Annotated in this window: 44 protein-coding genes and 1 pseudogene (2 of these 45 only partly in view); 7 read left to right on the top strand and 38 right to left on the bottom strand. The window is 53.5% G+C overall.

Going from position 1 to position 57,671, the window contains the following annotated elements; translation table 11 throughout:
• The 9 genes from AC13C0_RS09120 to AC13C0_RS09080 form a co-directional block, all read right to left on the bottom strand.
• Positions 1 to 1,048 carry the 5' portion of a CaiB/BaiF CoA transferase family protein gene (locus AC13C0_RS09120; protein ID WP_053114429.1) on the bottom strand. The gene continues 86 nt to the left of window position 1, outside the view, so 1,048 of the gene's 1,134 nt are visible here — the first part of the coding sequence; its start codon is at positions 1,046 to 1,048; its stop codon lies beyond the left edge, outside the window.
• A 139-nt stretch (positions 1,049 to 1,187) separates the two neighbouring features.
• Positions 1,188 to 3,959 (bottom strand): winged helix-turn-helix domain-containing protein, encoded by a 2,772-nt coding sequence (locus AC13C0_RS09115; RefSeq protein WP_176443026.1) that lies wholly within the window; start codon positions 3,957 to 3,959, stop codon positions 1,188 to 1,190.
• A 23-nt stretch (positions 3,960 to 3,982) separates the two neighbouring features.
• On the bottom strand, positions 3,983 to 5,089 hold the full coding sequence (locus tag AC13C0_RS09110; protein ID WP_264752601.1) for an IS630 family transposase: 1,107 nt from the start codon (positions 5,087 to 5,089) through the stop codon (positions 3,983 to 3,985).
• 221 nt (positions 5,090 to 5,310) lie between these two features.
• Positions 5,311 to 6,549, bottom strand: a complete 1,239-nt coding sequence (locus AC13C0_RS09105) for a thiolase family protein (RefSeq protein WP_053114423.1) — start codon at positions 6,547 to 6,549, stop codon at positions 5,311 to 5,313.
• A gap of 82 nt (positions 6,550 to 6,631) precedes the next feature.
• Positions 6,632 to 8,194 (bottom strand): class I adenylate-forming enzyme family protein, encoded by a 1,563-nt coding sequence (locus tag AC13C0_RS09100; protein WP_053114421.1) that lies wholly within the window; start codon positions 8,192 to 8,194, stop codon positions 6,632 to 6,634.
• Between the two features lie 78 nt (positions 8,195 to 8,272).
• Positions 8,273 to 9,334, bottom strand: a complete 1,062-nt coding sequence (locus AC13C0_RS09095) for an MBL fold metallo-hydrolase (protein ID WP_053114419.1) — start codon at positions 9,332 to 9,334, stop codon at positions 8,273 to 8,275.
• A gap of 92 nt (positions 9,335 to 9,426) precedes the next feature.
• Positions 9,427 to 10,203, bottom strand: coding sequence for an SDR family NAD(P)-dependent oxidoreductase (locus AC13C0_RS09090; RefSeq protein WP_053114417.1), 777 nt, complete (start codon positions 10,201 to 10,203; stop codon positions 9,427 to 9,429).
• 39 nt (positions 10,204 to 10,242) lie between these two features.
• Positions 10,243 to 11,031 carry an enoyl-CoA hydratase/isomerase family protein gene (locus tag AC13C0_RS09085; RefSeq protein ID WP_053114415.1) on the bottom strand — a complete coding sequence of 263 codons (789 nt, stop codon included), beginning with the start codon at positions 11,029 to 11,031 and terminating at the stop codon, positions 10,243 to 10,245.
• Between the two features lie 38 nt (positions 11,032 to 11,069).
• A complete protein-coding gene (locus AC13C0_RS09080) occupies positions 11,070 to 12,215 on the bottom strand; it encodes an acyl-CoA dehydrogenase family protein (RefSeq protein ID WP_053114414.1) in 1,146 nt (381 codons plus the stop codon).
• 957 nt (positions 12,216 to 13,172) lie between these two features.
• On the opposite strand from AC13C0_RS09080, the pseudogene AC13C0_RS09075 reads away from it, so the two are divergent.
• From AC13C0_RS09075 to AC13C0_RS09060, 4 genes and pseudogenes are all read left to right on the top strand, one after another.
• Positions 13,173 to 13,814, top strand: a pseudogene (locus AC13C0_RS09075) (IS3 family transposase); the annotation flags it as partial.
• Between the two features lie 179 nt (positions 13,815 to 13,993).
• Positions 13,994 to 14,140: a tyrosine-type recombinase/integrase gene (locus AC13C0_RS09070; RefSeq protein WP_227507720.1), complete on the top strand. Its 147-nt coding sequence runs from the start codon at positions 13,994 to 13,996 to the stop codon at positions 14,138 to 14,140.
• A 149-nt stretch (positions 14,141 to 14,289) separates the two neighbouring features.
• Positions 14,290 to 14,589 carry an MbcA/ParS/Xre antitoxin family protein gene (locus tag AC13C0_RS09065; protein WP_053114413.1) on the top strand — a complete coding sequence of 100 codons (300 nt, stop codon included), beginning with the start codon at positions 14,290 to 14,292 and terminating at the stop codon, positions 14,587 to 14,589.
• A gap of 747 nt (positions 14,590 to 15,336) precedes the next feature.
• Positions 15,337 to 15,828: a reverse transcriptase domain-containing protein gene (locus AC13C0_RS09060; protein WP_094182553.1), complete on the top strand. Its 492-nt coding sequence runs from the start codon at positions 15,337 to 15,339 to the stop codon at positions 15,826 to 15,828.
• Here the strand turns inward: AC13C0_RS09060 and AC13C0_RS09055 are convergent.
• The 7 genes from AC13C0_RS09055 to istA (AC13C0_RS09025) form a co-directional block, all read right to left on the bottom strand.
• Entirely contained in the window at positions 15,743 to 16,603 is an 861-nt protein-coding gene (locus tag AC13C0_RS09055; RefSeq protein ID WP_011783503.1) for a LysR family transcriptional regulator, read from the bottom strand. The two genes, AC13C0_RS09060 and AC13C0_RS09055, sit on opposite strands and share 86 nt — an antisense overlap.
• Positions 16,597 to 17,607, bottom strand: a complete 1,011-nt coding sequence (locus AC13C0_RS09050; RefSeq protein ID WP_053114412.1) for a phosphonate dehydrogenase — start codon at positions 17,605 to 17,607, stop codon at positions 16,597 to 16,599. Before AC13C0_RS09050 ends, AC13C0_RS09055 begins: the two co-directional genes overlap by 7 nt.
• A gap of 9 nt (positions 17,608 to 17,616) precedes the next feature.
• Positions 17,617 to 18,447 carry a phosphonate ABC transporter, permease protein PhnE gene (gene phnE / locus AC13C0_RS09045; protein ID WP_053114411.1) on the bottom strand — a complete coding sequence of 277 codons (831 nt, stop codon included), beginning with the start codon at positions 18,445 to 18,447 and terminating at the stop codon, positions 17,617 to 17,619.
• Between the two features lie 10 nt (positions 18,448 to 18,457).
• On the bottom strand, positions 18,458 to 19,321 hold the full coding sequence (gene phnD, locus AC13C0_RS09040) for a phosphate/phosphite/phosphonate ABC transporter substrate-binding protein (protein WP_026949876.1): 864 nt from the start codon (positions 19,319 to 19,321) through the stop codon (positions 18,458 to 18,460).
• Positions 19,318 to 20,163 carry a phosphonate ABC transporter ATP-binding protein gene (phnC, locus tag AC13C0_RS09035; protein WP_376788054.1) on the bottom strand — a complete coding sequence of 282 codons (846 nt, stop codon included), beginning with the start codon at positions 20,161 to 20,163 and terminating at the stop codon, positions 19,318 to 19,320. The genes phnD and phnC overlap by 4 nt, the downstream gene beginning before the upstream one ends.
• Positions 20,164 to 20,535: 372 nt before the next feature.
• Entirely contained in the window at positions 20,536 to 21,291 is a 756-nt protein-coding gene (gene istB / locus AC13C0_RS09030) for an IS21-like element helper ATPase IstB (RefSeq protein WP_011784510.1), read from the bottom strand.
• Between the two features lie 14 nt (positions 21,292 to 21,305).
• A complete protein-coding gene (gene istA, locus AC13C0_RS09025; RefSeq protein WP_318256802.1) occupies positions 21,306 to 22,850 on the bottom strand; it encodes an IS21 family transposase in 1,545 nt (514 codons plus the stop codon).
• Between the two features lie 368 nt (positions 22,851 to 23,218).
• On the opposite strand from istA (AC13C0_RS09025), the gene AC13C0_RS09020 reads away from it, so the two are divergent.
• Positions 23,219 to 23,758 carry an ImmA/IrrE family metallo-endopeptidase gene (locus tag AC13C0_RS09020; RefSeq protein ID WP_082220563.1) on the top strand — a complete coding sequence of 180 codons (540 nt, stop codon included), beginning with the start codon at positions 23,219 to 23,221 and terminating at the stop codon, positions 23,756 to 23,758.
• A gap of 37 nt (positions 23,759 to 23,795) precedes the next feature.
• Here the strand turns inward: AC13C0_RS09020 and AC13C0_RS09015 are convergent, their stop codons facing one another.
• The 11 genes from AC13C0_RS09015 to AC13C0_RS08965 all read right to left on the bottom strand — a co-directional run bounded on the left by AC13C0_RS09015 (position 23,796) and on the right by AC13C0_RS08965 (position 39,387).
• Positions 23,796 to 26,981 carry a type I restriction endonuclease subunit R gene (locus tag AC13C0_RS09015; RefSeq protein WP_053114407.1) on the bottom strand — a complete coding sequence of 1,062 codons (3,186 nt, stop codon included), beginning with the start codon at positions 26,979 to 26,981 and terminating at the stop codon, positions 23,796 to 23,798.
• Positions 26,982 to 26,999: 18 nt separating this feature from the next.
• Positions 27,000 to 28,100: a restriction endonuclease subunit S gene (locus AC13C0_RS09010; protein WP_286895745.1), complete on the bottom strand. Its 1,101-nt coding sequence runs from the start codon at positions 28,098 to 28,100 to the stop codon at positions 27,000 to 27,002.
• 124 nt (positions 28,101 to 28,224) lie between these two features.
• Positions 28,225 to 28,965: an IS21-like element helper ATPase IstB gene (gene istB / locus AC13C0_RS09005; RefSeq protein WP_008937865.1), complete on the bottom strand. Its 741-nt coding sequence runs from the start codon at positions 28,963 to 28,965 to the stop codon at positions 28,225 to 28,227.
• A 10-nt stretch (positions 28,966 to 28,975) separates the two neighbouring features.
• Entirely contained in the window at positions 28,976 to 30,517 is a 1,542-nt protein-coding gene (istA, locus tag AC13C0_RS09000) for an IS21 family transposase (protein ID WP_069184031.1), read from the bottom strand.
• 176 nt (positions 30,518 to 30,693) lie between these two features.
• A complete protein-coding gene (locus AC13C0_RS08995; RefSeq protein ID WP_482954297.1) occupies positions 30,694 to 31,038 on the bottom strand; it encodes a hypothetical protein in 345 nt (114 codons plus the stop codon).
• Positions 31,035 to 33,020, bottom strand: coding sequence for a type I restriction-modification system subunit M (locus AC13C0_RS08990; protein WP_053114399.1), 1,986 nt, complete (start codon positions 33,018 to 33,020; stop codon positions 31,035 to 31,037). The genes AC13C0_RS08995 and AC13C0_RS08990 overlap by 4 nt, the downstream gene beginning before the upstream one ends.
• Positions 33,021 to 33,062: 42 nt before the next feature.
• Positions 33,063 to 33,626 (bottom strand): recombinase family protein, encoded by a 564-nt coding sequence (locus AC13C0_RS08985; RefSeq protein WP_273096316.1) that lies wholly within the window; start codon positions 33,624 to 33,626, stop codon positions 33,063 to 33,065.
• A 304-nt stretch (positions 33,627 to 33,930) separates the two neighbouring features.
• Entirely contained in the window at positions 33,931 to 34,329 is a 399-nt protein-coding gene (locus AC13C0_RS08980; protein ID WP_053114395.1) for a hypothetical protein, read from the bottom strand.
• A gap of 2 nt (positions 34,330 to 34,331) precedes the next feature.
• Positions 34,332 to 36,533, bottom strand: coding sequence for a hypothetical protein (locus AC13C0_RS08975; protein WP_053114393.1), 2,202 nt, complete (start codon positions 36,531 to 36,533; stop codon positions 34,332 to 34,334).
• Positions 36,530 to 38,119: a site-specific integrase gene (locus AC13C0_RS08970; RefSeq protein WP_053114391.1), complete on the bottom strand. Its 1,590-nt coding sequence runs from the start codon at positions 38,117 to 38,119 to the stop codon at positions 36,530 to 36,532. Before AC13C0_RS08970 ends, AC13C0_RS08975 begins: the two co-directional genes overlap by 4 nt.
• Positions 38,116 to 39,387: a site-specific integrase gene (locus AC13C0_RS08965; RefSeq protein ID WP_053114389.1), complete on the bottom strand. Its 1,272-nt coding sequence runs from the start codon at positions 39,385 to 39,387 to the stop codon at positions 38,116 to 38,118. Before AC13C0_RS08965 ends, AC13C0_RS08970 begins: the two co-directional genes overlap by 4 nt.
• Positions 39,388 to 39,534: 147 nt before the next feature.
• Here AC13C0_RS08965 and ettA point away from each other — a divergent pair, with 147 nt between their 5' ends.
• On the top strand, positions 39,535 to 41,223 hold the full coding sequence (gene ettA, locus AC13C0_RS08960; RefSeq protein ID WP_341581376.1) for an energy-dependent translational throttle protein EttA: 1,689 nt from the start codon (positions 39,535 to 39,537) through the stop codon (positions 41,221 to 41,223).
• Between the two features lie 143 nt (positions 41,224 to 41,366).
• On the top strand, positions 41,367 to 42,743 hold the full coding sequence (radA, locus tag AC13C0_RS08955; protein ID WP_341581375.1) for a DNA repair protein RadA: 1,377 nt from the start codon (positions 41,367 to 41,369) through the stop codon (positions 42,741 to 42,743).
• Between the two features lie 231 nt (positions 42,744 to 42,974).
• On the opposite strand, the gene AC13C0_RS08950 is transcribed toward radA, so the two are convergent.
• From AC13C0_RS08950 to AC13C0_RS08900, 11 genes are all read right to left on the bottom strand, one after another.
• Positions 42,975 to 43,343: a PilZ domain-containing protein gene (locus AC13C0_RS08950; protein ID WP_117619557.1), complete on the bottom strand. Its 369-nt coding sequence runs from the start codon at positions 43,341 to 43,343 to the stop codon at positions 42,975 to 42,977.
• Positions 43,344 to 43,611: 268 nt separating this feature from the next.
• Positions 43,612 to 44,676 (bottom strand): uroporphyrinogen decarboxylase, encoded by a 1,065-nt coding sequence (gene hemE / locus AC13C0_RS08945; protein ID WP_117619556.1) that lies wholly within the window; start codon positions 44,674 to 44,676, stop codon positions 43,612 to 43,614.
• Between the two features lie 157 nt (positions 44,677 to 44,833).
• Complete coding sequence (locus AC13C0_RS08940) at positions 44,834 to 46,252, bottom strand: FAD-dependent oxidoreductase (RefSeq protein ID WP_482954296.1); 1,419 nt, start codon at positions 46,250 to 46,252, stop codon at positions 44,834 to 44,836.
• A gap of 79 nt (positions 46,253 to 46,331) precedes the next feature.
• Positions 46,332 to 50,780, bottom strand: coding sequence for a glutamate synthase large subunit (gene gltB, locus AC13C0_RS08935; protein WP_482954295.1), 4,449 nt, complete (start codon positions 50,778 to 50,780; stop codon positions 46,332 to 46,334).
• Positions 50,781 to 50,988: 208 nt separating this feature from the next.
• Positions 50,989 to 52,452, bottom strand: coding sequence for an SPOR domain-containing protein (locus tag AC13C0_RS08930; protein ID WP_482954294.1), 1,464 nt, complete (start codon positions 52,450 to 52,452; stop codon positions 50,989 to 50,991).
• Positions 52,453 to 52,519: 67 nt separating this feature from the next.
• Positions 52,520 to 53,614 (bottom strand): 3-dehydroquinate synthase, encoded by a 1,095-nt coding sequence (gene aroB / locus AC13C0_RS08925; RefSeq protein WP_117619552.1) that lies wholly within the window; start codon positions 53,612 to 53,614, stop codon positions 52,520 to 52,522.
• Complete coding sequence (aroK, locus tag AC13C0_RS08920) at positions 53,607 to 54,173, bottom strand: shikimate kinase AroK (RefSeq protein ID WP_117619551.1); 567 nt, start codon at positions 54,171 to 54,173, stop codon at positions 53,607 to 53,609. Before aroK ends, aroB begins: the two co-directional genes overlap by 8 nt.
• 141 nt (positions 54,174 to 54,314) lie before the next feature.
• The gene (locus AC13C0_RS08915) at positions 54,315 to 56,396 is read right to left on the bottom strand and encodes a type IV pilus secretin PilQ (protein WP_273069698.1); all 2,082 of its coding nucleotides are present in this window, start codon (positions 56,394 to 56,396) and stop codon (positions 54,315 to 54,317) included.
• A 65-nt stretch (positions 56,397 to 56,461) separates the two neighbouring features.
• On the bottom strand, positions 56,462 to 57,010 hold the full coding sequence (locus tag AC13C0_RS08910) for a pilus assembly protein PilP (protein ID WP_136629684.1): 549 nt from the start codon (positions 57,008 to 57,010) through the stop codon (positions 56,462 to 56,464).
• Between the two features lie 2 nt (positions 57,011 to 57,012).
• A complete protein-coding gene (locus tag AC13C0_RS08905; RefSeq protein WP_273069700.1) occupies positions 57,013 to 57,624 on the bottom strand; it encodes a type IV pilus inner membrane component PilO in 612 nt (203 codons plus the stop codon).
• Positions 57,624 to 57,671 carry the end of a PilN domain-containing protein gene (locus AC13C0_RS08900; protein WP_136629685.1) on the bottom strand. Its footprint extends 516 nt past the window's final position, so 48 of the gene's 564 nt are visible here — the last part of the coding sequence; its start codon lies off the right edge, out of view; the stop codon is at positions 57,624 to 57,626. The genes AC13C0_RS08905 and AC13C0_RS08900 overlap by 1 nt, the downstream gene beginning before the upstream one ends.

The following is a 57,671-nucleotide window of genomic DNA, read 5'->3' as shown; positions in this document are numbered from 1 at the left end:
CCACCTGCTTAGTGAGACTAAACTTAGGTGCGGGTGCAGGCTGCAGCACTCCGTCAATACGAATGAAGCTTTCACGCGCCTGATTATGAGGATGATTTGCAGCCTCAGAAAAATTCAAAATCGGAGCGAAACAAGCGTCTGTTCCCTCCAAAAGCGAACAACATTCAGCCTGCGTACGGGAGCCAAAAAACGCTGACATCTTCGTCTTCGCTATCTGCCAGCAACTCTTATCGTATTGGTCTACAAAGTCTGGATCATCGCTAAAACCACAAATAGAAACTAGCTTTTGGTAAAAATTAGGCTCTAATGCTTGAACGGTAACAAAGCGATCATCGGCACACCGATAAGTGCTGCACCACGGAGCCGCACCACTGAAAAAGTCATTACGGTCGCCATCACTAATGACTCCTTGTTCCCTCAAACTGGCCAGAAGCATCATGTTATAAATTACACCATCAGAAATAGCCGCATCAATCACTTGACCTTGGCCAGTTTTATTGACATGAAACAGTGCAGATAGGATACCGAGCGCCAAAGACATGCTCCCTCCCCCCACATCACCCTGCAAAGTTGGCGTCGGGAACGGAATATCCCCTGGCAAACCGCCGTAAAAAAGAGCTCCTGTGATGGCAGAAAAGTTCAGGTCATGACCGGCCGAAGGCGCTAGCGGTCCCGTCTGTCCCCATCCAGTCATCCGACCGTAGATTAGTTTTGGATTTTTTTCGAGGCATACCTCTGGTCCAATCCCCAATCTCTCCATAACGCCAGGGCGGAAACCCTCCACGAGCACATCAGCCTTTGCAACTAAACTCAAAGCAGCCTCAACATCACTACATTTGCTGAGGTTTAGTGTGATTGACTTCTTACCTCGTTTAAAAAATGCAGCCTTTCCCATCAAAGTGGGATCAACTGTTGCAGCGTTTGAATTCATCACTTTGCGTTCAATTAGCACAACTTGGGCTCCCAAGTCAGCTAACAGCATACCCACTATCGGCGCTGGACCAATCCCTGCAAACTCTACAACTTTGACTCCCTCAAGAGGCCCCATAAAAACTCCTAATATTCCGAGATGCTTTCGATCGAAATGGCATTTAATTCAGCAGTATTACTTTACTCTCGCGGCCCAAAATACTAACCAAAAATAAACAACCTTCCCCCCCTCGAAAGGGCGGGACAGGGAGGGAAGGTTAATTTATCAGTTTTAGACTATGCGCCCTTTTTAAGGCTTGAGTTCGGCTGGAAACGCCCAATTTACTGTATAGGTTTTTTAGGTGCCATTTGACAGTACCCTCGGATATTCCTAATAGGTTCGCAACTTCCTTATTAAATAGACCATCCCCGATTAGTTCCAGAATCTCACGCTCCCTTTCAGTAACCTCTGATGCACTCAAGAGTTCGAGATCAGAAATGTCAGATGGTAACGAGTCAGATTCAAGGTCTTTTTCAAAATTGCCTAACAATTTTGGTGCAGGTTCCATATTGTTTACTAAGCCTTCAATATAAGGCATCAACCGCATTTCGTGTGCGTCTAAACTTGAAGCAATATTTTTTAGAAGACACTGCCCACCTTGAAGTTCATCTGCAAAGGTTCTAAACATGCCTTGCGCTTGACCTAGTGCGAGTGCTGGAATTAAGCTTTTCTTAGCCGCCTTGGTTTGGCCAATTTTCCACTCTCCAAGCGCAGCCAGCATTCTGAATTTAGCACTACGATAAAACGCACCCTGACGGTCTAGAACAGTAATACGCTCATGCAACTCCTTTATAAAACCCTTGGATGGTTGATTAAGGAGTTCAATTCGTGCCTTCGATATTAGCCAATCATCATGTAGGAGTTCTTTAGCAATAACATCCGGATTCACGGTCTCAAGATACTGTTCAAAACGCCCTAGCTCTCTCGTTGCTGATACCCCATCACCCTCCCAAATATCAGACTGAATACGCTCTGCATAGCAGTGGCCCTCCAGTCGGACCCACCCTCTTTTCATGGCAACCTTTTCGAGCTTATCCAGTAATATCCAAGATTCTGCTTTTTCTCCGCGCAGCTTACTTATTCGAGCAAGAAGCGAATAAATGGTTTGTGCTGTTATCAATAGGCAGGCGTCCAAAGAGCCCGTCATTGCAGATGCCAATAATTCCTCCGCCTCCTCTATTTTGTTACGCTCATAGCAAAGCTCGGCCAAGCTCGCGATGGCTGTCACAGAAGCCATCGAACGCCGACCGGCGATTTTTTCAGAAATCGCTAAAGACTCTCCCAGCAATGCTTTAGCTCTATCTAAGCGTCCACGCCAGAACCAGGCCAAGCCTTCAAAACTTTTTCGGTATCCCTCACCGAAGTGAAGCTTATTGGTCATTCGAGCTGCTTGCCGCTGTACCTCAACTATCTCATCAAAACGCATTTGATGGAGATAAATATAGCCTAGGACATTGAAGACCACTTCGTACTCAAATCTATTGAGCTCACTAGGCGCTTCCATCCATGGCTCCGCAGAGCGCCTAGCGTCTTCCAATCGGTCCTCAAGTAGTGCAAGTAGCAATGACGTTGTCTGTATTTGTTTTTGCAAATCCTCTCTTCTTTCCATCAAATCAACATCATCACTTTTCTGCAAGTCAGACTCTATCTCATGAAGCAAGCCATGAATGGGAGGAAGCTCCATCATTAGCATCTGAGCCCGGACGATTGCCAAGCGTATGTCAATATTCTTGCTCAACTCATGCTCTGGTATTTGCTTCCCCCAATTGACCAGTGTGGCCGTTCGGCTTTTTTCTAGCATTTCCGATGCACAGCGTTCGATGAACGTTTTAGCAAGATCTGAATAACCAATGGCTAAAGCGTGACTCACTGCTTCAGACCACAACTCATGAGCGACGAACCAGTTGCAAGCAAGACGATGAAGGGCTAACACCTCCTTTTTACCTAACTGACCCAAACGTTCTCGAAGAAAATCAGAAAATAACCGATGAAACCGGAACCACTCATTATTGTCATCAAGCGAAAATATAAACAAATTCAACCGAGACAATTTCTCTAAAAAGGCATTCCCATCGCTTACCCCACCAACCACCTCGCATAGCGATACGTTGAAGCGCTCTAAAATTGAGCAGCGTACAAGGGCTTCCTCACAATCTGAAGGTAATAGTTCCACTAATACCTCATGGAGGTAGTTTTTAAGATCCTTCGATCCGCTTGCAAATTCATTAAGGAATTGTTTTGGTTCTTTGCGAAGCCTTGGTGACAAAGCCGCCATTTGCACGCCGGCAACCCATCCCTCGCTAACCTCGTAAAGCAATCTCGCGACGTTCTTAGGTAGATCCAACTCAACAACTTCGTTTAGAAACATCTCAAGCTCACTAAAATCCATTCGAAGATCAGAGACACCCAAGATTAACAATTGGTTTTCCAACTTCAGCTTAGATAGCCGTATGGGAATTTCGGATCTGGTTGCAATGATAATATGGAGATTTTCGGGTCGATTCTTTATCAGACGCAACATTAGCGAGTGAATTTCAGGATTAGTAATGCAGTGGTAGTCGTCTAATGTAAGTAGGATTTCCTCTCGAGAGGCCTCTAACTCGGCGAGCAAAATCGATTCAACAACTTCAATCGATGAAGATAGTTCAGAGTTAATCGCTAAAATAGATTCATTGCAGAAATTCGACTTCGTTATTGACAGTGAGGCGATGAGATATGATAAGAATCGTTTTTCTGAGTTGTCTTCTTCTGAGAGACTTAACCAAGCTATAAGCTTATCTTCACCTCGATACATGTCCGCCCATTGGCCAACGATTGTAGTCTTTCCATACCCTGCAGGCGCCTGGACTAGTGTCAAAGCATGCTTCATGATTGCCGGGGCAAGACTCTCCAGCCGTTTTCGGGAAAAGAGAGGCTGAGACCTCCTTGGCGGTGAAAGTTTGGTCGGAATCAACGGCAGGCGCCAATTCGAACTCAGATGATGTCGCATGCCTCTTAGATCTTGTTTTTGCCTCATTCCAGCCCACCAAATATAGCGCCTATTAAATTTACACGCTTATTATCGATTAAGCGCAAAATTGCCATGCCAATGATACAATCGTGTCCAGTAGTTTTATTCCACCGGAAGGGCTTGGCCAGTTTTTCGTTGTGAACCTTAATACACTTCTTAATCCCTGACTTCGATTCACCAACGCTAATTGAATTTCCTCGATAAAGTGCGCGCCGTTCCAGTTGACCAAACCACTTCTCAACCTCATTCAACCACGACGCGCTGGTTGGGGTGAAATGCACCTTGAACCTAGGATTCTTGGCGAGCCAGGCTTTGACCTCCAAGGTGTTGTGAGAAGAGTTGCTATCTAAGATGATACACAGCTGCAGATCCTGCGGAGCTTCCCAATCAATCTGTCTTAAAACATCTATAAATTCCAAGGCGTGATGACTCTGGGCGACACGGCCAATAACTTCGCCCGTCAAAATGTTGAAGTCCGCGTAAAGGCTTGTCGTGCTATGTTGCTTGTAATCGTACGGATGACGCTCAACTTGGCCTGGCTTGAGCTGTAGATTTGGGTGTGTTCGATCGAACGTCTGAATTTGGGTCTTTTCATCAACAATGAGGACCAGCGCATTGTCCGTCGGATTCAGATAAAGGCCGACAATGTCGCAAACTTTCTCGAGAAAATACGGATTATTCGTGATTTTAACGTAGTGAGCCGTTGCGGCTTCAAATTTAACGCATTCTTCAGCTAATGCACTTGCCAACACGCGCCCCCGGCATGTTCGTATGAGGCTGATACTCCAGTGCAAGGCTTGTATCGGACCCTGATGAACCGTGTGCTCATAAATTTTGACGTCTCCACGGTTCAGTTTTCGGTGCTGGCTCAGGCGCGGTGAATCATAAAACCCTTTAAAATCTCGCACACGGTAGCGCTTGCGCCACTTGAATACCATTTGAGTGTTAACCTGAAGCAAGCTGGATATCCCTGGGACCGTCTCGCATGCATTCCCTATGAAATGAAGACTGACACGATGAACTAGGCGTTTGATCAAAGTGCTGGCTCGGCACCTGCCATGGAGTTTCAATTGATCGTTTAGGGTCAGATTAAATGGAGCTATCGGCATGGGCACAATTGAATACTTCTCTTACTGACAGAAAAACTTCAATCATAGATGATATTGATCAGACGGCGCACTAAATCACCCTTTAGGGTTGAGGAACGACAATACAAAATTTTCAGTCTCAAATAATCCAATTGATCCATTGAGTCAACAGGTCGAAAAGCTTGAGTTGCCATGGCGGGACACTCTATATGCGCCCCGACATGGCCCATGCTAACCTTGTACTATTTAGAAAAAATATTTACTACAGCTGTAGCTTCCTCAACTCCGTAAATGCCGCCGCCATTTTCTTGAATGGCGATTTGAGCATTTTCGACTTGCCTTTTTCCAGCTTCGCCTCTCAATTGAGTCACTAGCTCATAAACTTGCCCTATTCCGGTTGCGCCAATCGGGTGCCCTTTGGATTCCAGACCGCCCGATGGATTGATGGGAATTCGGCCTCCTACAGTGAACTCGCCAGCTTCAGCAGCCCACCCAGCCCCACCATATGGCGCTAGCTGGAGATTCTCTGCCTGTATTATTTCCCCCATCGCAGTCGCATCGTGAACCTCGGCTACGTCAATATCGGTTGGAGCAACGCCAGACTTTTCATAAGCATCTTTAGCAGCTAAAGCAGTTAGGTGATTTTCAAAATCATCGAAACTTCGATCTGAGCTCGATCGCACAACACTGGCAAGCAGCCTAATGGCTCTTGAGCTGTCTCCCTTAAGCCTCTTTAGCCCCGCAGCGCTACACAAAACCGCAGCCGCCGCGCCATCCGAAATAGGAGCGCACATCGGCAATGTAAGTGGGTAAGTAATAGGCGGTGCGGCCAAAACCTCCTCGATAGTATACGCAACCTGATACTGCGAGAGAGGATTATGAACAGAGTGTCGATGGTTTTTTGCGGATACGGCAGCGATTTGTCTTTGGGTCGTTCCGAATGTTTTCATATGGAACCGGGAGAACGCTGCATACACATCCATAAACATGGAATATGGTCTAGGGGACTGAGAGCCCTCCGGGCATTCGACTCCCTCCCCCATCTTTAAGAGGATGTCCCGGTTATCACTCACGGTTTCAACATCCCAAGCAGAGTCAAACGCCGAAAACATTTTTGCCTTATCAGGGCTGTTCATTTTCTCTACGCCCACAGCAATTGCGATGTCACAAGACCCGCTCCTAATAGCGTTCTCTGCCAAATGAAGGGCTGTGCTAGCAGATGCGCAAGCCCCCTCAAGGTTAAAGATAGGAATGCCCTCAAATCCCATCGACCGCAAAGCAACGTGACCAGGAATCATATGTTGATCATGCATTAAACCGATAACGCAAGAGGCGAAAAATGCTTGCTTTACATCAGCCTTGCTAGCTCCAGCATCAGTAAGCGCCTGCTCGATAGCCTCTCTCGCCAGTTCCTTATAACTATGATCAAAATGACGACCAAATTTTGTCATACCAACGCCGGCGACAAAAATATCTTCCATTATATTTCTCCGAGATTAGAACTTTTAAATCACAAATTTGACATTTGTTGTCACTATGATTTATGACTTTTTTACCTTGCTATTACGAAATTTTCCGTTCACCTTTCCAGTATTTTTCACGCACTTTCCTGCGTAAAACCTTACCAACCACACTAGTAGGAAGCTGATCGACAATCATTAGAGATTTTGGCGCTTTGTATCCACCGATCAGACCTTTAACATGCGCAACTAATTCATCTTCGCCTACATCACAACCTTCGCGTAAAGTAACCTCAGCATGAACCGCCTCGCCCCACTCTTCATGCGGGATACCAACAACTGCCGACATTAAAATTGAAGGGTGGCTATTAAGTGCCGCTTCGACTTCATTAGCATAAACGTTAAAGCCACCTGAAATAATCATATCTTTTTTCCGGTCAACCAAGTAAATAAATCCTTCATCATCCATATAACCAAGGTCGCCCGACTTCCAAAATCCGTCCTTAAACTCAGCCCCAGTTTGCTCAGGAGCATTTAAATATCCGAGACATATACTTCGGGAACGTACCCAAATCTCACCGGTTTCTCCCTTCTGGACCTTCTCACCTTTTTCGTTCACGATTATGCATTCAACGCCAGGGGTCGGCTGCCCAGCTGAACTAAGCCTAACCTCATCTTCTTCTCTATTAATCAAATGCTGACTCGTCCCCATGTTCGACGCAAAACCAAAATGTTCGGTAGAGCCATAACACTGAACAAAAATATTCCCAAGTTTTTCTTGCAACTTTTTAAGCTTTCCGGGACTCATAGGCGCAGCGCCATAGATCACGAACCTCAGAGAACTCAAATCTGAATCGATCTCAAGCATACGATAAAGTATCGTGGGAACAAGAAACGTGAGCGTCGCTTTTTCTTTTTCAATGTTTTTGCAGTATAGATTCAAGTCAGGTTCATTTTGTGTAATGGTGCAACCACCAGAATACAACGTTGGCAAAAATAACATACCACTTCCGTGACTTATTGGTGCAATATGAATGCATCTGGGATTTCTGATCCATGCATCCTTATCTTGCAAGGCAAATGCCGTGTCACGGCAGCTAAGCCAGTTATCAATGCTGTACATTGCTGGTTTGCCCTTACCTGTTGTACCTCCTGTAAACCGAATTATTGCGCAATGTTCTCTGTCATCAACGACTATATCTGGATTATGATCCGACGCCTTGTTGACCAAATCCCAGAAATAGAAAACACCATCAAGACTTTCTTTAGGCTCATCCATTACAATCACAGTAACGTTTCTATCCCGTAGCATCTTGTAATGAGAGTCGAGGAGCTCATTTTCAATAAATGCCACTTTGGCACCAGAAGCTTCAACTTGCCAAGTATGTTCTTCCAAGGAATCTCTAAAGTTTGTAAAAGCTCCGGTCACACAACCTTTAAAAATAGTAGGAGCATGAAGTAACGAAAGATTGTCGTTATCCAAAATATTAACAAACCTATCACCAGCACCGAGCCCTAAAGACGTCATCATGTTTACAATTCTGTTAGTCAGTGCATGAAACTCTGCGAAGCTGTAGCGCCTATTACGCTCAATATTTACAATAGCTTCACATTCACCATATCGATTTGCCAAATTTTCCATGTGATTACTGAAATTAATTTTCATAAATTCCTCGCTTGTTAGGACTTATTTTTATATAAGCTATGGTCTCAGGTCATTATTTAATCGAAAACAGTAAAATAACTATTTTTCAACTAAAATTGAGCGAAACTCTATAGCGTCAGAAGACTCGTTTTTCTGAATCTTTACTTCTCCCGAATTGACCAGAAAAATTAAGTGCGCAAATGTTTCCTCAAGTGCGAGGCAGCGACCGAAGCCTTTCACCGCGCCCCAACCTACAAAAGATAACAATTCATCTGTAGTTAACCATTGATCAAGCTTTCGAATTAACGTTCTTAACAGGTTGTGATGATGCTCTAAAATCTCGTCAACCCTAGCTATTGCATTGAAAAATATCCTTTCATGCGCTGGTAAAACTAAATAATCTGGGTTAACCCATGACTTTAGATCAGTTAAGCTTTCGAGCCAATTTTTGATAGGATTGTCATTTAAGCTTATTATATCCGTACCTACATGAGGCGTTATGCCTGGAAGCACTTGGTCCCCAGAGATAAATATTCCTAGCTTGTCGTTTTTAAGACATATATGCTCAACGGAATGACCAGATCCGGACCAAATATCCCAATCATTTTCTCCTATAATTATAGATTCGCCTTTTTCAATTATTTTTACTTTCTCTGGGAGAGGACCATAAAGGTTATCCATTACTCTTGCGTATTTCTTTAACTCAGGTATTTCTGTATTCGAAACCCCCAAAGTTCTATAGAAAAAGTCATCCTTTTCATGGTCACTGGATAACCTGCTAAACTCGTCACGCCTGGCTTTGGAAATTTCATTCTCGGAGGCATAGACTGGTACTTGGAAATGTTGCTGAATCCAGCCGGAGAGGCCAATATGGTCAGGATGACAGTGTGTAACCAACAATCCAGTGAGCTTTTTTGGCTCAGGTAGTTTTTGTACTATTTCTTCCCAAATTTCCCGATTAGCATCCGAACTTGGGCCACTATCAATGGCAAACCAACCGCCTTTATCTTTAATCAGATAGATATTTATATGGTCAAGCTTTGAGGGAATTGTAAGCCTCGTCCAGAGCAGACCAGCACTGATAGAAACCAGCTCTCCAAATTTAGGAGGAGCTATATTTATTATGTTTCCCTGAGCAACGCTTCTATTGGTGGTATGCACAATTTATCCCTCAACGAACTGTTAAATTTTATTTAATTAATTTAAAAAGAGCCCCCCATTTTGGAGGGCTAAAGGGACACATCCTTTTACCGCTATTTCGCCTGCATAACTGTTGCAGCATCAAGACGGATATAGCGACCATTCATATATCCGTTTTCAACTAGAAATACGCATGCTGAAGCAAACTCATCAACATTACCCATCCGTTTGGGTGCTTCGCACATTTCGATCAAGGCATTTTTCACCTTTGAATCCAGCGCATCTACCATCGGAGTTGCGAATAACCCTGGGGCAATTGAATTGACGCGAACACCGATTGAACCTAGTTCACGTGCTGCTGGAATATTGATTCCGTTAACCCCGGACTTGGAAGCGCCATAAGCGCACTGTCCAAGCTGTCCCTCCCAAGCAGCGCCCGATGAAACGTTAATAATGACGCCCCGTTCACCATTTTGATCCGGTTCATTCAGTGCCATCTTTTCTGCACACTTAGCCATTACTGTATATAGGCCCACTAGATTGACGTTTATTACATTTCTAAAATTATTGATCGAGCCCGCAATTCCATTTTTATCGAGAATCTTTTTTGGGGCTACAATCCCCGCCGCATTTATGTCCACATGGATTGCGCCAAATTTTTGGATCGTTGCGCTAATCGCGGCATCCACATCGTTCTCTTCGGTGACATCAGTGGCTATAAAAATCGCGTTTTCATCACCGAGCTCTTCTACAGCACTCAGTCCGGCTTCTCGGTTCATATCTAGTAAAGCGACCTTTGCCTTTTTCTTTTTCACAAGATAGCGCGCAGTTGCTAGCCCTAGACCAGATGCACCTCCGCTAATCACAACTACTTTATTTTCCAAATTCATGATCTACTCCTGTTTGAATATTTGAGACCTAAATGTGACTTAGTAACCTTTGAATTGAGGCCTTCGCTTTTCACTAAATGCATTAAGGCCTTCCATAGCGTCATATGAACGCATGTGGCGTCGGAAGAGTACCTGTTCATGCTCCAAGGCATCGTGAAGAGCCTTGCTGCCTGTTTCATTCGCCACAGTTTTCATACGTTGAAGCGCAATTGGGCTTTTCTCTGCGATTAACTCTGCAATCCTTTGTGTTTCAGCTCGCAGGGAATTAAGATCCACCACTTGATTCACAAATCCGTAAATTTTCATTTCTTCTGCAGAAAGCGTGCTACCGGTGAAAAGCAGAAATTTCGCTACGTTAAGAGGAATGATTCTTGGTAAAACTGCTGCGCCGCCAGCTCCAGGGTATACGCCGTAGTTGGCGTGCGCGTCTCCGATTCTTGCGCTATCAGCCGCAACCACGATGTCCGCACACATGGCGGTTTCAAGGCCTCCAGCCATCGTGATGCCGTTCAAGGCCGCGATTACCGGCTTAGGGAAGTCACGAAGTACATTCAAAACGCGCCCAGTCAATCGATCGATAAAATCCGCTTCTCCGGGTTGTAAGCGAGCAGAATTAAGGATCTCTTTCAGATCTGCTCCGGCGCAAAAGGCTCTCCCCTTTCCAGTCAAAACAATGACTTTTACGGCATCATCATTAGCGATCCTGGGCAAAATCTCTTCAAACTCATCCAGCATCTGCAGATTGATCGCATTCATTTCATTCGGGCGGTTTAGATTAATCCACCCAACGGGTCCAGATTGCTCATAAAGTAAGGCACTGTTCGTCATTTGATTACCTCGCCAAGTCATCTTGTTTTGGTGGCTTTTTAACTGAAGGCCGGTACACCAGTTAGTGATCGGGCGATTAACAGCTTTTGGATTTCAGTCGTTCCATCTGGAATAGGGCCAATTATTGCCTCCCTCGCTAGTCGCTCTACGATGAACTCTTTAGTAACACCATTACCGCCGTGGATCTGAACCGCATCTCGACAGGCTTTTACCGCGATTTCTGTGCTAAACCACTTTGCCATCGCACACTCCTTGTCACACCGCAAACCTTGATCAATCATTTCTGCTGCCCTGAGCGTAAGTAATCGAGCGGCATCAATCTGCGTAGCCATGTTGGCAATTTTCTCTGCAATCAGCTGATGACCTGCAATCAATTTCCCATGTTGAGATCGGGTTTGACTGTATTTAATTGACTCTTCCATCGCCCGTCTTGCAATCGAATAGCCCCACGCGGCCATGTGACACCGGGCACGCTCAAAGGTTACTAGCGTGTTCTTTAATCCCTGCCCGATCTCCCCGACAGTGTTCTCGACGGGTACGCGTACATCCGCGAGGAAAATTTGAGAGGTTGATTGTCCGTTCAACGCCATTTTAGGAATGCCACGCACTTCGAGGCCCGGTGTATCTGCCTCGATAAGGATGTGTGTCAATTCGCCTTCGCCGGTCTTACAGGTGCATACGAAGATATCCATATGCTCTCCATTGGAAATCCACGTTTTCTCTCCATTAATGACCCAATAATCCCCATCACGGACTGCACGCGTCTTTGCAGCAGCAACGTCCGAACCGACGTCAGGCTCAGATATCCCCATGCTTATGAAAACTTCACCAGAGAGCAGTCCAGGGACATATTTTTCCTTCACGGAATCAGAAGCATTTCTGATTAACATGTCTGCGCCGGAAACATTGATAAGGATTGGTAGCGCCAGATCGATTGCACTGACACCAACCTCCTCCCACAAGCGCAAATGTGTGACCCAATCCATCTCTAAGCCCCCCCACTGTTCTGGGAACGGCGCTCTGATCAGACCATATTCTGTCAACGTTTTGATGAAGCCCTTCATCATCTCTTTGGGAATAAACTTTTCACCGTGGGCTCTCAATTTTGGCTCAATCTCAGCGTCGAGAACCTTCCTCAAGCCGTCCGTGGCCATTCTTTGTTCTTCTGTCATCTGCATGGTCATAAAATCGCCTTTCTAACTAAGGGAGAGCTATCGTTGGCAGCTCGGGTTTGTTGGATATTTCTAACCGTATCTCAATCGTTTTGGCTTCACCCCCCTCAAAAGCGGGGGTAGGGCCAATGATCAATTTTCTAGATACTTAGTTTTCTAAGAGGCCTGTTATCAACAACGGTCGATTAGCCAGCTCGTGGGCGTTCCCAGGACATCCGGGGGTGCAGTAACTCTGCTACGGCAAGACAAAACTAGCAGAGGGCGCGGGAATTCCAGGCCTTATCAGCTTTGACAATCCCAATTGCTAGATAGCGTCATTTTTTGGTAGGCGTTTCTGGAACATATGAAACGACCGGAAGGGGCGGTCCCTGGCTTGGCCAGTGCAGGTATTCAGATGGTCACTAACCGTCAAACCATCGCGTTTATCGGCAGATCAGTGTCTTACACCTCAATTTTCATAACTTGCTTTTTGGCGGCCCTGGACTTGGCTATTATCAGGCTGGGAAGAGATCATCCGAGAAATTTTCCAGTGCCCTGCTGATCAACCTCGTTTTCGCCACAGGATTATTCGGTATTGGTCTCTCCTACCCGTTCTTCAGCTGGTATGTTCTGACGGTGACGGACCTCACTGCGGTAATCCCGGTACTCAGCAATGCTCTAACCCACCTGCTAGCCTTCTGTCCGACTATCATGGCACGGCTAATATTCTTTCTTGGCCAGACCGTGCCATTGCTACTTAACGCGGCAGACCAGAATACGAGAAAAAGCGAAGCCGCCGGTAGTGCTACAGCCTTGAGCACAATCGGCAATGTTGTTGGCTGCCTGCTGACGTCTTCGGTGCTGATGTACTTTCTTGGTGTGGGCTACTCCATCTTCTTTAATTGCGCAATTCTGGCCATCTGCGCTCTGTTGGTGATCAGTCCCGATCGATCTCCCATGAATTCCGCCCTGATTGGCGTTGCTGCTGAGGTGAATCACAAGAAGGTTTATCGGCTTTACCGGGAGGCAGGCCTGGCCGTCCGAAAACGCAAGCGCCGTAAAGGTGTGATGGTGGAACGACAGCCCCTGGTGTTGCCCGATGCACCGAATCATACGTGGTCCATGGACTTCGTGATGGATTCCTTGGCCAACGGGCGCAGGATCAAATGCCTGACTATCGTGAATGACTTCACCAAGGAATGCCTCGACATTCCCGTGGCCATGGGCATCTCGGGTGAACAGGTAGCCCGTACCCTGGATGGCATTGCGGCCTTCCGAGGCTACCCGAAAGCCGTTAGAACCGACCAAGGGCCGAAATTCACTGGCAAAGCACTCGATCAATGGGCCTATCGTCATGGCGTTGAACTGAAGCTGATTCAGCCCGGAAAGCCGATGCAGAATGGTTACGTCGAGAGCTTTAACGGAAAATTCCGGGATGAGTGTCTGAATGAACACTGGTTCCGAGATCTCGCACACGCCCGGGAGAAGATCAGCAATTGGCGCTTGGACTACAGTGAGCAGCGTCCGCACTCATCCCTAGTGTATCAGACACCCCTGGAGTTTGCCTCCGCTCTCCGACTTGGCAAAACTGATTCAGCAGTAACGGACATTACTAGGAAGCAGTTGGATTAAAGACTGGGGGCAGGTCAGGCATTATCTATTCCCGCCCCCAACAAGATGCGTTCACCTCATCGCTGCCTATATTTGCTGACATCACTCTCATCACTCTACACACGCGAGGCAATTAAGGCAGGCTGTGCAAACGAGCGGAATTACCAATCGGGTGACGGCGCATACTTTTCGCCACGCTTTTGGTACTGAGATCCCGAAGTGATATCCGAACGGTTCAGGAGATCCGCGGCCACAGCGATATTCGCACGACTGAAATCTACACCCACGTTATTGGCGATCGACGAGCTGGAACAGTTAGTCCATTTGACCGTTTGCTAGGTTCTTGAAGAATGACCAAGCGCTCAACTAGGCAGACAGCCCCGAGGATTACAGGCGCCATGAATGTTCGCTTTTGTTTAAAAGAAAACATTTTGGGCGGCCACCAGCAGCTTCCCAGTCCTAAGGCAACAATTCCCGGGCCTGACTAGCCCCTTACATGGACAGCCAGGCCAGGGGCAAGACCAAGGCCACCTCAACTCAGCATGACTTGGGTAAGAAAGACTTCCGGCCCTATACTGTATGGTTAATCCATGGTCCAAGAGCCCCCAAGAATATGGACGAATTAATCGAGTACGCCTCGCAGGTCTTTGAATCTCGCCAGCTAGCTTGCGACTGGCTAAACGGTCCTGTTGCCGCACTTGGCCATCGGCGACCTATTGAACTATGCGAGACGTCCGAAGGTCGTCGAGAGGTTACGGGGGTTCTCAGGAAAATCGAATGTGGCGAGTTTTCCTAGAGATCGCGCCCTGGTTCGTGGCTGACCCACTATTCTGCACATCCACGAATCGGTTATCTTTGAGACAGGAGTCACCTATGGAAAAAGCGCTGCTCCTAACGATGGGTATCGGGATCTTTGGCAGCGCACTGCTGACTGCCTGGTGTTTGTATTCGCGCTACTTGGAGATTAACGACAAAGAAAAATAACCTGAGTCAGCGATGTGCAAACCATCGACACCAGTGTGCAAACCACCTCTCATTTTGTCCGCACACTCCCCTTTAGAAAGCAACTTCTCAAACGCCGATGCGAGATCTCGCACAGCTTAAGGTTTCTCGAGTGGTATTATTTGTCCGGGATTTCAGTCAATAGGACCGAAACTCAGCGCCCGCACGGATGCCAGGCAAACGCGACACCTGCCCAGTGGTGTGACGCGCCAGGGAGACGCCTAGTTCCCATTTCCTCAAAGTCGGTTCACCATAACCCCAGATTATGCGCAGTGTAATTGGAAGACCACCAGAGCCTGAAGCGGGTTCCAGGGCACGTCCTTGTGCCGGTTTCGTTATTTTTTCTTCCGAGGCGATTTACTCTTTTCACCGACGGTTTCCCGTGGGTGTTTCTTGGCAAAGGTCTCGGTTACATAACGGCCCGTTACAGCGCTTCGGTATTTTTTGGACATGCGTCACCTCACATCAATGAAAAGATTCTAGCGATGCCGAGGGATGCCCTCGGCATCGTCCTCATTTAGCGGTTTGGCCAACCCCGGAAATGGGCGCAAACACGCGAAAGCGGTGCTGGGAAAGGGACTGGGTGCTGGAGTATGACATCCGTGGCTTGTTTGATCATATTGATCATGAGCTATTGCTCAAGGCTCTTGACCACCATTGCTCTGAATCCTGGGTGCTGCTGTATGTGAGGCGCTGGCTAACGGCACCGATGCAGACGAAAGATGGTAAGCAGGAACGACGGAACGTTGGCACACCACAAGGTGGCCCGTTATCGCCAGTTCTGGCAAACCTGTTTCTGCATTATGCATTGGATCGTTGGCTGACCGTTCGTCATCCGGATATCCCATTCTGCCGATATGCAGATGACGGAATACTGCGTTGTCGAAGTGAGCGTGAGGCTCAGTATCTGCATTCCCAGCTAGATATGCGTGAGGTGGACCCAATAGCTATTCACAGAGATGCCCAACAAACGAGTATACTGGCCTGTGTTTGTCCAGGCTGCTCGGATAAATCACCATCAGCTCCTTGCTAAGGCCAGGCTCACTCACGGGAATAGCCACCAGACTTCCATTTTGGACCTCCTCCCGTACAGAACTTTCAAGCACCAACGATGCGCCAAGTCCGACCTTAACCGCTTGCTTGACGGCTTCGGTGCTACCCAGCTGCATAGATACCGTCGGAAATGGCCCATGCTCACCGAAGTAGGTCGCCAAAAGCCGGCCAGTGCCGGTGCCGGGTTCGCCGCCGATCAGAGCCATGTTAGACAGCGTATCGCGGTCGATATCGGTTCGACGGGCTAACGGGTGACCAGGCGGAACGATTAGAACAACGGGCTCGTTACGCCACGCCTGAGCATGGAATCCGGGTAGATCATGCCACCACTCCATAATCGCCACGTCCAGCTCACCGTCCGATAAATGCCGTGCAATAGTCGGATTGGAATCTATTACCACATCCACCTCGGGCCCTACGCCCAGCTCCTTGTAACGACGGATGTAGGGCTGGAGCATATAAATCCCAATATTGGAGCTCGCCCCAACGCGAAGTCGAGCCTCCATAATGGAAGATCTCGCCTGCTCCTCCAGCCGGAGCAGACTTCGGGCAAAAGGCAACAAGGTTAAGGCAGCCCGGGTTGGCTCACAGCCAGAGCGCCCCCTGTGGACCAATAAAACGCCAAGTTGGTTTTCGAGTTTTTGAAGGTGCTGGGACAGTGTGGGTTGTGCGATGTCCAACTGGCGGGCTGCGGCCTGAAACCCGTTGTGGTCCAGCACCGCCACGAAACTCTTCAGCCAGACAAGATTCAGCATGGGCCGCTCTCGCGGCCACTGGGATCATTGATCGCATCACCCGGCCGCTCACCCCGAAGCACTTGCAGAATGTTCCGAGCAGCGCGTTGCTCGATAGCCAGACGCACCTGGCTGACTGCCGATCCGATGTGAGCAGTAAACAGCGTGTTGGGGTGGGCCCTGAGCCCCTGGGCGATCTCCCTCGGACGATCTTCTCTCGCCCAATCTTCCATCTCAAACACATCAGCGGCGTACCCCCCCAACTGACCGGATTGAAGCGCTTGCAGAACACTACCCTCATCCACCACAGATCCACGGCAGGGATTGATAAGGAATGCGCCCGGTTTCATTCCTGTTAGCGTTTCGCGATTAATGGTGTGGAGGGTTTGCTCATTGAGCGCCAGTGCCAGGATCACAATATCTGACTGGGCCAGCAGCATCTTGAGGGGAGTATGGGACAAACCCAGTGCCTGCTCATGCTGCACGGGTAAACGTTCCGGCTGGGAATAGATTAAATCCGCTCCCCATCCGTTCAGGCGCTGCGCCACCGCTTGGCCGATGGCCCCCATACCCACAATACCAATCCGTGAGCCTTCGATCCCCTGCCCATAGAAGCGTGGTGTCCAGCCAGTAAATTCACCGGATCGAACGAAGTGGTCCGCCGCCTTGACTTGTCGGGTGAGACTGATCGTCAGCCCGACCGTTAGCTCTGCAGTAGGCACGGTTAGCAAATCCGGTACAAATGTCAGCCAAACCCCATGACGCGTGCAGGCATCCACATCAAAGTTGTCATAGCCTTTCAGGGCTGCACCAATCACCTTCAAGCGCGGACACCCCTGTAGGAAGTCCACTCCAACTCGGTCTGGCATGAACGCCATCATCGCATCAGCGTCTGCAACGCGCGCAGCCACTTCCTCCTGGGGCAACGTGGCGCCGGATTGGTTGGTGACCAGCTCGCAATCTTGGGCAAGTTCATCCAGAACACTGTCATGGACCTTATGGGTTATCACAACCTTGGGTTTCATCGACGCTCCTTATTTGAATTTCTTACGAAGGCGGCCACTGAGACTGTCCACGACGGTGACCATCAACAAGATGACAATGAGAATGGCGCTGACTTCCTGATACTGCATGATTCTCAGCGAGCCCATCAATTCGAAGCCAATACCACCGGCACCCACCATGCCCATTACGGTCGAGGCACGGAAATTGTATTCCCAGCGATAAATGGACACGTCCGCGAACTGAGGAAGTACTTGTGGCAGCACGGCGTGATAGAGCACCTGCAAGCGAGTAGCGCCGGCAGCATCGGCCGCTTCCACTGGCGCCTCATCTACATGCTCAATCGCTTCGGCAAAAAACTTTCCAACCATGCCAATGGAGTGAAGACCGAGCGCCAGTACGCCAGGCAACGCCCCAAAACCAACAGCAGCCACGAAGATGATGCCCATGATTAGTTCCGGGACTGAACGCAAACCGTTTAAAAGGGTTCGAGTTACTTGGAACACCACCGGATGTGGAGAGGTGTTGCGCGCAGCCAGGAATGCCAGTGGCACAGACAAGGTTACTGCAATGGCAGTACCGGCAATGCTCATCGCAAGCGTGTCGATTAACGGCGACACCCAGCTGGCCACATTGGTGAAGTCAGGTGGAAGAGATTCGCCAATGAGTGTGCCTATGGCTGGCACGCCATTGGCAAGTGTATTGAAATTGAGCAGCCCTACGTACCAACTTGCGACAAAAATGATGAGCAGCACTAACAGCGACTGTCCGAGTTTTTTCCGCCAGCCTTTCGCGTGCTCATCCAGCACGGAGGCCGACGGGGCCGGCGACAGAGTCGCCGGTTCCGTCGTTGTATAGCTCATGGGGCACTCCTCACATTTTTGCGAAATCAAGATTGAGCAGGCCACCCATAGCGCGGATGACATCGTAATCTTCGTCGGTAATTGCCGCGAATCCCTCAGCCTTCAGGTTGTCGAGAATCTCCGGGTCATCGATCTGCAGAAAGGCTTTCTGAATGTTGCTCTTCAGCTCAGGGGCCAGGTTCGAACGCAGGGCCCAGGGGTATTGAGGAAAGTCACCGCTGTAGCCCAGCACCTTGACCTTGCTCCGATCAATCAAGCCGCGGTCCATCACATGCTCGAAGATAACTTCGGACAACCCTCCGGCGTCGGCATTGCCATTGGCGACGTTAACCGCAACAGCGTCATGGCTACCGACGAAATGAGCCTCATAGTCCTTTCCGGCTTCGAGCTCTGCCTTCTCAAGGAGTACGGTCTTGGGGATCAGGTGGCTGGAAGTGGATGCGCGGTCACCGTAGGCCATTTTCTTGCCTTTGATATCCGCGAAGGAGCCAACGCCAGAGTCTGCATTGGCAATAATGATGGAGCGATAAGTCGGCTTCCCGTCTACCACCATGGCGGCAAAGGGTTCAATGTCACTCTTACTCTTGGCCATCACATAGGACAACGGACCAAAGTAAGCCAGGTCAATTCGGCCAAAACGCATGGCTTCGATCATGGAGGAGTAATCGGTGGTAACAATCAGTTCTACTTCCTTACCAAGAGTGGTTTCCAGGTAATCCTTCAAAGGTTGGTTTCGCTTGATCAGTTCTGACGCGTTCTCATCCGGCAGCAAGGCAACTTTCAAAAGATCAGGGTCTGTATCTGCGGCATGGGCTGACCAATGGATGCCGAGCATCATTATCAGAGCCAGCAAAGAGTGAATCATTGTCTTCATTGTGCTATCTCCAGTACGTCTGTCGTTATCAGGGTGGTCTTAGGTTTATGGATGGCTGGTTTGCCTTCCGCAGCTACCACGCTGGGTGAACGGTGGTAAATCTCGTCCAGGTGTTTCGATTTCAGGTTTTCAGGAGCATCGTCAAAAACGATATGAGCGTTCGAAAGGCCGATGATCCGGTCTGCAAAACGCTGGGCGTATTCCAATTGGTGCAAGGAAATAACCGCGGTGATTCCATCTTCCTGACAAATATCGCGCAGTAGGCCGAGTACCTTTTCAGAAGTGGCCGGATCCAGGCTGGCAACGGGCTCATCGGCAAGAATCATGGATGGTTGCTGCACCAATGCTCTGGCGATTCCAACCCGCTGCTGCTGGCCGCCGGACAACTGATCTACTCGGGAAAGCGCTTTGTCAGCCAGACCTACGCGGTCGAGGCATTGCAGAGCCAACTCCAGGTCCTGCCGGGGCAGGGGAAGCAGGCTTCGCCAAGTACCGTGATACGCAAGTCTGCCTGTCAGCACATTCTGTAACGCGGTGTATCGTTCGATCAGCTGGTGATGCTGGAACACCATGGCGGTGCGGCTGCGGTGCTGTCGCAGGATTCTACGGTTGGTCAGTTCACCAAACTCGCCAGACACAACCTTCCCGGTTGTGGGCTTAACCAGGTGATTCAGTGAACGAAGCAGAGTGGATTTACCCGCGCCTGAAAGTCCCAGTAGCACGGTGAATTCGCCCTTGTGAAAGTGAACGTTGGTGGGTTTGAGCGCGAGGACGTTTCCCGGGTAGGTTACGCCCATACTCTCGACTCGAAGCATCACATTGGTTGATTGAGTTGGGGCCACAGGATCACCTTTTGCAATAAATAAGCTCGCCGTATTGCGAGTTACAATTGAACGGTAAAGCTGAGGGATGACACTGTCGTGTCACTGACGTGACAGGTTGATGAAGTGCTTTTGGTTCGCAAGGATTTTCCGAAGGGCTCTGTGAAATACATGGAGCTCAGCCAAAGTGGAACGAGCCACCCAGGAGCTTAAGCAACAAAAATTGCGTTCCACCGTCAGTCGGCGAATCTCACGGTACAGTTCGTCCGTGCTGAGTTCATCGAATTGCTTACCGACTATTGCGTATTCCGGCGAACGTGACCGGTCATTCCGGGGATCGTGACCGATTTGCACACGGCCATCACGCTGGAGTCGATTTTGTACTCTGAGCGGTCACGATGGGTCAACAGATTCCGTCTTTTGTGTTTTTGCTTTTCGCAGTGATTCCCCCTTCAGATTGAGCCGGTGAGCGCCGTGCAGGAGCCGGTCCAGGATGGCGTCGGCGAGCGTGGCGGAGCCGATGTAATCGTGCCAATGCTCCGTGGGTAACTGGCTGGCAATGAGAGTTGAACCCCTGCCGTGCCGGTCTTCGATCACTTCCATCAGGTCCTGTCGCTGTTGCGCGGTTACCTTCTGCATGCCCCAGTCATCCAGGATCAGCAGGTCGGTTTTTAGCAACTGGTTCATCAGCCGGGCATAGCTGCCATCGCCATGGGCGATGCGTAGTTGTTCGAACAGACGCGGTACCCGCAGGTAGCGAACTGAGAGGCCTTGCCGGCAGGCCTGGTTGCCCAGGGCGCATGCCAGCCAGGTCTTACCGCACCCGGTGGGCCCGGTGATGCACAGGTTCAGGGATTGGCGGATCCAGTCACAGCTGGCCAGTCCGGCCATGCGGGAGCGCTCCAGCCCTCTCGGGTGATGGTAGTCGATATCTTCAATGCAGGCCGGCACACGCAACCGGGCGGCCTTGAGCAGCCGCTCCAGTCGCCGGTTTTCGCGGTGCAGCACTTCGCGATCTACCAGCAGGGCAAGACGCTCCTCGAACGCCAGGTCGTGGGTGTCAGGCTGCGCCCGCTGTTGTTCCAGGGCATCGCACATGCCGGTCAGCTTGAGCTGGCGCAGGGTGTCGAGAGTGTTTTGAGTCAACATCAGTGTCTCCGGGATCAGTGGTAGTAGTGGGGGCCACGAACGTTGGTGTGAACGGGCAGATCGGCCAGTTCCGGTTCTTCCTCGGTCAGTGTCAGGGGAAGCTGATCCAGGCCCTGCTTCAGGATCGAGGTGATGCTCTGGTAGCTGGCCGAGTTGATGGACAGCGCCCGGGCACAGGCTTGCTCCAGCCGGTCACGGCTGTAACGTCGACTCAGGTTCAACAGCCCCAGGCAGGCCCGGTAGCCATGTTCGGGATGGGGGCGATCCTTGAGCTGTCGCTGCACCACGTCGAGCGTGGCGGGGCCGATGTCCGCGGCCCAGTTCAGGAACCGTCCGGGAGACCAGTTCTGATGGGCCTGGTGGGATTTGGGCATGTGCTCGGTCAGGGTGACGAAGCGGCTCTTGCCGTGGCGGGGATGCAACGCCACCCGCTGGCCCTTGTGCATGACTTCCACGGCGGTGTCGGTCACCCGTACATCCAGCTTCACGCCCACGAGAGCGTGAGGCACGCTGTACAGCCGTTTGTCGATCTCAATGTGGTAGTCGATGCCCGGTCGTGCCTTACGCCACTCGGCATAAACGTAGGGCGTTGCCGGCAGTGGCTTCAGTGCGGGTCGGTCCAGCGTTTCGAACAGACTCTGGCGGCTCTCGGAACGCCCCTGGAACCGGCGCTGGTTCAGCGCCGGTAGCAGTCCGGCGATGGCTGCGTTCAGCTCGGCCAGTGAGAAGAACGTTCGGTGCCGCAACCGGGCCAGGATCCAGCGTTCAACCAGCAGCACAGCGGCTTCGGCCTTCGCTTTGTCCTTGGGCTTGTAGGGGCGTGCCGGTAAGACTGCCGTCTGGTAATGGGCGGCCAGTTCCGCATAGGTCTCGTTGATCTGGGGCGTGTATCGGTCTGCCTTGGTGACCGCTGCCTTGAGATTGTCCGGAACCAGCAGTTCCGGCACGCCACCGTAGAACGCCAGCATGCGCTGATGGGAGGCGACCCAGTCCGGGAGGCTCTGGCTCCAGGTGGCCTCGGCGAAGGTATAGCTGGACGCACCCAGCACGGCCACAAAGACCTGGGCCTTGCGCATCTCGCCAGTGCTGCGGTCCACCACCGGCACGGTGGGGCCGCAGTAATCGATAAAGATCTTTTCACCGGCCCGGTGGACCTGACGCATGCTGCGTCGCTGCCGGCCGCGCCAGAGCCGGTAGTGATGGCAGAACTGGCTGTACCGGCGAGCCTTGTCGCCGTGGCGCTCTACGTACTCAGCCCAGAGCAGTTGCAGGGTCACGCCCTTGGTCTTCAGTTCCTGATGGACCTGGAAGTAGTCGGGCTCGGCAAAGCGTTCGCGCGGCGTCTTGGCCGGGAACAGCTGGGCCTCTAACCGTGCTTCATCCGTGCCTTCCGGCAACGGCCAGGTGATGCCCTGCGCGGTGGCCAGGCTGACGTACTTGCCGACCACGCCCTTGGAGAGCCCGCAGGCACGGGCAATGCGTTCGTGGCTCAGGCCCGCTTCGTACTTGAGGCGCAAGACCTCGATGATTTGTCGCATGGAAATCCTCGCTGCCGGCATCTGCCCTTCCTCGTGATGAAAAAGGAAGGGGTATGCCGGATAAAGTTGAAGAATTCCAGCGTGTTGGCAGGGATTCCGGAGGAACGTGACCGGTGATTCCGGCATCGTGACCGGCGATTCCGGAAAACTACCCGAAATCGGTCACGATAAAACGGAATGAGCGGTCACGATCGCCCGGAACAGGCGGTCACGTTCAAACGGAATGGGCGGTCACGATGGGCCGGAATATGCAACTATACTCTTGCCTTCGAGGAGGTCGGACGCGCTCTCCAATAGGTCGCGCTTCCAGGTGCTGACTATGGTGGGGTGGATCTGGAAACGGGCAGCAATTCAAGGTGTGGCCTTAAGCGTGGGCAAAAAACTTCACCATTGGCCACGAGCTTGGCCATTATTGCCTACACAAAGACCGTAAAGAAATACGCTGTTCCGCAGAAGATATAGAGAATCTGGGCGGTCCGCCCCACGGGATAGATATTGAGCGAGAGGCGAATGTTTTTGCCTCAAACTTGTTAATGCCAACTTCGGATATTCGGGGACAGGTGGTTAACGCGAAAATTTTCAACCTTGAGCTGGCCGCTAGTCTCGCTGCCCGATATCACACTAGTTTGACAGCAACTGCTTGCAGACTTGTGGAGGTATCATTTAAACCATGTGCTATTGTGATGGTAGACAGTTGTAATCGTATTCTCTGGGGCTGGAGTAACCCCCACTTCCACAGTTTTTTTGCGGCTCGAGGGACCAAATTAAATCCAGTGCGGCTGTCATACGAAGGAGTCACATTAACATCTCAGGATCAACCCACCCTTTGTCCATCAGGGTGGGAAATTACCCTGTCAGCAGTGTCCTTAACAGCTTATGCTAAAACCCTCTTGTTCATTCAAGGAGAGTTCTTTGGAGATATGCCCTAAAGGTGCCAAGCTTACGCATTAAATCGTTTCTTCAATATTAAGGATCAGGGGTTACCCAGCTCATAATCTCTCGGCGCTGTTCCGTTAACAGCCTCAGTATCAAAAGTGCGAAAGCTTTTTGATTATCTTCATTATCCAAAATTTCCATCGACAGCTTTTCGTGATCCGTCATCGAATCCAGAACCAAATCGGTAAGCCGCTTCGGAAACAGCCCATGCATCACTTGATCCGTTGAATGGCTGTTTACCTGTGCCATCACTGCTTCATCCCGGCGAACCCGATCAGCAATGCCATTGGCAAAGTGCAGCTGGTCTTCATCACTGACTTCAGCACCGAAGATGTCATTTAACTTTTCGATGATTTCGGAGAGGCGCTTCATCTCTATATCATGAGGTTTTCCGGTGCCAACACCTGTAATCGGATCCAAGCCGTCCGGGTCATCCTCCCCCTCTAATCGCAGCTCATGCTCCTTTCGCTTGGTGATTCGGTAATGACTCAGTGCTAGCTCTGAGATATCAATTTCATCATCGTCCAAAACCTCCTGGCGCAGCAGTGGTAACAGGTGTTTTGAAAAAACACACAACTGCTCGAGCTCTGAATCCTCAAAAAATACGATCTGGGACAGGAACTCGTAGGTCCGAACAAAACTTCCAAGGTTTTTCTTGAACAGATCGAGCTGATCCAGACCTTCGTCAATCTCCTTCAAAGATGCGTCGGCCTGCTTCAGACCAATGGTATTCCCATCAGCCTCAGCCTGTTTCCGGGCCGCTCGGACCTGTGCTCGCTCGTCGTGAAGCAGCTTGTACCGCTTGTTGAAGCGCTCCCGGGCCGGTTGGCAGTAATAGCTGAGCTTGGAGGATTCTGCTTTGGGATCGAAGAACGCCCGCGCAAAGGCTTCTACTTCGTCCCAGTGGTACACCTGCTCGGCATCCAGAGCTTCCTGGATGTCATAAACCACCTGGGCGTCAGAAACCCCGGTCAGTTCAGCCTTGTTGTAGTACGGCAGGAAGGAGTCGAGGATGTCCTGAGCATCGTTGATGAAATCCAGGATGAAGGTTTCTTTGCCCGGGAACAGCCGGTTCAGCCGTGAGAGTGTCTGAACGCACTCCACACCCTTGAGCTTCTTGTCCACGTACATGGCGCACAGCTTCGGCTGGTCAAAGCCCGTCTGGTATTTATTGGCCACCAGCATCACGTTGTACTCGTCCGTCTCGAACGCCTTGGCGTGATCGCGGCCATTCAAGCCTGGGTTCAAAAGGCTGCTGGTTTCGGTGACTTCTTCCGGGATCACGTCATCGGGTGGCAGACTTCCGGAGAAGGCCACCAGGGGGTGAACGTCCTGATAGCCCTTGTCCTGGATATACTGCTGCAAGGCCAGCTGGTAACGCACGGCCTCCTGCCGACTGCTGGTCACCACCATGGCCTTGGCCTGGCCATCCAGCAGGTGCCGGACATTCTCGCGGAAGTGCTCTACGATCACCTCAACCTTCTGGCTGATGTTATAAGGGTGCAGGCGCACCCACTTGGCCAGTGTGGTTCGGGCCTTCTTGGAGTCGACCTCATCGTCCTCTGCGTCCGGGTGAGCCAGCTTCCAGGCGACGGCATAGGTGGTGTAGCGCCGTAGTACATCGATAATGAAACCCTCTTCGATGGCCTGTCTCATGGAGTACACATGGAAAGGCTCAGGCTTATTGGACTCACTTCGAGGCTGTGACGGATCCGGCTCACGGCCAAACAGCTCAATGGTTTTGGCCTTAGGCGTCGCGGTAAAAGCGTAGTAGCTGATGTCCTGACTAGGCTTTCGCGCAGAGACGGCAGCATCCAGCAGCTCTTCTGCACTGATTTCCTCTCCTTCAGGTAAATCACCACCCAGGATGGCCTTCAGCTTGGTTGCGGAAGAGCCAGTTTGCGAAGAGTGAGCCTCGTCCGCAATGACGGCGTACCGTCCGGACGCCAGTTTGGGATACTTCTCCAGCGCATCGAACAACGCCGGGAAGGTCTGGATGGTCACAATGATGATACGGGTCTGCTCGGCCAGAGCTTCAGCCAGCTGCTCCGATTTACTCTGGTTGCCCAAATCACGATTGATGGGTCGAACCACGCCCTGAGCGTGCTCAAACTGGTAGATGGTGTCCTGAAGCTGGCTATCCAGCACCGTTCGGTCGGTCACGACGATGACCGAGCTGAACAGCTTATTGCCCTCGTTATCGTAGAGCTGCGCCAGCTGATGGGCCGCCCAGGCAATGGAGTTGGATTTGCCGGAGCCCGCACTGTGCTGGATGAGGTAGCGCTTGCCGGCACCTTCTTCGCGGGTCGTCTGAATCAGATGGTTGACCACGTCCCACTGGTGGTACCGGGGGAAAATCAGGGTTTCCTTGGTCTTCCGGTTGCCATGGAAATCTTCTTCGGTTTTCTTTTCCAGGTGCAGAAAACGGCCAAGGACCTTAAGCCAGGCGTCTTTCTGGAACAGCTGCTCCCATAGGTAAGCCGTGGCGTAGCTACCCTCATCCTCGGCGCGGGGATTCCCGGCACCACCATCAGCCGTGCCTCGGTTAAACGGCAGGAAGAACGTGTCCTTTCCATTCAGCCGGGTGGTCATCGCCACCTCGTCCTGGCTGACCGCGAAATGGACCAATGCCCCACGCTTGAACGTCAACAATGGCTCCGGCTTACGTGTAACCGGATCCTTTACCGGGCGATCCTTTTTGTACTGGCGCTTGGCGTGTTCCACGGTCTGCTTGAACTCGCTTTTGAGCTCCAGTGTCGCCGTCGGAATCCCGTTCACGAAGAGCACCAGGTCGAGACGGGGATTGTAGTCACCGGTGCGGGCATGAGGCGAATAGGAGACTTCCTCGACCACACGTAACCGGTTGGCGTTGTATCGGCGCTCCGTGTCTGGGTTCATGCCGTGATCCGGCTTGAAGCTGCAGAGATCGACCTTTACACCCGGTACTTTGAAGCCATGGCGCAGCACATCGAGCGTGCCTTTCTTTTCCAGCTCCCGAACCGTTTTCTGGATGAGCACTTGTTCCGGGTTCTGCGGGTTGCCCTTACAGAACTTTTCCCAACGATCTGGCCAAGCCTTCTGGAAGTAACCGATCAGGTCTTCCGGATACAGAGCTTGCACCTTGTCGTAGTCCGACGCCTTGCCTACCAGCCAGCCCTGGTCGCTCAGGGTCGTAATGATGTCGTTTTGGAATGCTCTCTCTCGGCTGTCAGCCATGACTACTCCTTGTATCCTTCAAACCTTTCGGCCCGCCGCAGTCTCCTCGACCCCTAGCTCGCTCGCCCCTTCGTTCAAAACCATACTATCTGCCGGCGGTTGCCAATTCCGAATATCAATCTTCCCTGTAACGGCAGCAGAAATTAAAGAAGAACGACGTTCTTTCATTAACAAAACAGCGCTCTCCGCTTCCTTAATTAACGTGTTCATTGGATCAATTTGACGCCCAATCCACTCGTTAATCTCAATTTGCTCTTTAATCGGAGGAACAGGAATTTTAAATGAAGCCAATGTGCCGAGATAAATACCTGGTTGGGCTGAAAAACCCGCATATTCCCACAAGAGGCTCTGAAAGCCTGCACTTTGAAAAACCCAGTGCAGCCAGTGTGGGTTTAGCTTCGATGCGTCCGCGCGAAATAATGCCAAGCTACGCTGGATGTGAAAGTGTCCCATAGCATCAGAAATTATTGCCGTTTTACCAAGCGTTGCACCAACAATAGCTAGCAAAACGTCTCTTTGCTGTGGCGTGAAAGATCGACAAAGAGCGACGTAATCGTTTTCAGAAATCTTCGAATCATCCGAGCGCCTAACGAATTCTCCGCCCACAATATTCCGGACGCTGAGCAGAGGTATTCCTTCCGAAACGCGCGGAGGAGGTAAATGCGTACCATCTTTAACGAGGGAGCAGAACCGCTTGATTGAGCTGCTCGTCCAATGCGCCGGCACACGCCCAAGCCACTCCACCCCGGAGTCCTTCATCGGCACATCCGGCTTCAGGCCCTTGGTTACCGCGTGAGAAATTACCGCCTGGCGCTTTTCCTGAAGCAGCCCTATCAGGCGTTCCTGCTCGCGGATCAGGCCGTCGATTTTGGCGGTTTCGTGGTCTAGAAAGCGGGCGATTTGGGTTTGTTCGTTGAGAGGAGGCACAATAGCCGTAAGTCGACCAAATACCTCGGGATACAGCCTCAGGCGAGAATCAATAACGCCAGATGAGAAGGTTTTGAAGTAACCGATGTATTCATTGCTGCGTAGCAAGTAATGGTAATAAAAGGGAAAATCATCTCTTACGAGCCGGAACACGGCATAAGCAGGGCTGACGATCCCCCGATAGTTTGTCACGCCAAGTCCGCGCTTCCACGCAAGCTGCGTATTCCGGCGAACGTGAACACCCATACCGGTTGAACGTGAACGCCATTTTTCTTAACGCATCACCCACCGGAGTTTGTACTCCGGGTGTTCACGTTCAGTCAATTTCCTGAAGTCGTTTTCTCATCGATTCCCCCTTCAGAGCCCAGCGATGGGCGTTGTGCATGAGCCTGTCCAGGATGGCGTCAGCCAGAGTGTTATCGCCGATGGCGGCATACCACTGATCCGTAGGCAGTTGGCTGATGATCATGGTTGAGTGCGTGCCGTGACGGTCATCCATGATCTCCATCAGGTCGTTCCGGTGTGCCGGTTTCAGGGCTTCGAGTCCCCAGTCATCCAGGATCAGCAACTTCACTTTGGCCAGCTGGTTCAGCGTCTTCTGGTAGGTGCCGTCAGCCTTGGCCTGAGTCAGTTCCAGCAGTAGCCGGGAGATTCGGTAGTACCGTGTGCTGAGGCCGTTCAGGCAAGCCTGATGCCCCAGTGCACAGCCCAGGTAGGTTTTACCGCTGCCGCAGGGGCCGGTGATCAACAGGTTCTGGCCACGCTCCAGCCAGTCGGTCTGAGCCAGCTGGGCGACCTGAGCTTTCTTCAGGTTGCGGGGGTGCTGGTAGTCGATGTCCTGGATCGAGGCCCGGAGTTTGAAGCGGGCCTGGCGTACCAGACGATCCTGTTTCCGGTGCTCTCGGGTCTGGAACTCTCGGTCAAGCAGCAGTTCCAGGCGCTCGGCGAACGGCAGTTCGTCGTAGGTGCCCAGCTGGTTTTGTTGGTGTTCCAGGGCGGCAGCCATGCCGCCTAACTTCAGGTCTTTCAGTCGTGCCAGGGTCTGTGTTGTGCTCATGGGTGATGTCCTAGTGGAAGCTCTTCGGGCCACGGATATTCTCGTGGTGCTGGGGGAGTTCGGCGTTCAGGGGCAATTGTTCTGGCAGCTTGTCCCGGTTGCTCCGGAGAATGGCCTTGATGTGCTTCAGCCGGTTCAGACCTTCCCGATTGGCGATGCGGCAGCCGGCATTCAGGCGTTGGCTGGGGTACTCCCGAGTCAGGTTGAGCAACCCGAGACAGACACGGTAGGCCTGCTCCGGGTGTTCCCGCTCAGCCAGTCGATCACTGACCCAGATCAGCGTGTCTGGCCCGATGTCCCGGGCCCAGTTCTTGAGACGCCCCGGGGTCCATTGCTGCTGTTTTCGATGCCGGGCAGGCATATGACCGGCTTCGGTGGTGGTGCCCGGCCTGTGACGCCGTGGGTGACTTGCCACCTGGCGTTGCCGGAAGTGGACCTGCACCAGATGATCGCTGGCCTGGACTTCCACCTGCTCGCCCACGTACTGGTGTGGTACCGAGTAATGATGCTGGTCGAACTCGATGTGGTAATCGATATTGACCCGGCAACGCCGGATCTCGACGTACTCATAGGGCTGTTTCGGCAAGGGACGCAGGGCTGGCTGATCCAGTGTCTCGAAGGCTGTTTGCCGGTTACCCGGCAGCCGCCGGAACGGGCGGCTGTTCAGCTCTTCAAGCAGTGACCGGATGCGCTGGTTGGCTTCGGCGAGAGTGAAGAAGGTGTGGTGACGCAACCGGGCCAGGATCCAACGCTCCACGATTTGCACGCCGACCTCCGCCTTCGATTTGTCCTTGGGCTTGTAGGGCCTGGCCGGGAGGATGGCCACCTGATAGTGCTCGGCCAGTTGCTGGTAGCTGGGGTTTAGCTCTGGATCGTACCGACAGGCCTTGCTGACACCGCTGCGCAGGTTGTCCGGCACGACCATCTCCGGAATGCCACCGAAGAACTCAAAGGTACGCACGTGACTGGATAGCCAGTCTCGTAAACTCTGGCTCCAGGTAGCTTCAGCGTAGGTGTAGTTGGAGGCACCCAACACCGCCACGAACACCTGAGCGGTGCGTACCTCACCGGTCTGCGGGTTGATGATCGGCACGGTCGGGCCGCAGTAATCCACGAAGCACTTCTCCCCGGCCTTATGGGTCTGGCGCATGGAGCGCTTTTGCTGCTTCAGCCAGTGCCGGTAACGGTCACAGTACTGGGAGTAGCTGTAACAACGATTGGGGTACTGAGCTGTGTATTCCTCCCACAACAGCTGCTTGGTCATCCCTTTACGCTTGAGTTCCTGGTGGACAGTGGCCCAGTCGGGCACCTGATAGCGAGTCGATGTGGTGGGATCGGCACCGGGATAGAACAGGGCCGCAAGGCGGCCATCGTCCAAATCCTCGGGCAACGGCCAGTTGAGGTTCAAGGCATCGGCCCGGGCCAACAGCTTCTGAATGGCCCCGACACTGGTCTTGGTGCTGGCACTGATCTGCCGGATCGAGAGCCCGGCTTCCAGCCTTAGGCGAAGCACCTCTCTGATTTTACGCATTGGAATTCTCTTTGCTGGCACAACTCCGCTCCCAAAAAAAGGAGTCAGAGTAGCAAACGGTTGAATAAACAATGCGTTAAGAAGGATTCCGGTTGAACGTGAACACCGTTTCCGGGAATGTGAACGCTGATTCCGGCATCGTGAACACCGATTCCGGAAAATCCGGAAAAGCGTTCATCTTCGATCAGAATGGCTGTTCACGTTGAACCAGAACTGGTGTTCACGTTCGTCCGGAATGGGTGTTCATGATGGGCCGGAATATGCACAAGCATAATGTTCATTACCAAGTCACCCTCGTCGCAAAGCTTATAGCCCTCCAACGATTCGGCTCTGCTAAGGTGTTCGCCCTCATCAATCTTTTGTGATCGTGGCTTCACTCCGTAATACTCCGAAACCGAGAGCAACTCCTCTTCACCTGTTGTTGAGCGTTCGTTTACCTCCCCAAACACCTGTTTAAATCGCAGAACGTCCCAGTGTGACGGCACTTGGTCAAGCCCCACGAAGCCAGCATCCTTGTAACTCGAATACATCTGAAAAGTCATGCAGACAACTCCTCGATCATCTGCTTGATCCGGTCCGTACATTGCTTCAGATCAGCATCGATATCTTCCAGCGGACGCGGCGGCGTGAACTCATAGAAGTGCCGGTTAAACGGAATCTCGAAGCCCACGATGCCTACTTCACCATCTCTGTCGTCCCGCTTCGACTCGTCGATCCAAGCATCCGGCACATGGGGTTTCACTTCCCGCTCAAAGTAGTCATACACAGACTCTGCTAGGGGCACGTTCTCATAGTCCCGGAGACCCGTGTCGGCTTCTGGATTGCCTTTGCTGTCCGTGCAAATATCCGCCTCTGGGTCGCGCTCACTCAAGGCATTGAGCAGGGCTTTCAGTTGAGGCGCACTCAGGTACACCTGATGATCGGTGAGCGAAGCCTTCAGGGCCTTCTGGAACTGCTTGCGATTCCGGTAGACCGTCTTGGCATCCATAGCACGACAGGCAGCGTGGATATTGCCCTGGTCTTCCTGATCCATTTTCAGGATGGCTTTTTCATCCGCAATCCGAGCGATGCGCTCTTCTGAAGTCTGGAAGTTCAGCTGCAGCGGACGCTCCACCGTGATACGTCGGTAACCGAAGGCTTCGATGGGGAAGGTTTTACTTTTCTTGGTTTCCTGGAAGTCCCCATACATCCGCACGATCTCGTCCTGGTCGGACTCGCTGACAAACTGGCGCTTACTGCCAAGGGACTTACGCATTTTGGTCGCCCGGTCAGTTGCATCGATCAGTTGGACCTTGCCTCTGCGTTCGGCCGGTTTGTTGTTGGAGAGCACCCACACATAGGTGGAGATGCCGGTGTTGTAGAACATATCCGTGGGCAGGGCCACGATGGCCTCGACCATGTCGTTCTGCAGCAGATAGCGCCGGATTTCAGATTCGCCACTGCCAGCACCACCCGTAAACAGCGGGCTACCATTGAGAATGATGCCGATCCGGGCCCCGCCATCACGCGCATCTCGCATCTTGCTGACCAGGTGCATCAGGAACAGCAGGGAGCCATCTGAAACGCGGGGTAAACCAGGTCCGAAACGACCATCGAAACCACGGTGTTTGTGCTCGTCGGTGACCTGCTTCTGAACCTTTTTCCACTCCACACCAAATGGCGGGTTACTGAGCATCAGGTCAAACTTGTTGGCAGCCAGCTGGTCATCAGACAAGGTATTCCCCAGCTTGATATTGCTGACTTCCTGCCCCTTGATCAGCATATCTGCCTTACAGATTGCGTAAGACTCAGGGTTCAGCTCCTGGCCGTGCAGGGAGACGGTGACATTCTCGCTGATCTGCTGAATGTACTCGTCGCCTTCGGACAAGAACCCACCGGTACCCGCCGTGGGATCATAGATGGTCACAATGCTGTTGGGCGAGAGTCGGTTCTCCTGTCCGGTGAGGACAAGAGAAGTGGTCAAGTGAACGATGTCCCGGGGGGTGAAGTGCTCCCCGGCAGTTTCGTTGGAGCTCTCGGCGAACTTACGGATCAATTCTTCGAAGATGATCCCCATACCGAAGTTGCTGATGGTTGCCGGGCTCAGATCGATACTGGCAAACCGCTGAACGACTTGATAGAGCAAGTTGTTGGAGCTGAGCTGCTGAACGAAGTCCTCGAAATGGAAATGTTCGAAGATCTCCCGGGCGTCCTGGCTGAACGACTGAACATAGCTCATCAGATCGTCGGCCGTCTGGCTGTCAGATAGGGTAGCCAGACTCAAGGGGGAGGCATTGAAGAATTGCTGATCGGCAGCCCGGAGCAAAAGCTTCTCGCGAACTGCATCCGGTTTGGTCTGGTGTTCCTGGGCCGCGGAGAGTACCTGAGCCTTCGTTGGCTCCAGCACACACTCCAGACGACGCAGCAGAGTAAACGGCAGAATGACGCGCCCATATTGGCTCTGCTTGAAATCACCGCGCAGGAGATCGGCAACCGACCATATAAAAGCGGCGGTTTGGGAGTGGTTGGTTTTGTCGTCAGTCATCCGTGGAGCTCCAATACAGCATGTTGTCGGGCGGCGCTTATCTCAGGCAGCCAATCCAATTCTTTTTAGTGATGCGTTCAACGTCGTTCGAGTTACACCGAAGTGAGCCGCAACTTCTGTTTTCGTGATTTGAGGGTCAGAGAGCATGGCCGCTGCTTTACGGATATCTGAGTCGGACATTGATGGTTTACGCCCACCTTTACGTCCCCTCGCCCTGGCTGCCTGAAGACCAGCCTTTGTGCGCTCTCTAATCAGATCATGCTCGAACTCAGCCAATGCGCCGAAGATATGGAACACCAGGCGTCCGCCTGAGTTGGTTGTGTCGATTGCCTCGGTAAGTGATTTGAAGCCAACTTCTCGATCATTCAGATCCTGGACGATCTCAACCAGGTCTTTCAGTGAGCGTGCCAGCCGATCCAGCTTCCAGACGACGAGAACGTCCCCTTTCCGGAGGGTACGAAGGCACTGCGACAGCTCGGGTCGCTCGCGAAGTTTGCCGGTAACCTTTTCCTGGAAGATCTGCTCGCACCCAGCTTTTTCCAAAGCGTCCACCTGAAACTCAGAGTTCTGATCCTGAGTACTGACACGCGCATAGCCTATGATCATTAAACGCACCTTTTCTAATCATAGTTTTTTGTACGTGATTTATGGACAGAAAACAACGGAAAATTGCAGGTTTTCAAGGGAGAGCTCTAGGCGTCCAACAAACGACCGTTTTCTGTAGTGAATAATTGTTTCGCTTTGAGGGTTAAATGAAAACGGACTCATCGAGTTTCAGAGGATAAGCACAACGCACCATTGAGCTTTTACGCCTGCTTAACGAGACGGACATGGGACCACTGCACGTGCCCAAATATTGCACAACAATTCTGCCTTTGAACTCCCTATGAATGCTATTTTGTGCACTCGATCAGGTTCTTTTCCGAAGCTGCGAAACTGGTTGATCAAGCATCGACTGGGTCAACCCATGCATATCAGCGTTTGCCTGCCAAATGAGGAAGCGTTCAACGAGCTTCTGATTGATAGCCTTGAGCTTTTGATTGGTTTCGGTCAGCTCTTCGATGCGCTTATTCGCCTTGTGAATGTCACTTATCCATCCCGGTTTTTCCATCGGGGCCTTCAATGCGGCTTTGCGGTTCTTCATCGCCATATCGACGGCGGGCAGTTTCATTAGGGACTGCCGAGCGCGACTGATACCCAGTTTTTCTTTGCACGCGTCTACGAGTAACGGCCACGTTAACTTTGGCTCCTGCCATTCCTCAATTAATTTGATGATGCGCTTTACATCCCTCTCCGTTAAGTGCCCCATCGCTATACCTTGATCTCATCTAGCATTGCCGACAACTCATCCAACGATGGCAACGCCTGTTGTTCAGTTTCTGCCTCAATGACTTTGGCATCGATCAACCCTGCCATTGATGCGGCATTGTTTGTCAGTGTCCAACCGTTATCGACATTCCACACGATGTCGCCGTTTTCGAGATCAGGGTTCTCCAGGGTTTGGATCAGCGCGTCACACTTATAGAGATCCATACCCACTTTTTTAGCCCATTCTGAGGCCCCAAAAATGTCGCGAGACTGCGCATCAAGCGCCTTGTTGTAGCGGCGTTTAAGGTCCTCACCCTCTTCTTTGAGATTGGCAAGTTTCACATCATCACCTTTTACACAACCGAGCTTTCCGCAGGTCAAGCACGCCCCCATTTTCGGACAGGGTTCGGCGGCAAAGTTGTGTACACAGATTCCAACGTGGGTCTGATGGATGACCCGGTCCTGATCATCCTCATGCAGATCTCTCACATCACTGAGGCTCAAAGGTTGATTTGTTTTGACCTTCTCCAACCGCTGAGCGGCATTGCTATGCTTCGTTTTGGGGTGATAGGCCGCAACAGTCTGGGTGCGCTCCTCGACGGTCTCATGGTTGTATACAGACCCCATAGTCGTGCGCCCTGAAAATGCGTCGATCAGCAACTGTGACAGGCCTGCTCTGTGCATCTCCGTGTTCAACTGGTGACGGAAGGCGTGCGTCCTCACCTTCACACCGTGGTAGCCATGGCGCTCAAAGATGCTGAGCACGGGGCCGCCTCCCAACTGGACCCTCATACGGTCTGCGTTGGCGGCGATCTCTACGCCGAGACCTTTTACCCTAGCGGGGTTGCCCGCCGTTTCATCTGCCAGAATGCCTGTGCGCACAGTGAACAGCGCATCACGGTACTTCACCCGCTCTTTGCCCTCGGTATAGGGTGTTGTGTACGGGAAGTGTTTAGGCAAGTATTTTTCACGCATCAGGACATTAAGTTTGCGCAGCGTAATTTCGCCCCTGTCGTTAAACTTATAACCCTGAACTCCAATCTTGCCCTTCATGTAGATTGATTTTCTCTTACCTGTGTCCCAACCCTCGCGTATCTCGTCCAATATCGCTTTAGCGGCTGGGCTGATCGCCCGTCGCTTCTCGACGCCCCTCAAAATGTGTTGTTTGAAAACCCCTCGCGGGCTGGCGTTTTTGGTGGACAATGCAAAAGCTGCACATGCTTCTGCATAGGTGAGCAGGTCATCGGCGCCCTTTTTTGGCACTCCTTCATGGGGTGGAAATTCATCGGGATGATCTTCCAGCCATGCGGCGTAGGCCCGCCCGTCATCGGTAACCGGTTTCAACAACGTAATGGCACGCTCTAAGACCGACTCCATCTCAGGTTTAACGACAGGTTTCAGCATTGGCTTGTTTATCTTTTCGGCGTACCAACGCAAGAACATGCGCCGATGGCCTTTATCATCCTCTTTGAACACCACGCAATCGCGCTCAACATCGGCCAACTCGCCAATGCGACTGGGCACACTGAGCAAAAAAGCGCTCGCCGATGTCACGACAATATCCATAGGAGTGATCAAATCGTTATTAAACACCTCCCCCAAAGCCTTTATCGCTTCGGTACTGGGAAGTTTCTGCTCACGATTCGCTTTTTGCTGCTTCAGCGTACCAACGGGTCTAACTTTGAGCGAAGAAGTCCACCGAAAATTAGTCTTGAGCAGCTGTTTGTCCTTCATCAGGGTGATGATCTTCTCAAGAGCCTTGCTGGTGACGTACGCCGTATTGCCTTTTACCCAATGGGTTTGCATGTATTCGCAGGCTCGATTACATACAGCCGCTGAAACTCTCGTCACATCCCGCGTACAGGTCAATTCGACCAGTGCGGCCTCAAGGGCCTTGACGGCATCTAACCAAGCCTTCATCGACTTCTTTGTCTGATAGACACGGCGGTACACCATCAATGCCTTGGCGAAGTCCGAGAAGGGGGGCGGCATCGTCACTTGAGTCGACCTAGTCGATGTAATCGCCGTGAAGGCACAACCCTCAAAACCGTGAGCATGCCAACTCTTGTCTTCCCAGCGAATACTCCTGTAAACCCGATCCGGAATTCCCTTTGGAAGGATTGCTTTTGCCCATTGAATAAACGCATTTAATTGTGCTTCGGCATCCAGGTGAATCTTCGGCTTAAAGTCGACGAAGTTAGTCATGCGCCACATCCCTCTGACTGGATTACTTGGCGCATGTCCCGACAATCGAGAATAACTTTGCGGCAGGCTAAAATGGCACGATCCCAGAGCACTCCCGTGGTTTTATCCATGGCAATTGCTTGCGCTCGACGACGCTCCAACCGCTCAAGTGCGGCAGCGTGATCCGCCTCCAAAAGTGGTTGGAATTTACCGCATCCGTAACAGGTAAAGGGCGCGTCCAGATGGCAGGCAGCATCGGCACCACAGACCGCAAGATCCTCAATCTGCCGATCCACTAGGTTCCCGTTCTTCGCTGAGGCACGATCCGTCACAATAGTGCCGGTAAACGCACCAACAACGATCGCGAGATGATCACTCATCTTCGCATCAATTAAATTCATCAACTCAACGGAGACCGCTCGGTACTTCCGGGCTGTACGAGTATCTTTGTGCATCAGTGCATTTGCCATCGACCACTCGTCCAGCCCTGCATTGGATAGGTCCGTGCCGAGGGTGTGTCTGAACCGATGGCCTCGACTGATTTTCAGCGGCTGATGTGTGCGGTGCGAAATCGGAAAATCAGCCATACGCTCTATGCGATAAAGCCAAAATCTTACCCCGCTTGCTCGGACATGAAACTCAGGTTTCGGCGCGTCTTCCAGTGCTTTTTGATTGGGGAGACCAATCAAAACTGGTGGGTTAAAAGATCCGACGCCCACCTCTTGTAACTTACGTCGAAAAAGAGGCACGTGTTTGATCGCCTTATCCCAATCGGCGCCGCTTGGATATTCTTGCCAGAGTCTGGCGAGGATTATCGCCTTATAGGCCTGCACGGTGTTGTAGAGGTCTTCATCCAGGCTAAACGTCTCTGCCTTTGCTCGCCAGCCCGCATCGTCGTCTCTTTGTTTCGCCCAAAAGAGCCTGATCTTGTAGCCCTCATCGGTTTTGATGAAATCATCAAAAACCAGCATGCGCAGCTGTACGCTGCGCTGCCCGTAAATCATCAGCAAGCGCAAATAGAGGTATTGCTCAGGGTCTAACTTAGCGTGGCAAAATTGCTCATGCGCCCACTGGTGTAGGGCGTCCTGCTCCGCCTGCGTAAAAGGGCCTTGCTCAGGGTCCAAGCTCAGGATGACATCCTTCTGGACACACTTTTTCCTCGGCAGCCCCTTGTACGCATCTATTAGGGATTGCCAAGGACGCTGTCTAACAGACTCACAGGTGTGCCAGAACTCCATGAAACTGGCCAGAGTAGCAAACTCCCCGGTGTTAAAGCGTTCCCGCAGTTCGGTCAGGTGATCTTCATTGAGGGGATTAAACCCTGCTTCCGCAGACCTCGACAGCACACTGGCAACGCCTGAAATAGTTGCCTGTGACACATCTGCCATGCGGTATGCCAAGGCGGCGTGTAACCAGCGTTGCCATTCGGACGCGACACAGACTATTGCGGCTTGCCAGTTAACAGCCCAATTACTTGCTCTGTCAGGCCACCACATCGGTTCAGAGGGCGTGAAAAACTTTCCACATTTAGCGAGGCGAGGCGCGCTCAACCACGCATCGAGGGTATCCTGCGTTGGCGCTTGGAGTGCACTGACGGGAATATTCACTTCGTAGCTCCTTTTCGCACTTTATCCTCAACATTTTCACGGATCGCCTTAAGCCTCCCGGAGCGCTTCTTCATCGCTTTATCTGCTTCTTCCTTCCAAAATTTCGCTCCGTATAGACCCGGCATGTGCGATTCAGGACTCCACCCGAACATCCAAGTAAGCGTCTTTTGAACTTGAGTTGTGCGGTCCTCTGGCGTGAGCGTTTCAAGCTCCTCGCGCATGCTTTCGAGCATCGTGTAGACCGAGTCATGCCTCAAAATGTGAGGGTGGATGTGAGCCAGCTCAGGCACTACTTCTCCGACTCGGGCAAAAACGCCATCCAGCGCTTTAATGCTCATCGCCTCGCCTTCATTTTTTCTATGAGAAACAAGCAAAAAAGGATGCTTTCTCGCCTGCGATGAACCTTGACGGGGCTTTGTGCGCCGATACTTCGACTCATATTCAATGATCGCGTCGTAGACTTCATCGGTCATGACCAGCATGCGTTCGTGGGTTTTAAATTGCGGGGCCACCCTACGCGGGTCCATGCTTTCATCTTCGATATTGACCACCGCGAGCTGACGATTGTGCCAGTGAATATCGCTAGTCTTAATCAAGAGCATTTCAGAACGGCGCAACCCCATATCGAGACCGAGCAACAAAATGATGAAGTTACGCAGCTTAATAGCTTCATTTGCAAATGGATTTGCGGGACTTTCCGGATGCATGACCTCCAACAATTGATCTCGTTCCCCATCTGTCAGCCCTTTCACCTCACCGATTCGCGTCTTTTTCCACCCTGGACTAGCAGCTTTAATCTTGCGGTTGAATCGCTTCCTAACATCGTCAACCGCTTCGTATCGCGTCAGGTCATCACCCAGCTTTTCGTATAAAAAAGCTAGGTAATCGCGCACTGCTTCAAGGCGCTGCTTCGCATGGACCTTACCAACCGATTTGTATGCAGTTGGATGCAAGCGCATACCCGCATACTTCTTAGCCAAGGTTTCCTTGTGGAACCCTGCGTCTGATACAAACCGAGAAATTTCGCTGTCCGTCAGGTAGTTTGACTTGGGACGCTGTTCTAGGCGGGAAATCAAATCGATGGATGAGAAAGCGAGAAAGCCCTCAAAAACGGCCAAGTGCTCAAGATACTTTTTCGTGGTTTCGAGGGCCTTGCCTGACAGTTCAAAGGTTGCGTACAGATTTGGGTAGTAGAGGGGAATGAGGTCTTGCACAAGCAGCTTTCTTCGCGCAGCATTCACCACTTGCTCGATAACTTGATGACCCATATTGTTCTTCCTTAAAACGTGACTTTTTTAAGTATAGTAACGAACAGGGACTTGCACAAGAAAAACTTAACTTTTTGTTTTTCTGCTTTGAGCGCTTATCATCTCCCTCAAAGCCTCATGATAACTGACTTAAAGGCGAAACAGATTATGTCGAAAAGTGACAAAATCGGGAAAACAGGCTCTTACGTATACACCATGAACCGCGTGGGCAAGGTGGTACCGCCCAAGCGAGAGATTCTGAAAGACATCTCACTGAGCTTCTTCCCCGGCGCCAAGATCGGCGTTCTTGGCCTTAACGGTGCTGGTAAATCCACCCTGCTTCGCATTATGGCCGGCGTGGACCAGGATTACATCGGCGAAGCCCGCCCCCAACCGGGCATTAACGTGGGCTACCTGCCCCAGGAGCCGGAGCTGGACGAAGAGAAAACCGTCAAGGAAATCGTCGACGAGGCGGTCTCCGGTGTTCATGACGCCCTGGCGGAACTGGACCAAGTTTACGCAGCCTACGCCGAACCGGATGCGGATTTTGACGCCCTCGCCAAGAAACAGGGCGAACTGGAAGCCTACATCCAGGCCACCGACGGCCACGACATTGAACGCAAGATGGAAGTCGCCGCCGACGCGTTGCGCCTCCCGCCCTGGGATCAGAAAGTGCAAATCCTGTCCGGTGGTGAGCGCCGCCGTGTTGCCTTGTGCCGCCTGCTGCTGTCCGGCCCAGACATGTTGCTGCTGGACGAGCCCACCAACCATCTGGATGCCGAATCCGTGGCCTGGCTTGAGCGCTTCCTGCACGATTATGAAGGCACCGTGGTTGCCATCACCCACGACCGGTATTTCCTCGACAACGTCGCCGGCTGGATCCTGGAACTGGACCGTGGCCATGGCATTCCCTTCGAGGGCAACTACAGCCAGTGGCTGGAGAACAAGGAAAAGCGCCTGGAGATGGAGTCCAAGCAGGAGGCCTCTCACCAGAAAGCCATCAAGCAGGAGCTGGAATGGGTTCGCAGCAACGCCAAGGGCCGTCAGTCCAAGAGCAAGGCCCGCCTGGCCCGCTTTGAGGAGATGAGTTCCCAGGAGTTTCAGAAGCGCAATGAAACCAACGAGCTGTACATTCCGCCTGGACCTCGCCTCGGCAACAAGGTGATCGAAGTGGACGGTATCAGCAAGTCCTTCGGTGACCGCCTGCTGTACGAAGACGTGTCCTTGAGCGTACCACCCGGTGCCATCGTGGGCATTATCGGCGGCAACGGTGCCGGCAAATCGACCCTGTTCAGGATGATCGCGGGTTACGACCAGCCTGACTCCGGCACCATTACCGTCGGTGAAACCGTGGAACTGGCCTACGTGGACCAGATGCGCGACCTGGACGGCAGTAAAACCGTCTGGGAAGAACTCTCCGACGGCAACGATATTATCAAGGTAGGCAACTACGAGACCCCGTCCCGGGCCTATGTGGGGCGCTTCAACTTCAAGGGCAGCGACCAGCAGAAACGGGTTGGCGACCTGTCCGGGGGTGAGCGTAACCGCCTGCACCTGGCCAAACTGCTCAAGGAAGGCGGCAACGTCCTGCTGCTGGACGAACCGACCAACGATCTGGACGTGGAAACCCTGCGCGCCCTTGAAGAAGCCCTGCTCAACTTCCCGGGCTCCGCCCTGGTGATCTCACACGATCGCTGGTTCCTGGACCGGGTAGCCAGCCATATCCTGGCGTTCGAGGATGACGGCGAAGTGGTGTACTTCGAGGGCAACTTCACGGAATACGACGAAGACTTCAAGAAGCGCAAGGGCGATTCTGCCATGCAGCCCAAGCGTATGAAGTACAAGAAGCTGGCCTGATGTTAGTAAAAGAGGGGTCATGAAAGAGGGTGCTAAAAGAGGGGTCAGATGAAAGCTTTCATCTGACCCCGTTTTCATGAACCCGTTTTCAACCCCGTTTTCACATCTGCCCCCGCTTTCATCCATTATCCCCCGAGATCGCCATGGCCAAAGCAAAAACCGCCTATGTCTGCACCGAATGCGGTGCCGACTACTCCAAATGGCAGGGCCAGTGCACCGCCTGCCAGGCCTGGAATACCATCAGCGAAGTCCGCGGTGTCAGCAGCAACACCAAAGGCGCTCGTGGCGCCCGCTTCGAGGGCTTTGCCGGCAGCCTGTCGGAAGTCCAGAGCCTGGACGACGTCAGCCTGGCTGAACAGCCTCGCATCAGCTCGGGCATGCAGGAGTTCGACCGGGTTCTCGGTGGCGGCCTGGTGGAGGGGTCGGCCGTGCTGATGGGCGGCCATCCGGGCGCCGGCAAGAGCACCCTGCTGCTTCAGGCGGTATGCCACCTCGCCGCCAGCGTCCCTGCGCTTTATGTCACCGGTGAAGAATCCCTGCAGCAGGTCGCCATGCGTGCCAAGCGGCTGGGATTGCCCACCAAAGATCTGAAGATGCTGTCTGAAACCAGTGTTGAGCGGGTGATGCAGGTAACGGAAGCAGAAAAGCCGCGGATTCTGGTGGTGGACAGTATCCAGGTGATGCACGTGGCAGAGATTGAATCAGCCCCCGGCAGTGTGTCCCAGGTACGCGAAAGCGCCGCCTTCCTGACCCGCTTTGCCAAGCAGACCGGCACCATCCTGTTCCTTGTCGGGCACGTTACCAAAGACGGCAGCCTGGCCGGCCCGAAAGTTCTGGAGCACATGATCGACTGTTCCATCCTGCTGGAAGGTTCCAGCGACAGCCGCTACCGCACACTTCGCGGCATCAAGAACCGGTTTGGCGCGGTGAATGAACTGGGCGTATTCGCCATGCTGGAACAGGGCCTTAAGGAAGTGAAGAACCCCAGCGCGATATTCCTCAACCGTGGCGAGGAAGCGGCGCCCGGCAGCGTGGTGATGGTGGTCTGGGAAGGCACCCGGCCCATGCTGGTGGAGATCCAGGCACTGGTGGACATGGCCCAGGGCGGCTATCCGAGACGCGTGGCGGTTGGCCTGGACCAGAACCGGCTGGCGATGCTTCTCGCCGTATTGCACCGTCACGGCGGCATGCATGTATCTGATCAGGATGTGTTCGTGAACGTGGTCGGCGGTGTGAAGGTGAATGAAACCAGCGCCGACCTGGCATTGTTGGCCGCGATTGTCTCCTCCTTCCGCGACCGCGCCCTGCCCCAGGATCTGGTGATTTTTGGCGAAGTCGGCCTTTCCGGCGAAATCCGACCGGTCCCCAGCGGCCAGGAGCGCATTTACGAAGCCGCCAAGCACGGCTTTACCCGGGCACTGGTGCCCAAATCCAATGCCCCCCGCAAGGCCATCGAGGGCATGAAAGTGATTCCGGTGACCAAGCTCAGTGACGCGCTCTCGGCTCTGGAAGATCTCTGAGTATCTTGTCTTGGGAGTTGACGGACAGGATGGCTTTTCTATTTCCAAAAACCGCTACGAGCACATCCATGTGGGCTTGTTTCCGGCCATCCCTGGCCTCCAACATTTTTGGAAATAGAAAAGCCATCCTGTCCTGCATGCTTGGCAGTAATAGTCCCACCCTCATATCTCTTAGCTTTTGACCCGCAACGTAGGTCGGATTAGGCGAAGACGTAATCCGACAAAACCCGCCTAATCAATGAGATGAGCAAACTCCCTCTCCAACAGCGCCTGATCACCAAGGTTAAGCTCAACAAGACGTTTGAGGTGGGTAGCGCTATCAAGGTCAATGTACCGACATTTGAAGCCAAGCCTGTGCGGCTCCACGTGCCTGAGCTCAACCGCCATAACAATACCTGCTTCATGATCATCCAGGTGAATAATCACCTCACACGGCTGATTCAAAGGCACATCCCACCCCTCCGGCCGTTTTACCAGAACGCCTTTCAAGGAAATATCCAGCACCTCGGTGGTCCAGACAGTCTCCAGACAGTGGAGTTCGCAGGGCGCGTCGAATTCAATCCGGTGAAACCGGCGTTTTTCGGGAGTTTTGGTGGGCAAGTGACTACTCCTGTTTACCGATCTTGGTTTACCTGACTATAGACCGGACAGAAGGATGCATCCAGAGGATTTTGGAGTGGTCGATTGTTAGGAAGATATATCGCCGCTGTGAGATAGAGGCCGTTGTGGGGCCCTTTCCAAAAATGTTGGAGGCCATGGATGGCCGGAAACAAGCGCACAGGGAAGTGCTTGTAGCGTTTTTTGGAAAGGGCCCCACAACGGCCTCACCTGCAAAGCCCTCAGGCTAGGGGAAAAAGAACCCCAATGCTCAGCGGTGATACTCCGGACTCAATTCAACGACCGCCTCGATGAACGCCTTGGCATGCTCCGGATCCACGTCCGGTGTAATTCCGTGGCCAAGGTTGAAGATGTGCCCTGTGCCGGAACCATAACGGCGCAGGATATCCGCCACTTCCTGGCGAATCCGCTCAGGCGGCGCGTACAGCATGGCCGGATCCATGTTGCCCTGAAGGGCTACGTGATCGCCAATGCGGGCGCGGGCGTTGCCGATGTCCGTGGTCCAATCGAGACCAACGGCGTCGGCGCCAGAGTCCGCGATGGACTCCAGCCACTGACCGCCATTCTTGGTGAACAGGATTACCGGTACTCTGCGGCCGTCATTCTCGCGAATCAGGCCGTCGACGATTTTCTTCATGTAGCGCAGCGAGAACTCTTCATAGGCCCAACTGCTGAGCACGCCGCCCCAGGTATCAAAAATCTGCACCGCCTGGGCGCCGGCCCTGATCTGGCCATTCAGGTAATCGATAACCGCATCCGCCAGATGGTCCAGCAACCGGTGCATCACCTCCGGCTGGCCGTACATCAGCTTCTTGGCTTCCCGGAAATCCTTGGAGGAACCACCTTCGATCATATACGTGGCCAGGGTCCATGGGCTGCCGGAGAAACCAATCAGAGGCACGCTGCCGTTCAGGGCGCCGCGAATGGTAGAGACCGCGTTCATGACGTAGTCCAGATCCACCCTGGCGTTGATTTTCGGCAGTGCAGCCACGTCGGCTTCAGAACGAATGGTGTTCCGGAACTTGGGGCCTTCCCCGGTTTCAAAGTAAAGGCCCAGCCCCAGTGCATCCGGAATGGTCAGGATGTCCGAGAACAGAATGGCGGCGTCCAGGGGGTAACGTTCAAGCGGCTGAAGGGTGACCTCGCACGCCAGCGGAGTATTCTTGCACAAGCTGAGAAAATCCCCGGCCTTCGCCCGTGTGGCGCGGTATTCCGGCAGGTATCGCCCTGCCTGTCGCATCATCCATACCGGAGTACGGTCCACGGGCTGGCGCATCAGTGCGCGCAGGAAACGGTCATTTTTCAGCTCGGTCATGGCAACTCCTGGTCTGGGAAACGAATTTTCTGGAAGGTAATGATACGCGGTTTAGGTCAATTGGAAAGGTGTCGGATCAATTGGAAAGGCGTTAGAGAGAAGCCAGGTGAACCAGGGGTCAGATGAAGGCTTTCATCTGACCCCATGTCCGGGACAATCAGGTATCCAGGTAGTCCATGATGCCTTCGGCCGCCTGGCGGCCTTCCCAGATAGCGGTTACGACCAGATCCGAGCCGCGGACCATGTCGCCGCCAGCGAAAATCTTCGGATTACTGGTCTGGAACATGAACTCGGATTCCTCCGGTGCCGTTACCCGGCCTGAGTCGTCGGTGCTCACCTTCAGCTCATCGAACCACTCGGCAGGGCTGGGACGGAATCCGAAAGCAACCAGAACGGCATCCGCCGGAATCACTTCCTCACTGCCCGGCACCACTTCCGGGCGGCGGCGGCCGTTGTCATCGGGCTCGCCCAGTCGCGTCTGGATCACTTTAACACCTTCAACCCGATCTTCACCCAGGATGGCGATTGGCTGCCGGTTGAAGAGGAACTTCACGCCCTCCTCCTTGGCATTGGCCACTTCCTTACGGGAGCCCGGCATGTTTTCCTCGTCCCGACGGTAGGCGCAGGTCACGCTCTCAGCCTGCTGACGGATGGAGGTGCGATTGCAGTCCATGGCGGTGTCACCACCACCCAGAACAACGACACGCTTGCCTTTCATGTCGATGAAGTCGGCCTTGTCTTTTTCAAAGCCCAGGCGACGGTTAACGTTGGAGACCAGGAACGGCAGCGCGTCGTAGACTCCGGGCAGGTCTTCACCCGGAAAACCACCCTTCATGTAGGTGTAGGTGCCCATGCCCATGAAGACGGCATCGTATTCGTCGATAATGTCCTGCAACTGGACGTCCTTGCCAACCTCGGTGGACAGGCGAAATTCCACACCCATCTCCTCGAACACCTGACGGCGCCGAGTCATGACCGACTTCTCCAGCTTGAACTCGGGGATTCCGAAGGTCAGCAGGCCGCCAATTTCCGGATAGATGTCGAACACAACCGGCTTTACACCGTTGCGAACCAGGACATCGGCGCAACCCAGACCGGCAGGGCCAGCACCAATGACTGCAACCTTCTTGTCTGTCCACTTGACTGCGGACATATCCGGCTTCCAGCCCAGAGCAAAGGCGGTGTCCGTGATGTATTTCTCCACCGAGCCGATGGTGACCGCGCCATAGCCGTCATTCAGGGTACAGGCGCCTTCACACAGGCGGTCTTGGGGACACACACGGCCACAGACCTCGGGCAATGAATTGGTCTGGTGACACAGCTCCACCGCGCGCATGATATTTCCTTCGGACACCAGCTTGAGCCAGTTCGGGATGTAGTTGTGTACCGGGCACTTCCACTCGCAGTAGGGGTTACCACACTCCAGGCAACGGTGGGCCTGGGAGGCGGCATGGTCCGCCGTAAACGGGTGGTAAATCTCACCAAACTCTTTCTTTCGCTTCCTGGCCGGCACCTTCTTCGGGTCAATCCGCCCAACTTCGACAAACTGGAAGTCGTTACTCAGTCGTTCTTTCATTTCGATGCTCTCATCAACTCGATTTCGACGAGGGGTGGCAGTCAGGCTGCGCACCCCGAACCCTGTTCTGCCCGTCGCCTTATTCCGGACGCGCCCGGGTGCTGGCCAGCAGGCTGCGGAGGTTGGCAGCCTTGGGTTTCACCAACCAGAAACGGCCGATGTAGTCGTCGAAATCCTCAAGAATGTGCTCAGCCCATTCACTGCCGGTTTCCGAGATGTGCTCCCGGATAACACCTCGCAGGTGATTGCGGTATGACTCCATGTCTTCACTGGAAATCCGCTGAATCTCCACCAGCTCGTGGTTGTACTTGTCCACGAAGGTGTTGTTGATATCCATCACATAGGCAAAGCCACCGGTCATGCCGGCACCGAAGTTGTGCCCGGTAGAACCGAGAACGGTGACCAGGCCGCCTGTCATGTACTCACAACAGTGGTCCCCGGTACCTTCCACAACAGCGTGAGCGCCAGAGTTACGAACCGCGAAACGTTCGCCCGCCGTTCCCGCCGCAAACAGTTTGCCGCCGGTGGCGCCATACAGGCAGGTGTTGCCGACAATCGAGGTTTCCTGGGTCTTGAAGGCACTGCCACGGGGCGGTTTCACCACCAGCTTGCCGCCGGTCATGCCCTTGCCGACATAGTCGTTGGCATCGCCTTCGAGCACCAGATTGAGACCACCCACGTTCCAGACACCGAAGCTCTGGCCAGCAGTGCCGGTAAGATCGAGGGTAATCGGCGCATCGACCATGCCCTGGTTGCCGTGCAGCGCGGCAATTTCACCGGACAGGCGAGCACCGATGGACCGGTCGCAGTTGGTCACCCTGTAGGGCCAGACACCACCACTCTTTTCCTTGATCGCCGTGGCGGTATCCTGAACCATCTGCTCCGCAAGCGTACCTTTGTCGAACGGATGATTCCGCTCCACCTGGCAGGTCTGTGGCTTGTCCGCCGGAATGTGGTCATTAGACAACAGACGAGTGAGATCCAGCTTCTTCTGGCGCTCGGTGTCGCCCGGCAGCCGCTCCAGCAGATCCACACGTCCGACCAGCTCTTCGAGAGTGCGCACACCAAGCTTCGCCATCCATTCACGGGTTTCCTCAGCAACAAAGCGGAAGAAATTCATCGCCATTTCCACCGTGCCATTGAAGTGTTCTTCACGCAGGTAGTCATTCTGGGTGGCAATACCGGTCGCACAGTTATTCAGGTGACAGATGCGCAGGTATTTACAGCCCAGCGCAACCATGGGCGTGGTTCCAAAGCCAAAGCTCTCGGCGCCAAGGATTGCACCTTTCACAACATCCAGGCCGGTCTTGATGCCACCATCGGTCTGCAGGCGAATCTTACCCCGAAGATCGTTGGCCCGAAGCGCCTGTTGGGTTTCCGTCAGTCCCAGCTCCCACGGAGAGCCCGCATAGCGGATCGACGTCAGCGGGCTTGCCGCCGTGCCGCCGTCATAGCCGGAAACCGTAATCAGGTCTGCGTATGCCTTGGCAACACCGGCCGCGATGGTACCGACACCCGGCTCGGACACCAGCTTCACAGACACCAGAGCCTGCGGGTTGACCTGTTTGAGGTCAAAGATCAACTGGGCCAGATCCTCAATGGAGTAAATATCGTGATGCGGTGGCGGCGAAATCAGCGTTACGCCGGGCACTGAGTAGCGCAGGCGTGCGATCAGGTCATTGACCTTGCCACCCGGCAACTGGCCGCCCTCACCCGGCTTGGCACCCTGAGCCACCTTGATCTGCATAACATCGGCACTGCGCAGGTATTCCGCGGTGACACCAAAACGACCGGAGGCAACCTGCTTGATCTTGGAGCGCTTTTCGGTGCCATAACGGGCAGGGTCTTCCCCACCCTCGCCGGAGTTGGAACGGCCGCCAAGCGTGTTCATGGCAACAGCCAAAGCCTCATGAGCCTCCGGCGACAGTGCGCCCAGAGACATGGCCGCGGAGTCAAAGCGGGGGAAGATATTCTCGACCGGCTCCACCTCGGAAAGGGCGATCTGCCTGAGATCCTTGCGGAACCCCAACAGGTCACGCAGAGTCGCCACCGGGCGCTCGTTCACCAGCCCGGCGTATTCTTTGTAATGGCCGTAATCGCCTGTGGTAACCGCTTCCTGCAGCTTGCCCACCACGTCCGGGTTGAAGGCATGGTACTCCTGGCCATGAATGTATTTCAGCAGACCACCCGGGGAGATGGGCTTGCGAGGCTTCCAGGCAACGGTGGCCAACTGCTCCTGGTCCTGCTGAAAATCATAGAACCCGGCGCCCTGGATACGGCTGGGCACCCCAAGGAAGCACAGATCAACAACCTCATCGGCGAGACCGACCGCCTCGAACAGTTGGGCTCCACGGTAGGACGTGATGGTAGAGATACCCATCTTGGACAGGATCTTCAACAGGCCCTTGTTAATGCCCTTGCGGTAGTTGTTCTTCGCATCAATCGGATCAATCAGCAACTCGCCGGTGCGGATCAGATCATTCAGAACCTGATAGGCAAGGTACGGATAGACCGCCGTGGCGCCAAAGCCAAAGAGCACCGCAAAATGATGGGGATCCCGGGCCCAGCCGGTTTCCACGATGATGTTGGAATCGCAGCGCAAACCCTGCTGGACCAGATGGTGGTGAACAGCGCCGGTCGCCATCATGGCGTTTACCGGCAACTCACCTTCCTTCAGATCCTTGTCCGTCAGCACCAGCAACACCTTGCCATCACGGACTGCCTGTTCGGCGTGCTCGCAAACCTGACGGATAGCCTGCTCAAGACCCTGCTCCGGGCGGTAGCTCATGGCGATGCGCGCCACCTCGAAGCCCTGTCGGTCATTGTTGGCAATCTTGAGAAATTTCGCAGGCGACAGAACCGGGGTGGTCAGGATGATCCGGTCCGCGTGATCCGAGGTTTCCTCGAATACGTTTCGCTCGGCACCCAGACAGGTTTCCAGTGACATAACGATCGCCTCACGCAGAGGATCGATCGCCGGGTTGGTGACCTGGGCGAATTTCTGGCGGAAGTAATCCGCCACGTGGCGGACCCTGCTCGACAGAACCGCCATCGGGGTGTCGTCACCCATGGAGCCGACGGCCTCCTGGCCATTCTCGGCCAGCGGACGCAGAACCTGGTCACGCTCCTCAAAAGACACCATGAACATCTTCTGATGAACCAGCAGCTCGTCAGCATCCATCAGCCTGAAGTCAGGTGTGTCCTGGTTCAGAGTGGTTTCAACGCGCAGCGCATTCTCACGGAGCCAGCGTTTGTAGGGCTGCGCGGCCTTGAGGCGCTGATCAATGTCCCGGGTATGCAGGACTTCGCCGGATTCGGTGTCAATGGCCAGCATCTGGCCCGGGCCGACCCGCCCCTTGGCTACAACATCATCAGGCTGGTAGCCATAGGTTCCGATTTCAGAGGCCAGGGTAATAAAGTCGTCCCTGGTAATGACCCAGCGAGCGGGCCGCAGGCCATTACGGTCCAGCATGCAGACGGCGTAGCGGCCGTCAGACATAACCAGGCCAGCCGGACCATCCCAGGGCTCCATATGCATGGAGTTGTATTCATAGAACGCCCGGAGTTCCGAATCCATACTGTCGACGTTCTGCCACGCCGGGGGAATCATCATCCGGGCCGCGCGGAACAGGTCTACACCACCAGCGAGCAGCACTTCCAGCATGTTGTCCATGCTGGAAGAATCAGACCCGGTAAGGTTTACCAGCGGCTGCAGGGTCTGCAGGTCCGGAAGCTCCGGCGAGCTGAACTTGGCAGCGCGGGCGATGGCCCAGTTTCGGTTGCCATCAATGGTGTTGATCTCACCATTATGGGCCAGATACCGGAACGGCTGGGCCAGCGGCCACTTGGGCATGGTGTTGGTGGAGAAACGCTGGTGAAAAACACAGATCGCCGTCTCCAGGTCAGGATCGCCCAGATCCTTGTAAAAATTGGCAAGATCCGCCGGCATCATCAGGCCCTTGTAGGCCAGGGTTCGATGGGAAAGGCTGCAGATGTAGAACTCGGGATCATCCGCCATGTCGCCCTCGGCGTGGCGACGGCCCACGAACAGGCTGATCGCAAACTCACGATCTTCCTTGCCGGCAGGAACCACGAACACCTGTTCAATCCGGGGCAGGCAATCAAGAGCCATGGGCCCAAGGCAGCTGTCATCCACCGGCACTTCACGCCAGCCGAGGATCTCCAGACCCTGTTCGGTCAGCCGCTTTTCAAGTGCGTCCCGACCAGCGGCGGCCTTGGCTTCATCCGGGTTCAGGAATACCTGACCCACGGCAAAAAGGTCACCTGGCTCCTTGCCAAAAGCTGACTTGGCGGCTTTCTTCAGGAAGCCGTCCGGGCTCTGGATCAGCAGGCCACAACCATCGCCGGTCTTTCCGTCTGCAGCGATACCACCCCGGTGGGTCATGCAGGTCAGAGACTCGATGGCAGTTTGCAACAACTTGTGGCTGGCGTCGCCCTTCATATGGGCAATCAGGCCGAACCCGCAGTTGTCCCTGAATTCGTCGGGATGATACAAACCTGTCATCATAAGCGTTCTCTCGCGTAGAAATACTTTTCAATCAAAGAGTTACTTGGCACGCAGCCATACAACCACTCTTTGACACTGAAAATGGGGGCTGGCTATTTTACACACGTAGAAATACGTACTCAAATCGGAGTTGAGTTATTGTGGGAAGCCGAAAACGGAATTACCAACTGACAGGTTATGGAACAACGAGTTAGCGCCAGACAAGGCGCTACTGCAAACTGTCGATTGATCGAACCCACGGCGACCGGGAAACCAGTTCCTGGGGTAAATTGGATACAGCCTCATTCGCCGCCTCTCGGGTGGGGAACTCACCATAGAATACCATAAACCAGGGCTGACCCTGTCTTTCGCCAAGGGTGTAAACAATCTCACCAAGCTGTGAGTGGCGCTCTATGATGTTAAGTGCCGTTTGCTCCAGGTTGCCGGCCACGAGCTGAATCGTCCACCCTTCGCGGGCCCTCACCTGCTCAAGCGGTACAAAATACTCCGGGTTTTCAGGTGTAAATGCTGGCTCTGGCTCTGGCTCTGGCTCTGGCTCTGGCTCTGGCTCTGGCTCTGGCTCTGGCTCTGGCTCTGGCTCTGGCTCTGGCTCTGGCTCTGGCTCTGGCTCTGGCTCTGGCTCTGGCTCTGGCTGAGCAGCTTCCGGCTCTGTTGCAACCTCTGTCAACAGGGTTTCAGTCTCCGGGAGAGGCTCCTCCGATGGAGGCTCAACAGCCTCGGTTTGAGGGCCGATGGTGATGCTCTTGCGGACTGGCTCAGGCACCTTCACTGACTCCTCAGCCATCGACTCATCGTACTGACGGGAAACAAACCACCACGAGCCCGCGAGCAGTAACAGGGCCAGCGCCGGCCAGCCGATGCGCTTCCAGGGCAGCCCCTGAGAACGCATCGCAGGCGATGTGGCTACCATATCCAGCCAGACCCCGGGCGTTACCCGCTTGAGTCTCGCAAAGCTGCCCTGGCTCAGAGCGTGAATTTTCGACACCCGTACGGGACCCAGCAGCTCACTGGCCTTCCCGCCGGCCGCATGAACTCTCGGCTCAAGATAGGCAGCGACTTCGTCTTTCGTCAGCGGGCGCAGATGAATCTGGTGAACGGATGTAGAAGCATCATCAAGTGCTAACATCTCGACCAGATTATCGCTTCCCGAGAAAACAGGAACCGCTGAAGACCCGCGCTCCGACGCCAGATAGGCAGAAAGAATGAGCCTGAGTAATTCCACCGGCGCCCGGTCGGCATCGTCAATCAACAACACCATCCGCTGGCCTTTGCGAACCCGGGATTCGGACCATTTGAAGAAACGGTAAATAAGATCCCGGGGATTCCCATCCGACCCCATTCCCGACCGCGCAACCGTTTTCAGGTCTCTGGCAAGGGCCTGGGCACTGGTTAACGCTGAAGCGGGAATCCGGTGAAAGTCGACTCGGGATGACTCGCTTCGCACCAGCTCCGCCAGTATTCGGCTCTTGCCGGACCCTGCGGCACCGGTGAGTAAAAGCGCCATGTCGCCGAACCCACAGAGGTGGCGCAAGGCTTCCAGCGCATGATGACGCATGGCATCCGGAAAAAACGGCGTCTCCATTTCCAAAGGGTTGGCGCGCAGACCATACCGTTGCTGCAGCCTGGGAAACAGGCCGCCGCCATCAAGACTGTTCAAGCTTTCCTCGGTCACGGGTCTTCCTTGTCTGCTATTCCTTTACCGCAAGCCACGCGAAATCATCGAAGCCATTAGCCTGACTTCATTCCAGGCTGCAGAAGCGGGCAAAGGTCAATGCCAGGTTTTCCGGGCCAGCCTCGGAGGTTACAACGGCATCACCAACTGAGCGGAGCAAAACAAGCCTGAGTTGCCCGTCGACATTCTTTTTGTCTACCGCCATCAGACTCATGAAATCGTCCGCCGTCATCCCGACTGGAGGTTTGCCGGGCAACCCGGCACTCAGAATAAGACGGGTTATCCGGTCGCAGTCGGCCCGGGAAATCATACTTTCGAGGGCAGAAAGCTCCGCCGCCATGATCATGCCCGTTCCAACCGCCTCTCCGTGGAGCCAGTTGCCATAGCCTGCAAAGGTCTCTATGGCATGGCCAAAGGTGTGACCAAGATTCAGTATCGCCCTCAGACCACCTTCGCGCTCATCCAGCGCAACAACCTCCGCCTTGCAGGCACAGGACCGGTAGATGGCTTCTGCAAGCGCATCGGGATCGAGGGCAACAAGAGCGCCCACCTTGTCTTCAAGCCAGGCAAGAAAATCCAGATCCCGGATGAGCCCGTACTTGATCACCTCAGCCAGGCCGGCCGACACTTCCCTTGGAGGCAAGGTCTGCAGGCTTCCGGTATCAATCAGAACGGCCTGTGGCTGGTGGAAAGCACCGATCATGTTCTTACCCAACGGGTGATTGATTCCCGTTTTGCCACCTACGGAGGAGTCCACTTGTGACAATAGCGTGGTCGGTATCTGGATAAACGGAACTCCCCGTTGATAGCAAGCCGCGGCGAAGCCTGCCATGTCGCCGACAACCCCTCCTCCAAGTGCGACCAACGTGGTTTTCCGGGTATGCCGCTGCTCCAGCAGACCATCAAAGATCCGGTTCAGAGTCTGCCAGTCCTTGAATTTTTCGCCATCGGGTAGAACGACTGTATCAATACGCTTCCCGGGAAAGCAGCCTTTCGCACTCTCGAGATACAGGGGCGCGACGGTTTCATTGGTCACAATCATGACCTGGGAGCCGCCAACAAAACGCGACAGATCCCAGGTGCCAAGAAGGTCCTCGCCAATAAAAATGGGGTAGCTGCGATCCCCCAGCTCAACCGAAAGTTCACGAAGCAGGTTAGACATGATTACGACCTTCCTTCCGGATCTGCCTTTTGTGACGTGGAGTTCTCGGATTCAGCCGGTTAACCAGCTGCCGAACCACAAGCCTGGGGCTTTTGCGATCTGTGTACATGATGATGTCGGCCAGGCCTGTATACAGCGGATCCCGGATCGAGAAAAGATTTCTCAGGACGGCTTCCGGATCATCGTTCTGCAGTAATGGTCGGTTACGGTCTTTCCGCGTGCGCTCTACCTGCTGCTCAATCGACGTTTTCAGGTAGATCACCATCGCATCCTTTTTAAGCAGGGGGTGGTTCTCAGGCCGCATCACCGCGCCACCCCCAGTGGCGAGCACGGTGTTGTTTTCATTCGACAATTCGTCAAGCATCGCAGTTTCCCGCTGACGGAATCCATCCTCACCTTCAACATCAAAAATCCACGGTATGTTCGCCCCGCAACGCTGTTCAATGATGCGATCCGAATCGAGAAAACGATAGCCCAGCTCCTTGGCGAGCATCCGACCAATCGTGCTTTTCCCGGCCCCCATGGGGCCAACGAGGACAACGCGTTTTGGCAAAGACATAACTTCCGCTCAGTTTTGATCAGGCGGGTGAGAATATCACAGGGCCGGTACTTGCATAAGCTCCGTACCCGGCCTGTGGGGAATTCAGGCACAAAAAAGCCGCCGGTTCCAGGCGGCGGCGGCTTTTTTTCGGGATCCCGGTTACCGGACAAGATCGCTCTTGATGATCTTGGGCGTTATGAAAATTAACAGCTCACTGCGCTCATCAATTTTCTCGGTACGCTTGAAAAGACGACCCAGGTAGGGAATATCCCCAAGGAACGGGGTCTTCGTAGTTTGGGTCGCAACTTGCGACTGGAAGATACCACCCAGCACCACCGTCTCACCGTTGCCAACCAGAACCTGAGTGGTCACCTGGTTGGTATTGATCGAAGGAATACCGGCGGTAACTTCACCACGGGAGTCCTGGTTGACCACCAGATCCATAATAATCTTGTCATCCGGGGTGATTTGCGGCGTCACCTCGAGAGAAAGCACGGCTTCCTTGAACGAGACCGCTGTCGCACCGCTGGAAGACGCTCGCTGATAAGGAATTTCCTCACCGGATTTGATAGACGCTGTCTGGCGATCCGCGGTCACAACACGAGGCTGTGAAACCACTTCGGCCTGGCCGTCGCTCTCCAGCGCAGACAGCTCCAGGTCAACCAGGAAGTCATCGCTGCCCCAGCCAATGGCAAACGAGGAAGTGCCTTCACCGCTCACACCGAGATCGACCGCCAGCGCACCCGGGAAGGTGATTGTACTGCTGTTTCCGGCTGCAGCATCACGCGCCTCCTGCAAGGACTGCTGCGAGCCTCCGACAGTGAATACATTATCGCCACTCACATCGTAAGCGGCACCACCCCAGCGAATACCGAGATCTTCAGCCACATTGGTCTGGGCCCGGACAATTCGCGCCTCGATGGATACCTGCCGCACCGGCACATCCCATGTGGAGACAAGCCGACGGATTTCCTCGAGCTTTTGCGCAGTCTCACGAATACTGATGGTGTTGGTGCGAACATCCGAGGAGACAAATCCGCGGTCTGAAATCAGCTCCTCATCTTCCTTGATCAGGGCAACAATGTCGGCAGCCTTGGCGTAGTTGACCTGAACAATATCCAGCCGTACCGGCGCCAGCTCTGCAATCTGTTTATTGGTTTCCAGCTCCAGCTTTTCCCGGGCAGCAATCTCATCTGCCGGAGCCACCAGCAACACGTTACCGATCTGCCGCTTGTCGAGCCCCTTGGTCTTCAGAATCAGATCCAGAGCCTGGTCCCAGGGAACATTTTGCAAACGAAGCGTGATGCTGCCACCCACCGTGTCACTGGCGACCAGGTTCAGGCCTGTGAAATCCGCAATCAGCTGGAGAACCGAACGAACCTCAATGTCCTGAAAGTTCAGGGAGAGCTTCTCGCCGGTATACGGGAACTTCTCTTCACGGCGTGACTCTGCCTCCTGTTCAGTAAGCTTTTCCACACTGACCGTGAACTGGCTGCCGGACTGATAGGCAATATAATCGTAATTCCCTGCCGGGCTGATCTCGACCACCGCATTGCCATCTTCAACAAAGGTATCGATGCGGGTAACCGGCGTTGCAAAATCAGTAACGTCCAGCCGGCGACGCAGATTGGCAGGAACGGTAATGCCATCCATGGTCAGCCGGATTTTGCCAGCCCGTTCCGACAAGTCCACTGGCGTGCCGGAGCTGCCCAGATCGACAAGAACCCGGCCTTCCCCCTCTTTGCCACGGCGGAAATCCACACCGCCAAGGGCGTTGGCCGAAGAAGAACCCGATGCTCCCGGGCTACTCTGGGAGGACGAAGCAGGCGCGCCAGCCACGGCACCCTGAGCCTCGCCCCCAGCCTCGCCACCAATAGTCATAACCAGTGAATCGCCACTGCGAACCGTGTCGTAAGGAACCAGCTCAACGAGGTTGAAGATCAGCCGCGTTCGGTCCCTGGTTTCCACCACCGTCATACTCTGGGCGTTACCAGACCCCAGAGGAATGCTGCGACTGTCCAGACCGCTGATCGTGTCCCTCAGGTCGACAGCGATGCGAGCAGGGCGCTCAATGGTGTAACCGGTGGGTTCCGGCGGCGGCCCATCAAATTCCAGTGTCACTTCAAGCCGTTCGCCCGGTAGCGACGAAAACGACACGTCTTCCAGCGTGACCGCGTTGGCCAGGCCGGAGAACAACCCAAAAGCAATCACGCTGACGTATACATTGAGTTTTCTGAACATCGCTAGCCTCGACCCTAAACTTTTTTGTACGTGCATGTTTCTTTCAACTTTCATCCAGCCGCTCCCTAGCCTGCGCCTTCTTCGAGGGTCAGCGAGCGAGGACGCTCGACCCAGCCACCCCGGCCATTGGGAACGATTTCAATCAGCTCAATACGGGTTTCACTGACGCCCACGATACGACCGTAGTTCTGCCCCATATAGTTTCCGGTGCGCACCCTGTGGATGCCACCCGTGTCGTCTTCGACAAGAGCGAACAGGCTGCCTGAGGCGCCCTGAAGCGTACCGACCATCCGAAGCGCCTTGAGATCAAAGTTCTCAAGCACCTCTCTTGGCCGGTCCAGATCCGGCTCAACATCACTGACCGGCTTCTCATCCACCATGGTCAGTTGAACGTCGATCGGCGGCTCAAACGGTGCCCGTCTGTCTGCGGCTGAGTAACTGAAGGCTTCATAGGCCTTGAACTCGGGCAGAGGCTCCACGTATCCCCGCGGCTTCGCCCTCGTTTCGGCCATGAACTTGTCAAGATCTGAAAATCCGCTGCCCTGGGAACAGGCTGTCAGGAGAGACACCAGACACACACCCAGCCAGGCTTTTACCGCATGCTTTGCTGCCATGCTCATTCTCCAGCCCGGTAGCGGTAGGTACGGGCCACAACCTGCATATCAAGCCGCTCTCCGTCTCCGCCAGTTGGTTTGATGGTCAAGTCGTGCAGGGTCACGATCCGAGGAAGGCTTGCGACACTGCTGACAAAGGACGCCAGCTCATGGTAGGAACCGGACACCCGGATATTGATCGGCAATTCGGAATAGAAGTCCCGGCGCTGCTCCGGCTGCAGCTTCACTTCCTGGAGCGCAAGACCACTACCCAGGGCGGTATTGGTAATATCCTCCAGCAAACCTGGCACTTCGGTCTCGCTGGGAAGCTGCCTTACCAGCGCGCCAAACGTTTCTTCCATCTCCGCCATCTGAGCCTTGAAGACTTCAAGATTCGCCACTTGGTACGCTTTTTCTTCGTACTTCTTGCGAAGCTCCTGCTCCGTTTTTTCAACGCGTTCAAGCTGGGCGGACTGATCCTTGATAAAGAACCAGTACCCACCCCCGATAATGAGCCCGAAGATGATCAGAACCACAATGGCCTTGATCGGTGCTGGCCAGATACCTGCGTTGTTGACGTCGAGGTCGTTGATATCAAATTCATTAAGGCTTTTAAGTGAGTCCGCGAGGCTCATTACTTATCCTCCCCTTCGGGCTCAGGTGTTTTTTGTTGTACCGAGAG

This window comes from Marinobacter sp. B-21, assembly GCF_056857895.1.
This window is presented reverse-complemented; position numbering and strand designations above follow the sequence as displayed.

Bases quoted from the DNA above. Each gene is read 5' to 3' on its own strand.
- AC13C0_RS09115 (WP_176443026.1), bottom strand. From the start codon at position 3,959: ATGCGACATCATCTGAGTTCGAATTGGCGCCTGCCGTTGATTCCGACC.
- AC13C0_RS09110 (WP_264752601.1), bottom strand. From the start codon at position 5,089: ATGCCGATAGCTCCATTTAATCTGACCCTAAACGATCAATTGAAACTC.
- AC13C0_RS09105 (WP_053114423.1), bottom strand. From the start codon at position 6,549: ATGGAAGATATTTTTGTCGCCGGCGTTGGTATGACAAAATTTGGTCGT.
- AC13C0_RS09100 (WP_053114421.1), bottom strand. From the start codon at position 8,194: ATGAAAATTAATTTCAGTAATCACATGGAAAATTTGGCAAATCGATAT.
- AC13C0_RS09090 (WP_053114417.1), bottom strand. From the start codon at position 10,203: ATGAATTTGGAAAATAAAGTAGTTGTGATTAGCGGAGGTGCATCTGGT.
- AC13C0_RS09085 (WP_053114415.1), bottom strand. From the start codon at position 11,031: ATGACGAACAGTGCCTTACTTTATGAGCAATCTGGACCCGTTGGGTGG.
- AC13C0_RS09080 (WP_053114414.1), bottom strand. From the start codon at position 12,215: ATGACCATGCAGATGACAGAAGAACAAAGAATGGCCACGGACGGCTTG.
- AC13C0_RS09065 (WP_053114413.1), top strand. From the start codon at position 14,290: ATGGACAGCCAGGCCAGGGGCAAGACCAAGGCCACCTCAACTCAGCAT.
- AC13C0_RS09060 (WP_094182553.1), top strand. From the start codon at position 15,337: ATGGGCGCAAACACGCGAAAGCGGTGCTGGGAAAGGGACTGGGTGCTG.
- AC13C0_RS09055 (WP_011783503.1), bottom strand. From the start codon at position 16,603: ATGCTGAATCTTGTCTGGCTGAAGAGTTTCGTGGCGGTGCTGGACCAC.
- AC13C0_RS09050 (WP_053114412.1), bottom strand. From the start codon at position 17,607: ATGAAACCCAAGGTTGTGATAACCCATAAGGTCCATGACAGTGTTCTG.
- phnE (WP_053114411.1), bottom strand. From the start codon at position 18,447: ATGAGCTATACAACGACGGAACCGGCGACTCTGTCGCCGGCCCCGTCG.
- phnD (WP_026949876.1), bottom strand. From the start codon at position 19,321: ATGAAGACAATGATTCACTCTTTGCTGGCTCTGATAATGATGCTCGGC.
- istB (WP_011784510.1), bottom strand. From the start codon at position 21,291: ATGTTGACTCAAAACACTCTCGACACCCTGCGCCAGCTCAAGCTGACC.
- istA (WP_318256802.1), bottom strand. From the start codon at position 22,850: ATGCCGGCAGCGAGGATTTCCATGCGACAAATCATCGAGGTCTTGCGC.
- AC13C0_RS09015 (WP_053114407.1), bottom strand. From the start codon at position 26,981: ATGGCTGACAGCCGAGAGAGAGCATTCCAAAACGACATCATTACGACC.
- istB (WP_008937865.1), bottom strand. From the start codon at position 28,965: ATGAGCACAACACAGACCCTGGCACGACTGAAAGACCTGAAGTTAGGC.
- AC13C0_RS08995 (WP_482954297.1), bottom strand. From the start codon at position 31,038: ATGACTTTTCAGATGTATTCGAGTTACAAGGATGCTGGCTTCGTGGGG.
- AC13C0_RS08990 (WP_053114399.1), bottom strand. From the start codon at position 33,020: ATGACTGACGACAAAACCAACCACTCCCAAACCGCCGCTTTTATATGG.
- AC13C0_RS08985 (WP_273096316.1), bottom strand. From the start codon at position 33,626: ATGATCATAGGCTATGCGCGTGTCAGTACTCAGGATCAGAACTCTGAG.
- AC13C0_RS08980 (WP_053114395.1), bottom strand. From the start codon at position 34,329: ATGGGGCACTTAACGGAGAGGGATGTAAAGCGCATCATCAAATTAATT.
- AC13C0_RS08975 (WP_053114393.1), bottom strand. From the start codon at position 36,533: ATGACTAACTTCGTCGACTTTAAGCCGAAGATTCACCTGGATGCCGAA.
- AC13C0_RS08965 (WP_053114389.1), bottom strand. From the start codon at position 39,387: ATGGGTCATCAAGTTATCGAGCAAGTGGTGAATGCTGCGCGAAGAAAG.
- ettA (WP_341581376.1), top strand. From the start codon at position 39,535: ATGTCGAAAAGTGACAAAATCGGGAAAACAGGCTCTTACGTATACACC.
- radA (WP_341581375.1), top strand. From the start codon at position 41,367: ATGGCCAAAGCAAAAACCGCCTATGTCTGCACCGAATGCGGTGCCGAC.
- hemE (WP_117619556.1), bottom strand. From the start codon at position 44,676: ATGACCGAGCTGAAAAATGACCGTTTCCTGCGCGCACTGATGCGCCAG.
- AC13C0_RS08940 (WP_482954296.1), bottom strand. From the start codon at position 46,252: ATGAAAGAACGACTGAGTAACGACTTCCAGTTTGTCGAAGTTGGGCGG.
- gltB (WP_482954295.1), bottom strand. From the start codon at position 50,780: ATGATGACAGGTTTGTATCATCCCGACGAATTCAGGGACAACTGCGGG.
- aroB (WP_117619552.1), bottom strand. From the start codon at position 53,614: ATGTCTAACCTGCTTCGTGAACTTTCGGTTGAGCTGGGGGATCGCAGC.
- aroK (WP_117619551.1), bottom strand. From the start codon at position 54,173: ATGTCTTTGCCAAAACGCGTTGTCCTCGTTGGCCCCATGGGGGCCGGG.
- AC13C0_RS08915 (WP_273069698.1), bottom strand. From the start codon at position 56,396: ATGTTCAGAAAACTCAATGTATACGTCAGCGTGATTGCTTTTGGGTTG.
- AC13C0_RS08910 (WP_136629684.1), bottom strand. From the start codon at position 57,010: ATGGCAGCAAAGCATGCGGTAAAAGCCTGGCTGGGTGTGTGTCTGGTG.
- AC13C0_RS08905 (WP_273069700.1), bottom strand. From the start codon at position 57,624: ATGAGCCTCGCGGACTCACTTAAAAGCCTTAATGAATTTGATATCAAC.